43 protein-coding genes and 1 pseudogene (1 of these 44 only partly in view) are annotated in these 57,671 nt (G+C 38.3%); 35 read left to right on the top strand and 9 right to left on the bottom strand.

Features of this window, described 5'->3' with window-relative positions; all coding sequences use genetic code 11:
- The 3 genes from MKX49_RS12130 to MKX49_RS28420 all read left to right on the top strand — a co-directional run.
- Positions 1 to 928 carry the 3' portion of an ABC transporter ATP-binding protein gene (locus tag MKX49_RS12130; protein ID WP_340876590.1) on the top strand. It extends 788 nt beyond the left edge of the window, so only the last 928 of its 1,716 coding nucleotides appear in the window; the start codon falls outside the window, past its left edge; the stop codon is at positions 926 to 928.
- 542 nt (positions 929 to 1,470) lie between these two features.
- Positions 1,471 to 1,797, top strand: a complete 327-nt coding sequence (locus MKX49_RS28425) for a hypothetical protein (RefSeq protein ID WP_445670125.1) — start codon at positions 1,471 to 1,473, stop codon at positions 1,795 to 1,797.
- Between the two features lie 67 nt (positions 1,798 to 1,864).
- Positions 1,865 to 2,008: a hypothetical protein gene (locus MKX49_RS28420; protein WP_445670124.1), complete on the top strand. Its 144-nt coding sequence runs from the start codon at positions 1,865 to 1,867 to the stop codon at positions 2,006 to 2,008.
- A gap of 510 nt (positions 2,009 to 2,518) precedes the next feature.
- On the opposite strand, the gene MKX49_RS12115 is transcribed toward MKX49_RS28420, so the two are convergent.
- The 3 genes from MKX49_RS12115 to MKX49_RS12105 all read right to left on the bottom strand — a co-directional run bounded on the left by MKX49_RS12115 (position 2,519) and on the right by MKX49_RS12105 (position 7,932).
- Positions 2,519 to 2,668 (bottom strand): hypothetical protein, encoded by a 150-nt coding sequence (locus MKX49_RS12115; RefSeq protein ID WP_340876589.1) that lies wholly within the window; start codon positions 2,666 to 2,668, stop codon positions 2,519 to 2,521.
- A gap of 82 nt (positions 2,669 to 2,750) precedes the next feature.
- Positions 2,751 to 3,662, bottom strand: coding sequence for a glycosyltransferase family 2 protein (locus tag MKX49_RS12110; protein ID WP_340876588.1), 912 nt, complete (start codon positions 3,660 to 3,662; stop codon positions 2,751 to 2,753).
- A 148-nt stretch (positions 3,663 to 3,810) separates the two neighbouring features.
- A complete protein-coding gene (locus MKX49_RS12105; RefSeq protein WP_340876587.1) occupies positions 3,811 to 7,932 on the bottom strand; it encodes a hypothetical protein in 4,122 nt (1,373 codons plus the stop codon).
- Between the two features lie 645 nt (positions 7,933 to 8,577).
- On the opposite strand from MKX49_RS12105, the gene MKX49_RS12100 reads away from it, so the two are divergent.
- Both MKX49_RS12100 and MKX49_RS12095 read left to right on the top strand, forming a co-directional pair.
- Positions 8,578 to 9,819 carry a hypothetical protein gene (locus MKX49_RS12100; RefSeq protein ID WP_340876586.1) on the top strand — a complete coding sequence of 414 codons (1,242 nt, stop codon included), beginning with the start codon at positions 8,578 to 8,580 and terminating at the stop codon, positions 9,817 to 9,819.
- A gap of 147 nt (positions 9,820 to 9,966) precedes the next feature.
- Positions 9,967 to 10,590, top strand: a pseudogene (locus MKX49_RS12095) (GT-D fold domain-containing protein); the annotation flags it as partial.
- A gap of 112 nt (positions 10,591 to 10,702) precedes the next feature.
- Here the strand turns inward: MKX49_RS12095 and MKX49_RS12090 are convergent.
- Together MKX49_RS12090 and MKX49_RS12085 are read right to left on the bottom strand one after the other, a co-directional pair.
- Entirely contained in the window at positions 10,703 to 11,137 is a 435-nt protein-coding gene (locus tag MKX49_RS12090; RefSeq protein WP_222619843.1) for a Mov34/MPN/PAD-1 family protein, read from the bottom strand.
- Between the two features lie 325 nt (positions 11,138 to 11,462).
- A complete protein-coding gene (locus tag MKX49_RS12085; RefSeq protein WP_340876585.1) occupies positions 11,463 to 12,122 on the bottom strand; it encodes a hypothetical protein in 660 nt (219 codons plus the stop codon).
- 670 nt (positions 12,123 to 12,792) lie between these two features.
- On the opposite strand from MKX49_RS12085, the gene MKX49_RS12080 reads away from it, so the two are divergent.
- From MKX49_RS12080 to sdaAA, 8 genes are all read left to right on the top strand, one after another.
- Entirely contained in the window at positions 12,793 to 13,131 is a 339-nt protein-coding gene (locus MKX49_RS12080) for a DUF1360 domain-containing protein (RefSeq protein ID WP_063576068.1), read from the top strand.
- Between the two features lie 759 nt (positions 13,132 to 13,890).
- Complete coding sequence (locus MKX49_RS12075) at positions 13,891 to 14,877, top strand: NAD(P)-dependent alcohol dehydrogenase (protein WP_340876584.1); 987 nt, start codon at positions 13,891 to 13,893, stop codon at positions 14,875 to 14,877.
- Between the two features lie 137 nt (positions 14,878 to 15,014).
- Complete coding sequence (locus tag MKX49_RS12070) at positions 15,015 to 15,539, top strand: GNAT family N-acetyltransferase (protein WP_095395816.1); 525 nt, start codon at positions 15,015 to 15,017, stop codon at positions 15,537 to 15,539.
- 186 nt (positions 15,540 to 15,725) lie between these two features.
- Positions 15,726 to 16,286 (top strand): HPP family protein, encoded by a 561-nt coding sequence (locus tag MKX49_RS12065; RefSeq protein WP_034307163.1) that lies wholly within the window; start codon positions 15,726 to 15,728, stop codon positions 16,284 to 16,286.
- A 211-nt stretch (positions 16,287 to 16,497) separates the two neighbouring features.
- A complete protein-coding gene (locus MKX49_RS12060) occupies positions 16,498 to 18,816 on the top strand; it encodes a helix-turn-helix domain-containing protein (RefSeq protein WP_340876583.1) in 2,319 nt (772 codons plus the stop codon).
- Between the two features lie 161 nt (positions 18,817 to 18,977).
- The gene (locus MKX49_RS12055) at positions 18,978 to 20,213 is read left to right on the top strand and encodes an MFS transporter (RefSeq protein ID WP_340876582.1); all 1,236 of its coding nucleotides are present in this window, start codon (positions 18,978 to 18,980) and stop codon (positions 20,211 to 20,213) included.
- 14 nt (positions 20,214 to 20,227) lie between these two features.
- A complete protein-coding gene (locus MKX49_RS12050) occupies positions 20,228 to 21,409 on the top strand; it encodes an amidohydrolase (RefSeq protein ID WP_340876581.1) in 1,182 nt (393 codons plus the stop codon).
- Between the two features lie 66 nt (positions 21,410 to 21,475).
- Entirely contained in the window at positions 21,476 to 23,038 is a 1,563-nt protein-coding gene (gene sdaAA / locus MKX49_RS28415; protein ID WP_445670123.1) for an L-serine ammonia-lyase, iron-sulfur-dependent, subunit alpha, read from the top strand.
- A 162-nt stretch (positions 23,039 to 23,200) separates the two neighbouring features.
- Here the strand turns inward: sdaAA and MKX49_RS12035 are convergent, their stop codons facing one another.
- Positions 23,201 to 23,617: a DUF2690 domain-containing protein gene (locus MKX49_RS12035; RefSeq protein WP_340876580.1), complete on the bottom strand. Its 417-nt coding sequence runs from the start codon at positions 23,615 to 23,617 to the stop codon at positions 23,201 to 23,203.
- A gap of 419 nt (positions 23,618 to 24,036) precedes the next feature.
- Here MKX49_RS12035 and MKX49_RS12030 point away from each other — a divergent pair, with 419 nt between their 5' ends.
- The 6 genes from MKX49_RS12030 to MKX49_RS12005 all read left to right on the top strand — a co-directional run bounded on the left by MKX49_RS12030 (position 24,037) and on the right by MKX49_RS12005 (position 32,254).
- Positions 24,037 to 26,295, top strand: a complete 2,259-nt coding sequence (locus MKX49_RS12030) for a metallophosphoesterase (protein ID WP_340876579.1) — start codon at positions 24,037 to 24,039, stop codon at positions 26,293 to 26,295.
- 890 nt (positions 26,296 to 27,185) lie between these two features.
- Positions 27,186 to 28,634 (top strand): sensor histidine kinase, encoded by a 1,449-nt coding sequence (locus tag MKX49_RS12025; protein ID WP_340876578.1) that lies wholly within the window; start codon positions 27,186 to 27,188, stop codon positions 28,632 to 28,634.
- A complete protein-coding gene (locus MKX49_RS12020; protein WP_034307161.1) occupies positions 28,631 to 29,317 on the top strand; it encodes a response regulator transcription factor in 687 nt (228 codons plus the stop codon). The genes MKX49_RS12025 and MKX49_RS12020 overlap by 4 nt, the downstream gene beginning before the upstream one ends.
- Before the next feature lie 267 nt (positions 29,318 to 29,584).
- Positions 29,585 to 30,286, top strand: coding sequence for an ankyrin repeat domain-containing protein (locus MKX49_RS12015; protein ID WP_323597198.1), 702 nt, complete (start codon positions 29,585 to 29,587; stop codon positions 30,284 to 30,286).
- A gap of 84 nt (positions 30,287 to 30,370) precedes the next feature.
- Positions 30,371 to 31,330, top strand: a complete 960-nt coding sequence (locus MKX49_RS12010) for a DUF4822 domain-containing protein (RefSeq protein ID WP_340876577.1) — start codon at positions 30,371 to 30,373, stop codon at positions 31,328 to 31,330.
- A 285-nt stretch (positions 31,331 to 31,615) separates the two neighbouring features.
- A complete protein-coding gene (locus MKX49_RS12005) occupies positions 31,616 to 32,254 on the top strand; it encodes an urease accessory protein UreH (protein WP_340876576.1) in 639 nt (212 codons plus the stop codon).
- A 364-nt stretch (positions 32,255 to 32,618) separates the two neighbouring features.
- Here the strand turns inward: MKX49_RS12005 and MKX49_RS12000 are convergent, their stop codons facing one another.
- The gene (locus MKX49_RS12000) at positions 32,619 to 33,536 is read right to left on the bottom strand and encodes a DMT family transporter (protein ID WP_289350106.1); all 918 of its coding nucleotides are present in this window, start codon (positions 33,534 to 33,536) and stop codon (positions 32,619 to 32,621) included.
- A gap of 392 nt (positions 33,537 to 33,928) precedes the next feature.
- Here MKX49_RS12000 and MKX49_RS11995 point away from each other — a divergent pair, with 392 nt between their 5' ends.
- The 8 genes from MKX49_RS11995 to MKX49_RS11960 all read left to right on the top strand — a co-directional run bounded on the left by MKX49_RS11995 (position 33,929) and on the right by MKX49_RS11960 (position 42,067).
- Positions 33,929 to 34,885, top strand: coding sequence for a sugar kinase (locus tag MKX49_RS11995; protein ID WP_063593697.1), 957 nt, complete (start codon positions 33,929 to 33,931; stop codon positions 34,883 to 34,885).
- Between the two features lie 26 nt (positions 34,886 to 34,911).
- A complete protein-coding gene (allD, locus tag MKX49_RS11990; protein ID WP_340876575.1) occupies positions 34,912 to 35,922 on the top strand; it encodes an ureidoglycolate dehydrogenase in 1,011 nt (336 codons plus the stop codon).
- A gap of 9 nt (positions 35,923 to 35,931) precedes the next feature.
- Positions 35,932 to 36,951: a zinc-binding alcohol dehydrogenase family protein gene (locus tag MKX49_RS11985; RefSeq protein ID WP_340876574.1), complete on the top strand. Its 1,020-nt coding sequence runs from the start codon at positions 35,932 to 35,934 to the stop codon at positions 36,949 to 36,951.
- A gap of 14 nt (positions 36,952 to 36,965) precedes the next feature.
- Positions 36,966 to 37,586 carry a bifunctional 2-keto-4-hydroxyglutarate aldolase/2-keto-3-deoxy-6-phosphogluconate aldolase gene (locus MKX49_RS11980; protein WP_048679678.1) on the top strand — a complete coding sequence of 207 codons (621 nt, stop codon included), beginning with the start codon at positions 36,966 to 36,968 and terminating at the stop codon, positions 37,584 to 37,586.
- Positions 37,587 to 37,598: 12 nt separating this feature from the next.
- A complete protein-coding gene (uxuA, locus tag MKX49_RS11975) occupies positions 37,599 to 38,675 on the top strand; it encodes a mannonate dehydratase (protein ID WP_054395679.1) in 1,077 nt (358 codons plus the stop codon).
- Positions 38,672 to 39,508 (top strand): SDR family oxidoreductase, encoded by an 837-nt coding sequence (locus MKX49_RS11970; RefSeq protein WP_340876573.1) that lies wholly within the window; start codon positions 38,672 to 38,674, stop codon positions 39,506 to 39,508. The genes uxuA and MKX49_RS11970 overlap by 4 nt, the downstream gene beginning before the upstream one ends.
- 160 nt (positions 39,509 to 39,668) lie before the next feature.
- Positions 39,669 to 40,670 carry a LacI family DNA-binding transcriptional regulator gene (locus tag MKX49_RS11965; protein ID WP_336865903.1) on the top strand — a complete coding sequence of 334 codons (1,002 nt, stop codon included), beginning with the start codon at positions 39,669 to 39,671 and terminating at the stop codon, positions 40,668 to 40,670.
- Between the two features lie 155 nt (positions 40,671 to 40,825).
- Entirely contained in the window at positions 40,826 to 42,067 is a 1,242-nt protein-coding gene (locus MKX49_RS11960) for an MFS transporter (RefSeq protein WP_340876572.1), read from the top strand.
- 95 nt (positions 42,068 to 42,162) lie between these two features.
- Here the strand turns inward: MKX49_RS11960 and MKX49_RS11955 are convergent, their stop codons facing one another.
- Positions 42,163 to 43,032 (bottom strand): AraC family transcriptional regulator, encoded by an 870-nt coding sequence (locus MKX49_RS11955; RefSeq protein WP_340876571.1) that lies wholly within the window; start codon positions 43,030 to 43,032, stop codon positions 42,163 to 42,165.
- 198 nt (positions 43,033 to 43,230) lie between these two features.
- Here MKX49_RS11955 and MKX49_RS11950 point away from each other — a divergent pair, with 198 nt between their 5' ends.
- From MKX49_RS11950 to MKX49_RS11935, 4 genes are all read left to right on the top strand, one after another.
- The gene (locus MKX49_RS11950; RefSeq protein ID WP_340876570.1) at positions 43,231 to 44,736 is read left to right on the top strand and encodes a UxaA family hydrolase; all 1,506 of its coding nucleotides are present in this window, start codon (positions 43,231 to 43,233) and stop codon (positions 44,734 to 44,736) included.
- 45 nt (positions 44,737 to 44,781) lie between these two features.
- Positions 44,782 to 45,795, top strand: coding sequence for a zinc-binding alcohol dehydrogenase family protein (locus MKX49_RS11945; RefSeq protein ID WP_340876569.1), 1,014 nt, complete (start codon positions 44,782 to 44,784; stop codon positions 45,793 to 45,795).
- 67 nt (positions 45,796 to 45,862) lie between these two features.
- Positions 45,863 to 47,350 carry a tagaturonate reductase gene (locus tag MKX49_RS11940; protein WP_340876568.1) on the top strand — a complete coding sequence of 496 codons (1,488 nt, stop codon included), beginning with the start codon at positions 45,863 to 45,865 and terminating at the stop codon, positions 47,348 to 47,350.
- A gap of 324 nt (positions 47,351 to 47,674) precedes the next feature.
- Positions 47,675 to 48,379, top strand: coding sequence for a TerC family protein (locus MKX49_RS11935; protein ID WP_053535188.1), 705 nt, complete (start codon positions 47,675 to 47,677; stop codon positions 48,377 to 48,379).
- Positions 48,380 to 48,571: 192 nt separating this feature from the next.
- Here the strand turns inward: MKX49_RS11935 and MKX49_RS11930 are convergent, their stop codons facing one another.
- A complete protein-coding gene (locus MKX49_RS11930; protein ID WP_340876567.1) occupies positions 48,572 to 50,053 on the bottom strand; it encodes an aldehyde dehydrogenase family protein in 1,482 nt (493 codons plus the stop codon).
- Between the two features lie 489 nt (positions 50,054 to 50,542).
- Between MKX49_RS11930 and MKX49_RS11925 the strand changes: the two genes are divergently transcribed.
- The 4 genes from MKX49_RS11925 (at position 50,543) to MKX49_RS11910 (ending at position 57,502) form a co-directional block, all read left to right on the top strand.
- The gene (locus MKX49_RS11925; protein WP_340876566.1) at positions 50,543 to 52,375 is read left to right on the top strand and encodes a sigma-54-dependent Fis family transcriptional regulator; all 1,833 of its coding nucleotides are present in this window, start codon (positions 50,543 to 50,545) and stop codon (positions 52,373 to 52,375) included.
- A gap of 241 nt (positions 52,376 to 52,616) precedes the next feature.
- Positions 52,617 to 53,762 carry a histidine kinase N-terminal domain-containing protein gene (locus MKX49_RS11920; protein WP_098864378.1) on the top strand — a complete coding sequence of 382 codons (1,146 nt, stop codon included), beginning with the start codon at positions 52,617 to 52,619 and terminating at the stop codon, positions 53,760 to 53,762.
- Between the two features lie 793 nt (positions 53,763 to 54,555).
- A complete protein-coding gene (locus tag MKX49_RS11915) occupies positions 54,556 to 55,974 on the top strand; it encodes an amino acid permease (protein WP_251540202.1) in 1,419 nt (472 codons plus the stop codon).
- Between the two features lie 775 nt (positions 55,975 to 56,749).
- On the top strand, positions 56,750 to 57,502 hold the full coding sequence (locus tag MKX49_RS11910; protein ID WP_318292483.1) for a hypothetical protein: 753 nt from the start codon (positions 56,750 to 56,752) through the stop codon (positions 57,500 to 57,502).
- The last annotated feature ends 169 nt before the right edge of the window (positions 57,503 to 57,671 follow it).

Here is a 57,671-nt window from a genome sequence, read left to right as displayed (position 1 = left end):
TTTTCATGGGCAGCTCTCTTATGGGGAACTGGTTGCATTCGTCTTATATGTTAACGTATTATTTAAGCCGATCGACAAAATCAGTGCGTTGATGGAACTCTATCCAAAAGGGATGGCCGGCTTTAAGCGTTTTACGGAACTACTGGATGTCACGCCTGATGTAGTGGATAAAAAGGATGCAATTGAGATGACCACCCTATTAGGGGATATTTCCTTTAAAGATGTTTCTTTTAACTATGAAGACAAAAAGCCAGTTTTAAAAGGAATTGATCTAACAATTAAAGCTGGTGAAACCATCGCTTTTGTCGGGCCTTCAGGAGCTGGGAAAACGACCATATGTTCTTTGATCCCGCGTTTTTATGATGTTAAGGCCGGTTCAATATCCATTGATGGAATTGATATTCGTGAAATGACGAAAAAGTCATTGCGCTCACAAATTGGCATAGTCCAGCAAGATGTATTCCTTTTCACAGGAACTGTAAAAGAGAACATTGCGTACGGAATGCTTGGAGCATCGGATGAACAAATTCAAGAAGCCGCAAGGAAAGCCCATTTGGAGACTTTCATTGAAGGACTTCCAGAAGGCTATGAAACTCAAATAGGTGAACGAGGCTTGAAATTATCGGGTGGACAGAAACAACGAATTGCAATAGCGAGGATGTTTTTGAAGAATCCGCCAATATTAATTCTCGATGAGGCAACCTCTGCACTCGATACGGAGACGGAAAGAATAATCCAGCAGGCTCTTACGGAACTAGCTGAAAACAGAACTACGTTAATCATCGCACACCGATTGGCAACCATTCGTAACGCTGACAAGATCGTGGTTGTTACGGAAGAAGGAATTGCTGAAGAAGGCGGTCACGATGACTTACTTAAGCAGGGGGGCATTTTTGCCAATCTGCATCAATTACAATTCCAAAAATGATAAAAAGCTATTTGTCCTAACAAGGAAAGCTGAGTTTGTTGACTAAAGGGGTTTTACCTAAAATTTCAAAACAATGTTGATTGTAGCGGGTGTGCGAGACTCCTGCGGGAAAAGCGCGTCAAGGGGAGACCCCGCAGGCGCAAGGAGCCGAGGGAGGACCGCCCGTGGAAAGCGAGTGCCTGAAGTGGAAATCGACGTTTGAGGTTTTATAAACCCACTTAAAAAACTGAGACAAACTTGTCTAGTTTGTCTACAGTCTGAGCTATATGTCCTTACAAGGACAAATAGCTTTTTTAATAGCATGGAAAGGAGTTCAATCAATATTAAGTTCGATATAACATCATGACTGATTAATATTTCAATAAGGAATAAAAGTCTTTTAATTAAATCCGGGTTGAGGGGGAATGGCGGCTTATTAATCGGTTATTCGTTCAAATTGAGGCGAAATCTAATAGGTTAGCCTATAACAATAGAATTGGCTGTGCATACAATAAGGGTAGACGGTGAGGCCATAAAACAGAAAAGATTAAGGAGTGTAAATCGTGAAAGTAATGACTATTTTAGGGACTCGACCTGAAATTATTAGATTAAGTCTAATCATAAAGAAACTGGATCAATATGCCAATTCACATATTCTAGTGCACACTGGACAAAATTTCACCGCATCCTTAAGTGAAATATTCTTCCAACAGCTAAAGGTACGAACCCCTGATTATGTCTTGCTTAATCTCACTGCCGCTATGCGTTATGCAGGTCCAAGGGAAGCGGTATTTAATGCGCTTGTTCGAAAGAATTATGGTTGTACACACTTTATTGTCGGCCGTGATCATGCTGGGGTAGGGAAATATTATGGAACGTATGATGCGTAAAAAATATTCAACCAGTTTGACCCTAAAGATATAGGTATTAAACCATTGTTTTTTTAACATAGCTTATATGGCTTCTTTGAAGACATGCCTACATTCTGCTGACGAAAGGTTCATTTTAAGTGGACCGAAAGTCAAGGAAATGCTGCATGGGGGTTTTACTCCACCACCGGAATTTACTCGCCCTGAGGTGGCAGAAGTATTTATTAATTAAGGGCATGAAGCTAAAAGGGAGGGTTAACCAAAAGGCACAACTACTATCCTAACGGGTATCATAAGTGGAAGCCCCTACAAGGGGGTTATTAAGCCTTTGTTACAGTGCTTATCCAGCTTTAAGTCTGAAAAGCCGACGTTATTTAAAATATCCACACCATCCCGGCTAACCTCATTATACAAATGACTTTGTACAACCTGTATCTTTAATTCCTTGGAAATTGATATGTATCCCCTTATTTAGGCATAATAAAATCTATACAAGAAGTAGTTTAACATCCAAGTTATTTCATGGGTTTATTATACAGTCTAACTAAGGGGAAAATATCATGCGCAAGTGGAAGTAGATATATTTTAAAAATTGATGATATCCTAATTCCATAAAGCTAGTGGTTTATCAGTATAGTTGTGATTGTGGCAGATGAACTTTTGTCGACGATATCAATCCCAATATATAATTCTGTATTTTTGTATATTTCCTTCATCCAATTAAAATCACCAGATGGTGCTTCTATCCTTTTTTAGCTGCAGTTGTTTTATTATGCTTGGTAATTCTTGAAATGTGTGTTTTGGTTTGAGTAAGTGATGAACCCGAACCAGATACAGACTCAGAATTTCTCCACCTGTTTTTCTTATAAATATTAGTAAATAGCTCTTTCATTTACATTCTCACCTTTCATCATTTTGTTAATTTATAAAGGAATTAATAAAACGACATGACTCGAAAGGGTGATCTGTAAAATCTAGAAATCTATATTGAATTTGGCAAAGTACCAATCATCATCATATTTTCGTTTTTGAAAGTAGGCCCGTCGCTGCTTTTTGACTCCATCAAGGAGAACTTGAGATTCAATCGGGTTTGCTTTTACATGGATCATAAGTTTTTTGCACTTCTGTATGCGATGAGTATTAAAATGAGAGTAGGCCATCCTTAATAAATTATAATAAACTTCATCATAGCTAACTTCATACGGGTGAGTTTTTCTGAATAGATGGATTATTTTTATATTAGGCAAAACGTGACAGCGAAATCCAAACAGCCATAGCTTAATAGAAAGCTCTACATCTTCATGTCCCCAAATTTTAAATCCCGTTTCAAATCCGCCCACATCTTCAAACACTTTTTTTGAGATAATAAAGCATCCTCCGGGTAATACGGCAGTTTCAAAGAGGCCATTTTGTTTAGAATTCCATTTAATTCTAAGGTTTGACTTTAAGGTCATACCATAGCCAATGAAATCGGAATTGCCAAACGAAGCAATTGCTGGGGTTACTGCATCTGATTTTCCTGTAAGCAGGGGTTCTACAATATGATCGATCCACAAATCTTCAAACTGTAAATGTGCATCGCAAAAAATCAGGAATTCTCCAGAAGCTTTTGCTGCTCCTAAATTTCGTGCGCTGGCAGCTCCAATGCCATCTGTTTCAAAAAGCTTAACCTGGTTTGCGTGATTATAGGTAGTAAGAAAATCGCAGCAATCATCTGATGATCCATCGTTTATAATAATCACTTCGAAGGAATAATTTGTATCAACTGAAAATAATGAATCGAGAGTGTTTTTCACATTTTCCCCTTCATTTTTGGCAGGAAAAATTATTGAAATTAAAGGATGATTTTTCACTTCATATATCTCTCCTTTTGTACGATTTTTCATTAGTATGAAAAATTCAAGGACTGTGATATTGAATTTAATAGGGAGATTATCACAATCCTTGATCTTCCGTTGAAAGTGGTATTTAAGTTTCTGTTTGTAGTTCAATGGGTTAAAGTGAGGGTACATATACTCAAAATAATGGTTATTATTAAAGCTTTCTAAAATTCTTAAAGGGATCTATCGCTGTTTTTTGCGCTCCAGAATGTAAATTATATAAAGGATGATTTTTATAAAACATATCTAATGAAAATGAATCTGACTTAGAGTTTTTAAATTTAGTATCTTGGTAATCTTTTTTCTGATACGATGACAAGATTCCGGAATTATAATTTTGTTGAGTTCGATCAATTTCTGTGTAACTCGGGTTATTTAAGGGAGAGGATATTTGACTATGTGATGTTTGCATATTAAAATTTTGGGTTGTATTTTTTTGTTGGTTTGTTTCATTCGAGAATCGAAACGCACTTGGTTGATTAATTACTTCTTTGTTATTTGGCGAATTGAAATTTACCATATTAACACGAGTATTTCCAACTTGCTGTTGTTTTCCATTATTATTAAAAGGTTTTTCCATTTTTCCTGTTGCTTGCAATTGATTTTTTTCTCGTTGTTTAATATATTTTGTTCGTTCATCTTTATCATGTATTTCTTTTGCTTTTTGATCATTTACCGTTTTACTTATAGTTCCTATTTTTTGTAAATAATTAATTTCTTTATCTTTTAAATCTATTATGGAACCGGTTAAGTTCTTAATTTCCTGTTGATGTTGGCTTTCATTTTCCTTTAAATTGATAATCGTCTGTTCTAGATTATCAATCTCGGCTTTATATTTATTTTCTTGCTCTGAAACACGAGCAATCGTTTGATTCAAATGATCGATTTCTTGTTGATGTTGATTTTCATTTTCCTTAAAATTTTTAATCATTTGCTCTAGGTTTTCAATCTCGGCTTTATATTTATTTTCTTGCTCCGAAACAAAAGCGATCGTTTGATTTAACTGCTCGATTTCCTGTTGACGATGATTTTCATTTTCCTTTAGGTTGTAAATCGTCTGTTCTAAATTATCAATCTCGGCTTTATATTTATTATCTTGCTCCGAAACACGAGCAATCGTTTGATTTAACTGCTCGATTTCTTGTTGATGTTGATTATCATTTTCCTTTAAATTGATAATCGTCTGTTCTAAATTATCAATCTCGGCTTTATATTTATTTTCTTGCTCTGAAACACGAGCAATCGTTTGATTTAACTGCTCGATTTCTTGTTGATGGTTATCTTCATTTTTCTTAAAATTAATAAGCATTTGCTCCAGGTTATCAATCTCCGCTTTATACTTATTTTCTTGCCCTGAAAAAAGAGCAATCGATTGATTTAACTGCTCGATTTCTTGTTGATGGTTATCTTCATTTTCCTTAAAATCAATAATCATTTGCCCTAGGTTTTCAATCTCGGTTGTATATTTATTTTCCTGTTCGGATAGGCGGTCGATCGTTTGAGTATAATTTTTAATGTCATGTTTAAAGTTGTCGATAACTTGTATATGATGATATTCCTTTTCGGAAAGTTCAATCAGGGCTTTTTCTAAACTTTCAATCTCCGCTTTATATTTATTTTCTTGTTGGGATACAGCGCTAATCGTTTGATGTAACTGCTCGATTTCTTGTTGATGGTAGTTCTCTTTTTCCTTTAAATCTATAATCATCTGTTCTAGACTTGCAATTTCCACCTTATATTGACTTTCCTGTTCCGATAGTTGGCCGATCATTTGAGTATAATTTTCAATTTCCTGTTTAAAGTTGTCAATAACTTGTTTTTGCTTTTCTTCCTTTTCGGAAAGTTCGATCATGGCTTTTTCTAAACTTTCAATCTCGGCTTTATATTTATTTTCTTGTTGGGATACAACGGCAATCGTTTGATTTAACTGCTCGATTTCTTGTTGATGGTAGTTCTCTTTATCCTTTAGGTCGGAAATCATCTGTTCCAAATTCTCAATGTTCACTTTGTAATGACTTTCCTGTTCGGATAGGTGGTCGATCGTTTGATTATATTTTTCCATTTCCTGTTTAAAGTTTTCGATAACTTGTATATGATGATTTTCCTTTTCGGAAAGTTCGATCATGGCTTTTTCTAAGCTTTCAATCTCCACTTTATATTGATTTTCTTGTTGGGGTACAACGATAATCGTTTGATTTAACTGATCGATTTCTTGTTGATGGTGGTTCTCTTTTTCCTTTAAATCTATAATTATCTGTTCTAAATTTGCAATTTCCACCTTATATTGACTTTGCTGTTCAGATAGTTGGCCGATCATTTGAGAATAATTTTCATTTTCCTGTTTAAAGTTGCCGATAACTTTTTTCTGCTGCTCTTCCTTTTCGGAAAGTTCGATCATAGATTTCTCTAAATTTTCAATTTCGGCTTTATATTTATTTTCTTGTTGGGTTACAATGCTAATCGTTTCATTTAACTGCTTGATTTCTTGTTGATGGTCGTTCTCTTTTTCCCTTAGATCGGTAATCATCTGTTCCAAATTCTCAATGTTCACTTTATATTGTCTTTCCTGTTCGGATAGGTGGCCGATTATTTGAGTATAATTTTCAATTTTATGTTTAAAGTTTTCGATAACTTGTATATGATGATTTTCCTTTTCGGAAAGTTCGATCATGGATGTCTCTAAATTTTCAATCTCCGCTTTATATTTATTTTCTTGCTTTGAAACAAGAGCAATCGTTTGATTTAACTGCGCGATTTCTTGTTGATGGTAGGACTCTTTTTCCTTTAGATCGGAAATCATCTGTTCTAAATTTGCAATGTCCACCTTATATATATTTTGCTGTTCCGATAGTTGATCGATCATTTGAGTATAATTTTCATTTTCATGTTTAAAGTTTTCGATAACTTGTTTCTGCTGCTCTTCCTTTTCGGAAAGTTCGATCATGGATGTCTCTAAATTTTCAATCTCATCTTTATATTTATTTTCTTGTTGGGTTACAACGCTAATCGTTTCATTCAACTGCGCGATTTCTTGTTGATGGTAGGACTCTTTTTCCTTTAGATCGGAAATCATCTGTTCTAAATTAGCAATGTCCACCTTAAATTGACTTTCCTGTTCGGCTAGGTGGCCAATCATTTGGGTATAATTTTCAATTTCAAGTTTAAAGTTTTCGATAACTTGTTTCTGCTGCGCTTCCTTTTCAGTAAGTTCAATCATCGATTTCTCTAAATTTTCAATCTCCGTTTTATATTTAATTTCTTGTTGGGATGCATCGCTAATCGTTTGATTTAACTGATGGATTTCTTGTTGTTGGTAGGACTCTTTTTCCTTTAGATCGGAAATCATCTGTTCTAAATTAGTAATGTCCACCTTAAATTGACTTTCCTGTTCGGATAGTTGGCTAATCTTTGAAATGTAATGATCAATTTCTTTCTTATATTTTTTTATATCTTTTTTATGATGCTCTTCCTTATCTGAAAGTGCTTTTTCTAAATGATTCATCTCCACTTTATATTGCTTTTCTTGATCGTATAAAAGATCAATGGTTTTAGTAAGCTGATTCATTTCATTTTTATAATTCATTTCTTTTTCGTTGAGAGATTGAATGGTTCCTTTTAACTCTTGAATTTCATTTTTGAAAATATTTTGCTCGTGAAAATAAAACATAACTTTTTCAACTAATTTCTCAATCTCTAAATTTATGCTTTGTACATCTAAGTTAGATATTTTTTTATTGACTGGAGCAAGAAGGGATTTCACCTCTGTAAGACCATCCGCCATTTTTTGAAAACCATCATGGCTTTTAAATTCCTCATTTTTAACATACTGTTTTTGAGCAGACTCATAATCTTTAACTTTCTTTTGAAGAGAAGCAATTTCACTTTGTAATAATTTATTCTTATCTCCAAGAGTTTTTACGTCGTTATTTTTCTTTTCGTCGTTTGTTTTGGTTTCTTTAAAGTACTGTAGTTCAGCCTTATATTTCTTAATTTCTTCTTCCAACTTCTGAACCTTGGTTTCTGCATTCTTCCTTTCATGTTCCTTCCGATTGATTAGATCTTGATATGTTCTTTGTTCATTTATCATTTCTTCATTGTGTTTTATTAGTTTTCTTATTTTCTTTTTACTATAATCGACTTCGTATTCATTAACTTTTGATTTGTATAGGGAAAGTTCAGATCTAAGATGAATGATCATTTGCTGAAGTTGAACTGGAGTTATTTTATTCAATTTACTTTTTTGAATTTCATTGGCTTTTTCATCATCTGTGTACAAAATAACCACTCCTTATTTTTGATCACGTGTGAACAGGCGCAATCTCCAGCCATTACTAATAAGGAATCAATTAGACAGGTTGAGATTGAGCGACTGTAAATGACCAAGAAGTTCCTATGCGGAGATGTTTATCAAGATTTTTATGGGTGTGGAGTACCGTTCGTCAGAGTGTTGGTGTTGCTTCATGATTAGGAACACTGCGACATCCAAATCATTGTAGGGGTAATGGTAAACAAAAGAAAATTCCTCCTCATAAAATGATCATCTTGACCGAAAAATCTTTGATTTCAATTTTTCAATATTCATGTGACTGGTTTTAATCAAATACTGATCCCTTTATAAATGATTCCATAATAGTTATATGTACCGTATTTCAAAAAGGTGATTATATTTATCACCTTTTGATTCCCCTCATAAAATTCATTTACATGGATGGAGGCACTACATTTCCTTTTAATATTGTATACACAAACTTACACAAGGAATTAGAGTTTGCCGAGTGTATTCTTTATCATTTCTTCATTCCTCTTACATATTATAAATATTGGGTGATATAAGGGTTGTGGGAAAAGAGCCGTACGGTATTAATTTATCCTATTAAATAGTAAAGCTGCTACCAGGATTAACAAAAAGGGGGATACATAAATGGACATTAAAGTAGAAGTTGGAGATAAGGGGGCAGGAACCATCCCCTATGAGTCTCTCCCGGCATTTACTTATCTTTTTAGGGAATTGGGTTTTGAGGTGCAGCCAGATACTGAAAATCAAAAAGTACAATTATGTTCTGCATTGCATGGTAAAAGAATTGTCATTTCTTCCGACTATGATGTTAAATATAACACCTTTAGAAAGCACCTTCTAGAAAGGAAGGTGTTGGAGTATATTCAAACATTCCTATCTGCATGCGGGGCAAAGGTGATTCTCATGGATGAAAAGAATGAATCAGAAAGGGCTGATTTTCATGTATACTTTTCACTCTTTGAAATTCCAGGAATAAAAGAGCCCATTCTTGAATTAGTTTACAATTCAAAATCTGCTAATAAAAAGTTATTGGATATTTTTCAATATGAATGTAAAAGGACTGGAACAAAATTTAAATCTAATGAGGTAGTCAGAAACGCAAATAACCCTTTTATTAATATACAGATTATGTATCCTGTTTTTACGGATGAAGATTTTTGGGGAAAACTTGGTGAGAAATATGCGATGTCCATAACTATAGGAATATTGGCTAGATTTCACGAAAGCTCACCTTTATCTGTTTTGTCATTAGTTCCAATTGAAATTTTCTCAAACATGTTTATTCATTCTGAAAATACTGGGATAAATTTAGAGCCTGCCATGCAAAAAGAAAAAAGTTTACCAGAAAAGAAAAAGTTTTTATTAAAGAAACCAACTATTACTAAAAGAAAAGAAGCAGAAGTGTTTTTAGATTATCATATTTTTATTGAAGAACTTGAAGAACGTAACAAAATCAAGCTTATTGGAAATCTTCATATTAAAAATATAGGTACGGAGGTTTTGCGGAATCCAGTTATCTGTCTGCGTTCCAGCCCTTCAGAAAGTATAAAAATATCTGGGCAAATATTGCCGCCCAATGTTGCCGAAACTTTGGGGGTCATGAAAAATGAAGAAACAAAAGGGTGGCAATATATGAATGAGGAATGGTTTGAAGAAATGGAGAAGGGTGAAACCTGGATATGTCCAATTCAATCTAAAAATATAAACCCTAGGCAAACAGAATCTTTAACTAACTTACAAATAAGCGTCCTTCAACCTGAAGAAAACAGCAATATTCGTGTAGAGGCTTTTGTATTTTTTAAAGAACAAGATTTGGAAATCAGTTCAAGCAATCAAATTTCCTTATTATTAACGAAGAAACGATAAGGTTAAAGATTTAATGGCATAGAAAACCGGGGGTGGGAGTGAGGTGGTTGAAGGAAATTATCACTTTGAGAAATACTTATTAGATAATAGGAAAGTGATAAAATTATTGGACCAAGCGATAAAACAGAATAGAGCTTTTCCCTTGCTCGTTTTGGAATCGGTGAAATAAGCTATTTAAGCTATCCAGCCAATGGATTACTTGTACAGGAATTTAAACGGTATGAATCTTATGCGGGCGTATCCAATGTACCAGAGATAATCAGGAGGGAGTTGGTCAGGTCATTGCGGGATGCCGATATTGCTGGGTTGATAGCTCCTTGGCGACTGGATCCTTGGGCAAAACAAACTAGAACTGTACTTGAACAACTGAAGTTCATGCCTTCAAAAGTATGTTGTGCTTGGATCATGCAGAGCCTCTTGGAAGAGGGGATATTATGGTCATGGCTGAGTAATAAGAAGGTATTTCTTGTTGGACGCCGTTCAAAAGAAGCAGAAAACGTCTTTAAAGAACAAGGCGTACAAATTACTGGCAGTATAGGTTTAAATGGATATGACGAGTTAATTAGAGTACAAAATGAGCTCCAGTCTAATCAGGAGTGGGAAATAGCATTAATTTCCGCTGGGATCCCGGCAACCATTTTAGCTCCAAGAATTGCAAAATTGACCCAGAAGGTTGCCATTGATTTCGGGCATGCCCTTGATATGATTCTTGATGGAGAAGAATATAAACTTTCCGACTTAGTAAAAAAGTGGAATGATCAGTTTTCCTAAATTGGAAAACAAAAATTAATTTAACATTGTAGGGAAATAAAGAAAAAATAATACTCGCAAATTCAACCTTGAATTCATAAAGGAAGAGGTGCGAGTATCTTATTCTCTAAATTCAGTTTACGAATTTTAATTGTATCGGAAAGACTTTTTTTCCTGTTAGTTGGAAACATTTTAATTCAGGGGTCGAGTTTGCAAACGAAATAATAAGGTGACCTACCTCTGGGTAGTTATTTAAAGTAATATCTCCTTCTGACGGATAAGCACTATCTGTTGGGTGGGAATGGTAGATACCGATAAAATCTTCATTCCTCCTATCGATAAGTTCAAATACATGACGAATTTGATCTAAATCCATCGAGAAGGAAAAGGAGCTCCTATTTACATTTTCCATTGGCCAAATTGTTTCTGCAATCCCATTTCCCCCTGAAAGCAGTCCACAGGCTTCATAAGGAAGTTCTCGTTTACAATGAGAAATCAATTTTTGCCTAACATGATTGGTCATGTAAAAAGTACCGGATATTACACCTTGATCATTTGTTTTTTCCACAACAACCTTTTGCCCGTACTGGCCGAACCTGGAGGGCTGAGGGAGTGAATTGTTGATGTTGTTGAGCGGGCTGCGGGTTAGGCATTCCTAATTTTCTTCTTACTTTACGTCTTAGCTTATCAGATGCCATTTTTTTCTCTCCTTTTATAGGTATGCTCTATAAATATGAAAACATGAATCTATATGTAACCTAATAATTAATAAATGGGTGGCCTAAAATGCGGGATACATTTATTAAGTGTTGAAGTAAATGATGGAATTAGACTTATCTAAGTTTCTTTACAAAAAAAAACCGAGAGATTAATATCCCTCGGGTTTTTTAGTATTATACAGGGAAACGATCGCAATCTCCTACTTCAACCTCTAAACCTGGGTTAGCTACTTCTGTCAGAGCAATAGTGACACTTGTAGTTGCACCAGTTATTACAAGTGTAGCAGTATCTCCTAGAGGATCAATATCACCAAGAGTTAGTGTGAATGTTGCGTTTTCTGGTACACCTCCGGCTGGTGTTATAATACCGGTACCAGTTACAGTAAGCCCAGTAACTACTCCAGCAGCATTTGTAGCACATGTAGGCTGGTTAAAGTCTTTGGCTGTAAACGTGAAGCTTTGGTCAATATCAGCATCAGGTGTTCCAGTTGGAGTAGGGGTAGGTCCTAATGTATCGATGAAGGTAACTTGAATCCTGCTACCAGCAAGGGTACATTGGTCGCAAACCAGGGCAATCAAATCTAAGTTTCCTGTTGTTGGACCACCTAGACCGTCCTCAAATACAAGGATGGATGCTTCGCCATCGAATTCTGCTGCACCTTGGCAGTCGCAGTTCAATGTCGGGAAGAAGGTCGGGCATTGTTGAGGGAATCGTGGTGTTGGGCACACGAAGCCGTCTTCTTCAATTGGAATGACAGGACGTGGTCCACAGAACTTAGCCTCGACCTCTAGCTTAACCTCAGCCTCGACTTGAACATCTTTACACATGGTCACATCAAGTACAACCATATCACCAAGCATTTGATTTAAAACAACTGTACATTGAACATCGAAAATATTACAGTTGATTTCTGTTCCCTCTGGGAAACATAGGATTACTTCATCCATGAAACTAACAGGTACTACGAAATTACAACCTGGTAGTGGTTCTCCATTGCAAAAGAATTGAACGCGGATATGGACATGGAAGGCAAGGGAAACAATTTGGGCCCCTGGAACACTAGGAATGTTAGCTGGAATGGCTCCGATAAAATCACAGCTTCGTGTACCAACTACTTCCGAACAAGTAGCTGTTATTGTGTTACCATCATGACGTGCATCTTCGATTGCCGCAAAGCATTCCTCAGGTATTTGAACTTTATTGCGGTCACGATTTGTTAGAACAACCCAGTCATATACTTTAGTAACTCGAATACATTCAGGTCCGATGGGGTTCGGTACCACTTGTCGGCCCTGAATAGATTTGACGTTCCTTTTTTTCATTCAAACATCTTTCCCTTCAGTATCAGGTTTTGAACACATTAACATACTATGGGGATATCTTTTTATGGGTACATTTTTCTTAGAAAATGGGCTAATAAAATATTATGAATGTATAAATGTATATTTATATAATCAAAATTCTAATCATAAAATCTTAAAAGAAAGATTAGGAGGTGAATAGGTGTTGGCTATTGAATGGCTTGATTTTTTTATTTTAATATTGGCTACCTTCCGGTTAACTCATTTAATTGTATTTGACGATATCACTTCATTCATCAGAAAACCTTTTTTGACTGCCACCATCCAAGAAAATGCCTCTGGACAACTGGAGGAAATCATTGAAATAAAAGGATCGGGACTTCGTTATTTCATAGGTTCGCTTTTAAGTTGCTATTGGTGTGTAGGGTTTTGGTGTTCCGTCATTACTGTACTTATTTATTATTATTTACCTGCCGCTTTTCCACTCCTATTGGTCTTTGCTGTTGCGGGAGCTGCTGCTTTTATTGAATCTAAATCATGAAAGTATAATCGTGTAGGGTAAGACAATTAAAAGCATAATGAACTTTATGTATCGATATTCAGACTAATAGTATATGCTGAACATCATATAAATGCTTAATGGACAGAGAGGCTTATATATTTTTGGGTTTTAGATCAAAATCAATCCAAAACTGTTGTAGATTGATAGCAAGTACGAGGGGCATTACATTTTAATTTTAAGCATCAGGGAGCAAGCGATTGATTAAAATCCATTCAGATACGAATGGATTTTTTCTTATAATAATAGGAATTGATATGGAAATATAAATTTGGAGTAAAACTTCATTAACAATAGTTTACGGGTGATCCGATTATTATGTCATATGACGCCGAAGAAATCTTTAGCTAGTTCGATCCGCTGAAAATAGGAATAAAACCCTATTCTTAGAACACAGTTTCTCCTGCAAAAAATGTTAGAACTCCCCATACAAAAGATGAAGATAGATTAATATGTATGGGATTAAGCCAGGAAATGCTCAGGGAGGTACTTATCGCGACTTGAGTTTACTCGTCCTAAGGTGGCTGGGTTCTTATTAGAGGCATGAAGATAAATGAAGGCGAGTAAGCTAATGTAAACGTTATAAAAGTTGATAGCTTTTGGAGAGTATGTATCCGGAATAATCAATTTTCCATTTCGACAATTCGGTATTCTTTATTCAACGAATGGAGCGGATAGTTCAAGTACAGTTATTGAAGGTTAGTGGATTTTAAGTGAATATAACGAATTGGAGGAGGATTAATGAAAGCAATCTTGTACACCAAGTACGGTCCCCCTGACGTTCTTCATTTTAAAGAGGTAGAAAAACCGGATCCTAAGGAGAATGAAATACTGATAAAAGTAAAAGCGGCAACGGTAACAATGGGGGATATTCGGTCACGGAGCTTTACAGTTCCCCTCTCTGTTTGGCTGCCAGCTCGGATTATTATGGGATTAAGACGTCCCAAGAAAACCATATTGGGCTTGGAGTTATCTGGAGAAGTTGAGTCAGTGGGCAAAGATGTCAAGCTGTTTAAAGCAGGTGACCAGATTTTTGCAGCTTCCCAAGTGGGCTATGGTGCTTATGCCGAGTATAAGTGTTTGCGTGAAGACGGGCCGGTTTGCATAAAACCTAATAATATATCTTTTGAGGAAGCCGCAGCCATTCCAATCGGGGCACGTACAGCATTGTTTTATCTTAGAAAAGCTAACGTTCAGAGTGGTCAAAAGGTTCTTGTCTATGGTGCTTCAGGGAGTGTAGGAAGTTATGCAGTACAAATTGCCAAGTATTTCGGAGCAAAAGTTACAGGGGTTTGCAGTACCGCGAATGTAGAATTGGTAAAATCTCTTGGAGCCGATAAGGTCATTGATTACACTTCAGAGGATTTTTCCAGAGATGGTGAGACCTATGATGTTATCTTTGAAGCGGTAAACAAGAGTCCGTTTTCAGCTTGTATGAAATCGCTGAAGAAGGACGGAACCTATCTAAATGTCACTGTACCGGTACCTGGTGTTCGAATGCTCTGGACTAAATTGACAACCGGCAAGAAGCTGATATTGAGTCAAAATTCACCAGAAACTCCCGAAGCTCTAAACTTCCTCAAGGAACTTGTTGAAGCAGGAAAGTTAAAAGTGATCATTGACAGATGTTATGCGTTTGAAGAATTAGTTCAAGCCCATAGGTATGTAGAGAAAGGACACAAGAAGGGAAATGTCGTAATAACTATGGAACATAATGGGGAATCCTGATGGTGAAACAACGAAGCCCTTAAAAAGCTAAGGGGTGTGTTCTTAATTATAAGGCAGCCGGTTTATATGGAAGTATTGGGTACGGGTGTTATTGAGGTGCGCCGCTGGTACGAAATTATAGCAAAGGGAGTGGAAAAATGTTTCCGATTTTAGAAACAAAGCGGTTGGTCTTGAGAGAATTGGTTGAAGGTGATGCAGCAGATCTATTAAAATGTTTTTCCAATCCAGATGTATTAAGATATTATGGGCAAACTCCATTAACAAATACAGATCAGGTGAAGCAAATCATTAGGAATTTTTCAAAGAGTTTCGAAGAAAAACATGGAATTAAATGGGGAATTGAATGGAAAGGAAAGGAGGGCATTATTGGAACGATTGGATTTCAAGAATGGTCTCATGAACATAAAAGAGCAGAACTGAGCTATGCACTTTTTCCAAAATATTGGGGTAACGGTTATGCAACAGAAGCTGTCAGTAAGGTGATTTCTTATGGTTTTAAAGAGCTTGAATTAACGCGTATTGGAGCAATTGTTTTTATTGAAAATAAAGCATCCAACAAATTGTTGATTAATTTAGGTTTCAAAAAGGAAGGGATATTAAGAAATTATATGTACCAAAATGATGTTTCATTTGATACTAATCTATACTCTCTTTTACAGTAAATCCTTAATGATATGCCAAGGAATATTGAAAGGTTCACAGACAAAAAGTGGGGGGGGGTAACTGTTTTACGGGAATCAATAAATGAATATTCAGATATGTATTTAAAAATTCATTGTTTTCCTGTAAGATAACAATATATAAAAACCCTGTCGACTTACTTAGAAAACGTGAGGAAAATAGACATTATGGAATTCGAAAAAAGTGTTGAAAAAAGTTGGAGCAATCAACAAAACATAGGTTTAACAGCATATTTAAAGAAAATGAAGGGCGAAGCTAGAGAAAAGGATAGGATTGATTATATCGATTCCTTTGTTTCAGCTATAGGTGGGCTCATTGCTATAATCATTATTAGTTTTATAGCTGTCTATTTAGGGTATCCGATGGCATTAGCTCCTCTTGGGGCGAGCTGTGTCATTGTTTTTGGTGCGCATAAAAGTCTCTTGTCACAACCCCGTAATGTTATTGGAGGACATATAATCTCTACAACAATAGCTCTTATCATTTGGAGCATCTTTGGTAAAAGCTTATTCATTATCGGTCTCGTATTGGCCATTGTATTAATTATAATGACTTTTACAAAAACCGTTCACCCGCCCGCAGCAGCTAGTGCCCTTGTTTCGATCAATTCTCAAGCTGGTTGGGGATTCCTGACTTCAATTGTAATAGGTACTTTATTATTAGTTTTTATATCGATGATTTATAATAATTTATTTCAAACAAGACAATATCCAAAACACTGGTTATGAAAATTTATATCACATGCTTTTAATGTGACTGTTGTATGGCTCATCCCTTATTGTTCTAACTGCCTTACTTCAATAAGCGGGGAGCTGCTTTTTCTTACTATAAGAGTTAGAAGCCTTACTTACCATCTTATTACATAAAAATAACGTATGATAATGATTTACTAAAGCTTGATGGGCAGTGGTAAAATCCCAGTAAAAAAGGTGAATGTTCATGTCTGGAACAGTAATAGAAGATTCTTATCAAATCAGTTTGCAAAATATTCGCCATCACTCTCAGCATATCCATTTAGGAATTGAAATTCTTTTCGTAATCCGGGGAGAAGTCGAGGTCATGGTCAATCAAGATTCCTGGCATTTGGCGGAAAATGATCTCCTGCTAATTAATGCCAATGATGTCCATTCCGTAAAGGGGCATGAAGACAATGTGGTTCTATTGCTGCAAATTCCCCTTAATTCCATCGAGCAGCTTTATCAGGATATTCATGTGTGTTATTTCGACTGCCATTCATCCAAAGAGGATAATGGGTTATATCTTCTTTTTGATCAAATCCGTCAACTCTTGGCTGAAATTTTGATCGCACATTACCAAGAGCAGGATGGAAGTGTACTTGAAATCAACAGCCTGATATACAAGCTAGTTACACTCCTTATCCGGAATTTCAAAACCACACATCTCGGTCACAATCGATTTATTGAAATGAAGGATGATAGAATTAGGGACATCCTTACTTTTATTGAAAAAAATTATCGCAAACAGATGTCTTTGGAAGATATTGCTAAACGGCAATATTTATCACTTTACTATTTGTCCCGTTATTTCAAGCAGGCTGTTGGTGTCAGTTTTTCACAATATGTAAAGCAAACCCGTTTGAAATCAGCTGTTCATGAGCTATTATATACCGATCATAACATCATGAAAGTCTCGTTAAATAATGGTTTTCCTAATGTGAAAGCTTTTAACAAGGCTTTTAAGGAAATGTACAATCAAACACCTGCCGAATATCGAGGTCTTCATAAAAAAGAACCTTTCCAGGAAGTAAATAATATAAGCGAACAATATACCTTGGTGAATTCACCGCACTTTTTAATTGAATTGAGCAAGTATATTTCGCAAAAGGACCGAAATGTTACAGTGAAAGAATCGGGGAGTTCGACGGTTCATATCAACCTCCCGGAAGAACCTGTTCTTGTCCGGGATAAAGCCCAGCGATTACTGGTGATGGGACAGCTGGAATATGCCTTAAATGAAGAGGTCCAAGCAGAATTAAAGCTAATTCAGGAGCAGCTGCATTTTGAATATGCCTATTTCACGAACCTATTTTCCCCCTCGTTTACGATAATGGACCCGCTTTTGCAAATAGGGGGGCCATATTATAAGATTGATGCGTTATTTAACGAGTTTCAAAGACTGGGTTTAATTCCATTCATTAGTGTGGAATTTGAAAAGGAAGTCGTAAGCTGTCAGGATTATATAAAGATGTTAGATGAATTTTTACAGCATGCTGTCAGTTATTTTGGCGATGCCTTTGTCGGGAAATGGCAATTTGAATTGGTTTTCGCAAAGTGGGATCAAACAGCACGGACTTTTTATCAACAATACTTTCAAACTGTGAAAAAGAGGGCTTCCACCGCAAAAGTCGGAGTTCATGTGCCATTTTCCTTAGAAAAAGGATTATCAGTCCCTGTTACTGAATTTTTAAAGCAAATGGACCAAATTGATCTGGTGTGCTTTAGCTGCAATCCAAATGAACAAGTTGACTTTACCGATATGGATAACAGTTCCTTTAAGGGAGTAAAAGATCATATAAAGAAATCGTGTATGGAATTAAAAGCGAACCTTTCGTCAGCTGGCTTGGCTGGTACACCCATTTACCTGACAAACTGGAATACACTATACGGTAATACAGTAAATTTAAGCGGAACTTTTTTTCGATCAGCTCTCATTTTTAAAGACATGCTTGATGTTGTAAAAGAGATTTCCGGTTTGGGATTCTGGATTGATACCCATTCGTTAGAAAAAAGTAATATGGATAACGAAAATATTGCTATGAATGGAATTGCTCTCCTTTATTATTATCAAATAAAACGTCCGGCGTTTTTTAACATCCAATTAATCGCAAAAATTGGGCAAGAAATTTTAGCTGAAGGGGAGGACTTTGTACTGACGAAGGGGAAACAAGGGTACCAATTAGCAATTTATAACAATTCCTATGTTAATCCCACTTATTCTGTCGAAAGTTTCTTTTTGAGCTCTTTAACAAAGGAAAAGAAAATCATGATTTCAGGGTTGCCTTCTGGCACTTATCAAATTCGCAAATACATTCTCGATAGAAATAACGGTGCTTTTTACTTTAATTGGCTCAATCTCAATCAACAGTATATCTATGATCAAGAGATTATTACGTATCTTAAGCAGCGAGCCTATCCAGATTTGCAAATCTATGAGGAAAACATTGAATCGGAGCTCTTATTGCAATCCACCTTGACGTTAAATGCCATTCATCTCTTTGAAATTAGGCCATTAGGTTAAAACTTAATGGTCTTTTTTTGTTGTTTGATTAAGCGAAGTAATGAAAAAGGGCAAATGAAGGATATGTTTTCGACAATGATTGGAATGTTTTCAATAATTTAAAAATTTATAATAAAGGCAAGAAAGCGATTACATAAATATTATTTCGGAGGTAGCCTTTTATGTCTGTTTCTCAAGGAGCTATTAAAAAGCAAAGCGAAGCAAAACTTTCGGTATCTAAGGAAAAATATCCACGTGGAGTTTTGTTGACTACAGCTTTAATGGCTGGATATTCCATGATTTACATGGACAAAAACATGATTTCGACTGCAATTATCCCAATTGCAGAACAATTCCATTTAACAACAAGTCAAACCGGTTTGATAATGAGTTTATTTTTCTTGGGTTATTCGTTAATGCAGATACCCGGGGGATGGCTCGCAGATAGGATTGGCTATAAAAAGGTACTAATGCTTTCGCTTTCGCTCATTACGATATTTTCATTTGCATTTGGCCTTGCTGGAAGCTTATTGATGTTTATTTTGATTCGTTTCTTGGCTGGTATTGGCCATGCAGGCTATCCTCCAAGCTGTTCAAAAGGAATCGCCGAAAATTTCCCGAAAACAAGACGGACTTTTATTCAATCGCTCATTTTGTCAACGAGTGGAATTGGCGGAATTTTTGCTTTTGTAATCGGGGCACGGCTGATTGACTTAAATTGGCAATATGCCTACTATGCACTGGGGACATTTTTTGCCATTGCTTTACTTATGGTTGCTTTATTGGTACCTAATAGCCAACCAACTGCCAAAACGAAGATTGAAAAGAAACAAGTTAGTTTTAAGTCAGTGGTTTCTAATCGAAATGTAATTATTTTATTCGTTGCCATGCTGCTGGCGAATGTGGCTTTTTATGGAAATATGTCATGGCTGCCAACTTTCCTAAAGACAAAATTTGCACTATCCATTAGTACGGTTGGGATAATCCTGGCAGTGAACGCTATTGGAGGAACGTTAGCCTCCATATTTGCGGGAGTATTATTAACAAAATATTTTGCTGGCAAGGAAAAGTTACTGCTAATGTGCTGTTCAGTACTTTCATCCTTGTTGTTTCTTGGTTTAGTACTCTCAAATTCCTTGGCCCTTTCCATTGCTTTCTTATATGTGCTTACCTTTTTATTAACGACGATCTTTGTGGGAATTTTCTCTTGGCCGCACAAAATTTTGCCTGAGAATGTAATTGGGTCATCCATTGGGATCGTCAATACGGGGGGAACACTTGGGGGTTTTATTGCCCCAATGGCATTCGGTGCTTTAATTTCCATGGCAGGTGGCTCGTTTTCCATTGTATTTATCACCTTGGCAATAGCCGTTGTAATATGCGGTCTAGTGATACTTACCGTTAAAACTGAAAAATAATAGGAGGGAAAAAGATGTTAGATCAACTATTGCAAAAGCTTGAAGAGAAAAAAGAAAGAATGATAGAAATTCGCAGATATCTCCATCAACATCCTGAATTATCTTTTATAGAAGAAAAAACGTCGCAATACATTGCTGATTTTTATAAAGATAAGAATGTAAAAATACGGACAAATGTTGGCGGATATGGAGTGGTTGTGACAATCGAGGGCGGACTCCCTGGTAAAACAGTTGCCCTGCGTGCCGATTTTGATGGACTGCCAATTATGGAAGAGGCAGATGTACCATTTAAATCGAGCAATCCAGGTGTTATGCATGCATGCGGCCATGATGGACACACTGCCTATTTAATGATTTTAGCCGAAGCATTAATCGAAATGAAAGACCAATTAAGAGGAAACGTCGTTATCTTGCATCAGCCTGCGGAAGAAACGCCTCCAGGTGGAGCAATTGCCATGATTGAAGATGGATGTTTAGAAGGTGTGGATAGTATTTTCGGTATTCACCTCATGTCCCTATCGGTGACCGGGGAAGTCTGCTATCGTGCTGGAGAAATGCAGGCCGGGCGGTCATATTTCAAAGTGAAAATCCAAGGAAAAGGCGGACATGGTTCGATGCCCCATACAAGCAATGACAGTATTGTCGCAGCAAGCCACTTTGTTGTAGCAGCCCAGACGATCGTCAGTCGCCGAATCAATCCTTTTGATATGGCGACAGTAACGATTGGCTCGTTTGATGGAAAGGGATCATTCAATGTTATAAAGGACAGCGTGGAACTTGAAGGAGACGTTAGAACCATGTCCAGTGAAGTTCGTGCTACAGTGGAAACGGAATTCAAGCGAATTTTAGCGGGGCTTGCTCAAGAATTTGATATTACCTATGACTTAATATACTCACATGATTACCCTGTTTTAGTAAATGATAAAGCCATGACAGAACTGGTTGTAAATGGGATTGAAAAGGCCGGAATTCCTGAAATCAAAGCGTTAGTGGAAACGCCGCCAATGTCGGGATCGGAGGATTTTGCATACTATTTGCAGAAGATTCCCGGCAGTATGTTTTATGTTGGCGCAAAGCCGGATGTTGGTCCGGTTTATCCACACCATCATCCTAAATTCGTCATTAATGAAGACAGCCTGATCATCGCGGCAAAAGCAATGGCAGCTGTCGTTGCAGAATATTTTGGACAGAAGTAAACAAAAGGGGGGGATGGTCCTTATGCTTGCGGCGTGGGGACCTCCTTCTTGTAAAGGAGTGATCGGATGTCTTTCACTAATTTAAAAGAGTTAATAGAACTAGCGAAGAAGGAAAAATCAACTATTTCGGAATTAATGATCAAAACAGAGGTACAACAGAAAAGTTGTTCCAGGGAGACGATTTTCGAAAAAATGTCGGAACAATTTACAGTAATGGAGGAAGCTGTCCGCAGAGGTACAATAAGTCCAGTCATGTCGCGTACTGGTTTAACGGGCGGAGATGGAAACCGACTTCATCAGTATGCCCAAAATGGGAATTCCTTTGTCAATCCTAGGACATTGAATGCTGCAGCAAATGCGCTCGCTGTATCAGAAGTAAATGCTGCAATGGGGCGGATAGTGGCGACGCCAACAGCTGGGTCAGCGGGAATCTTGCCCGCTGTTCTTGTTCACGCCCTTGACAGCGGGAAATTTACCCGAAAGCAGATTGTCCAGTCAATATTCACTGCTTCTGCCCTCGGCTTAGTTGTTGCAAATAAAGCTTCGATATCAGGGGCAGCCGGCGGGTGCCAAGCTGAAATCGGTTCAGCAACCGCGATGGCGGCCGGCACCCTGGTGGAGCTTGCCGGTGGAACACCAATGCAAGTTGGTAACGCCGTCGGAATTGCTTTGAAAAATTCATTAGGATTGGTTTGTGACCCGGTTGCAGGGCTGGTGGAAATTCCGTGCATCATCCGCAACGGTTTACATGCAATTACCGCCCAAGCCGCAGCAGATATGGCTTTAGCCGGGATAGCCAGCGTCATCCCACCGGATGAAGTGATCCATGTGATGCATGAAGTCGGGCAGCAAATGCCAGAATCGTTGAGAGAAACCGGGATAGGCGGTCTTGCCGGAACTCCGACCGGGCAAAAATTAAAGAAGCAGATTCTAAACGGAAAAACTAGTGGCAGTGGGCCGGCAAAATACCAAAGTGCGTATGAAATCATCGGGCCCGTAATGGTTGGCCCTTCGAGTTCCCATACAGCCGGGGCTGTTCGGATCGGGAATATTGCCCGCCAGCTTTTAAATGAAAATCCAATATATGTAAAGTTCTCGCTGATGGGCTCTTTTGCCGAAACCTATCAAGGCCATGGTACAGACCTAGCTTTATTGGCCGGTGTTCTTGGGTTATCTACCATGGATGATGGTATTCCAAATGCAAAAAAAATTGCTGAGGAAAATGGCTTACAATATGAATTCACGAAAAGGGTGCTCGGAAGCTATCATCCGAATACCGTTCTCGTAGAATTGACAGGGGACGCACGTACTGTAAAGGTTTTGGCCAGCTCTTTAGGCGGTGGAAAAGTGGAGGTTCAGGAATTCGATGAATATCCATTTAAATTTTCAGGAGAACGGCCAACACTTGTGATTCGCCATTCCGATCAAAAAGGGGTTATTGCCGAATTATCGGATATTCTTTATCAAAAAGGGCTCAATATAGCCCGTATGGCCAATGAACGTTCCAAAATCAATGGTGCTGCCATAACGGTTTGTGAAATCGACAATATAATCGAAGACACTTTCTTATCTTTATTAAAAAGAGAGATTCCGATTATTGACGAAATTGTCTTGGTTCAAACTAAGTAGTTACCTGCAATCGTATTTTCGCTGATGCAAAAAAGCATGGTATGCGATTAAATTCATAAAAGGCATTCGGAATAAATTCTTTCCGAATGCCTTTTGTCAATAAACTGCATGGAATCGACTGTTATAGACGCTTTTTCTCTGTCAGGCCCCCTTTTATACCTATTAATAACGACCGGTGTTCGCAGAAATAATGAGAGTCCCACTTGATGAATAAATACCTGCTTTGGCCAAAGCATTATACGGATCTAAATTCCATAATTGTGCAGTATAACAGGACGTCTGACCTTTCATGATCCAACCGTTACCACCGGAACTGGCACAACTTGTAAATGCTCTCTTTGTCGTGCCATTAAAACTATCCACCAAAACATTTGCATAATAATCATACGGAGCAGCCGAATAAAACTTTAAGTATCCCCAAGCCGTATGACAATACGCACTTCCTTTTAGCTGAACATATCCAATTTTCACACCGTTTTTATAAATATATTCTGTTTCATAGGTGATTGGACTTTTATTCACACAGCCTGTCGAATAAGGATTTGTATTATCATAGGACAGGGCATACGTTTTATTCATGGGTGCAATCGCAAAAAACAGTCCAAAAACAGTCCAAAAACAAGTGTTACTGCCAACCCAATATTTAATAATTTTTTTATAATATTCTCTCCCCTTTCCTTCTTCTAGACTTTAACATACAAAAATTGGTGTTTCTATGCGATTTGGAATCATTTACCATCTGTATAAATTTTACCATTTTATGGGTATATACACAGTGAAAGGATAGTACCCCATTCCCATTAATGGAACGAATACGGGCCATAGGCCTTTTTTGATTTATTAATAGATAAATTACATTGTTCTTATATTTTATTAATAATGCAAAGGTAGTATTAATTGGTAATTACCTAAAAATTTAAAAATGAGGAGGATATTTGTCTTTTTGCAAAATGATTACATAATGTATGGGGCTAAACGATAAGTAGGAGGAATTGATTTTGAAAGCGAAAAATAAATTTGCTGCAATGTTGACAGTTGTAACGGTAGGATTAACAACTTCATTATCAAGTGTACAAGCATTCTCGGAATCTTCAAATTCAGAAAATAAACGTAAACCGGAGCTCGTTTTTCCTGTAATCAGTGATGTACATATTGATGATGGATCAACTGCTGATATGAACAAGTTTAGAACAGCCATGGATCAATTAAACAAAGCTGCGCCTAAACAGGATGCTTTTGTTGTCGTTGGGGATTTAACGGACTATGGATACGCTACTGAATATGATAAGTTCTTCTCCATTTATAATGAGAAGAAACAAGCTGATGTCCAATCCATGTTTACAATGGGAAACCATGATTATTGGAATGGACTTTCCGTTGAAAAAGCACAAGATCGTTTTCTCGAGAAATCTGGAATGGATTCCCTTTACTATCATAAAAAAGTAAATGGATATGATTTTATTACGTTAAGTCCCGAAAATGGTAATACGCATGGTTTATATTCTGTTAATCAAATAAACTGGCTGGGTGAAAAGTTAGCTGCAGCAGAAAAAGAGAATCCGGACCAACCAATCTTTGTTTTTCTTCATCAACACATTAAAGACACTGTATATGGAAGTGACTTGTGGGGGACTCAGGAAAACAAAGAACTTTTATATGATACATTAAAGAAACATCCACAAGTTATTACTTTTTCAGGCCATTCTCATTATCCACTTGAAGACCCCAGAACGATTCATCAAAAAGACTTTACGTCTGTTGGCACGTCTTCTGTAAGTTATTTGGAATTGGAACCGGGCAAACTTCAAGGGTTTCATCCAGAAGGATATCGTGATATTAGTCAAGGAATGATTGTAGAAGTTTATAATAATGAAGTTATCATTAAAAAACGTGACTTTCATAAAGACGATTGGACAGGAAAACCATGGGTAATAAAAAATCCTTCTAAAAAAAATAAATTTAAATATACAGACGACCGAGATCAGTTGCCACCGTCTTTTGCAGGTAAAGACAAGGCTTCGATTGTAAAAGAAAAATCGACACTAAGAAGTTTAAATGTGACATTTCCACAGGCAAAAGATAACTTGCTCGTACATTCTTATCACATAACGGCCAAAAACAAGGTAACAGGGGAACTAGACGCAGATTTCACCGCATTCTCTGAATTCTATCATGATCCTGTGCCCAAGAATTTAGAGTTCCCTGTAGCCGGACTTAAGCCAGGTACAGATTATGAAATTAAGGTACAAGCACTGGATTCATTTAACAATAGCAGTAAAAAGGTGTTACTGGCTGATGGTCAGACAAAAGCACTGGAAATGGTCTCTGCACAAGCTTCTCCTTCTTTAGTAACGACAGGTGAATCGACTACACTCCAAGTGAAGATGAAAAACTTTGGAAATGATAGTGTAAAAGGAAAAATTAAAGTTGATGCACCTGAAGGGTGGAGTGTGGAGCACAATGAACTTGAATATGAGCTTTCAGGATCTGAAGAAAAGAATTTGCCAATAAAAGCTATACCTAGTAAAGAAAGTTCCGGTTCTTCACAATTCACGATTACTGCTTACGAGGGAGGCCAAATAATTGGCTCCAAGAATATAAATATATTCGTCAACATGATGCTTGGAGAAAGTTTTGACCAATTGGACTCTGCATTAAAGCCAGCAGTGAATGAAAACATTCCAAGTTCCATTCTCGGTTGGAGCCATACAGCTCCTAACGGCTGGTCGGTTACAAATAGCTCGAATATGCCAGCTGGTACAGAGGAGTGGCAAGGGTGGAGCTTCACAACAAAGGAATTTTGGACAAAAGCGGAAGACCAAGATCGTAGCAAATTTGAACTTGGACAAGGTGTTATAGCAGTAGCGGATCCTGATGAATGGGATGATAACGGTTCACCAGCATCAAAAGGCTTTTTTGATAGTACATTAACTTCCCCTTCTGTAAAAGTTGAGGGTGCAAAAGATCTATACGTAGGATTTGCTTCTCACTATAAACAAGAAGGAACACAAACAGCTGAAGTAACTGCTGTCTTTGATAATGGGGAAAAACAACAAGTTCTCGTTTATGATAATAAAGCAGCTTCGGATAATAAAAATGGACATGTTTTGAATAAGTATGAAGTTAAATCGATTAAGGTTCCTGAAGATGCATCTTCTATGAAATTACAATGGAGAATGCATAATGCGAAAAATAATTGGTTTTGGTCGATTGACGATATTAGATTGGATGACCAAATGATCGTCTCGCCAAATTAATGAGAAGAACAGGTGAACTTTTCTTGAAATTTGTAAAAAGCGGACTTTCCTTAAGGGGAAGTTCGCTTTTTTCTATGTCTCACAAATCGGGACAAATAGTAAACTAATAAACCTTCATGATCTTTTCCGTGTGCTTGATAAAGGTTTCGCCTAATTAATTTCGTATCTAATGATAAATACTGAAGTGCAGCTATATATAATTCTTGGATAATTTATAAATAATATCATTATTATAAAAGGTGTTTAAAAAATATTTTAACAAAAAACAAGCTTAGACGGGACCCCGCTAGATGCTTGCGTCGAGGAAGCTTGATAGACAGTCGGCGAAAAGGCGCTAATTTCGTAAATCATCTGAAACTTTCATAAATTAAAAAACCACAGGTAAACTAAATAAAGACTTGGTTATACAGCATGATTTTTAATTGTTTAATACTGAAAACCCAATGGGATTGAAGAAATATGCGACACTCCTGCCGAAAAACTGGCTAGCCGAGACGGCGGAATGGGAGCGGATTTCTGAAATCAAGTTGTAACGTTTTCTCGCTCTTCATGGTTCTTATTATTTTATGAAACCTCAAAAAATTGAAGAAATATGCGTCACCTCTGCCTAATAATTGGCTATTCGATACCCCGCTAGATGTTTGCGGCGAGGAGGTTTGACAGACAGTAGGCGGTAAGGAAGCGGATTTTAGCATTTAGTTTTTCAAATAAAAAAATATAGATCTAAAATAGAATAGGATTTTTTCCAAGTATTTTAGAAAATTTTAAGATTTGTGTGATATGTTTTTTTAAGTTCTAAGAAAATTATTCATGGAAATGCAGGAACAGCAGATAAACGGTGAACTCTTCTATAAAAGAGAAAACGGGAGATCGATACGGGGTGAAAATATTTGTCAATAAAAATGAGGTTTCTGTTGTCCTATGTTGGCGTAATTCTTATTTCCATCACTTTATTTTTAGCAGCTGGATTTTTACTTATTTTTGCAATAACAGGTGATGTAAAATCGATAGAGCATCTATATAAAAACTCTTATCTCCAAAAACCTTTGACTGCAGCAGAAGAAAGTGTGTTTCTCGATTTAAAGCTTTTGGCAAAAAATAACCCTGAACAGCTTCTGAACGAAGAGCAGCTGAAGAATATTGAACATGTAGATATTGAGATTGTCGTTAGAAAAGTTAATGACATTGAGTATGCGTCCCCCGCACTTGATAAGCTAGGCTTGGTTCAATCACTTCCCATGTTCGAAGAAACGAACATCAATACACGGGACACAATCAAAATGAAAGACTCTTTTTTCACTTATGTGAAGTTTGATTTTTATTTTTCGGATAAAAGTGAAGGAAGCATTTTTGTCATGAGAAAGGCAAGTTCCTATGCCGAGCTGATTCGGGAGTCATTTCCTATTTTATTCGCCCTATTGTTATTACTGTTGGTAATGATTATTGGACTTTTAAATTATTTAGTTTCAAGAAGCATCATCAAACCTATCTCAATACTTAAAGAGGGAGCGGAGCGGATAAAATCAGGAGATTTAAACTTTGAAATCAAAGCGGCTTCGAATGATGAAATCGGACAATTGAATAGGGAATTTGAGGAAATGAGAAAAAAGTTAAAAGAGTCCGTAAACCTTCAGCTTCAGTATGAGGAAAATCGCAAAGAACTTCTTTCCAATATTTCTCATGATTTGAAGACACCCATCACTTCGATTATGGGATATGTTGAGGGGATAAAAGACGGAGTAGCAAACACCCCACAGAAAATGGATAAGTATTTATCTACGGTATACCTAAAAGCAAGGGATATGGATTCATTGATTGATGAATTGTTTTTATTTTCAAAGTTGGATTTAAAAAAGGAACTATTCACTTTTGAGACGGTCAGAATGGATAAATATTTGAAAGACTACGTAGAAGAGCTTCAACTGGATTTACTTCAACAAGGAATCCAAATTGAACTTCAACAGCTGAATAAACCGATATACGTGTCTGCGGATAGAGAGAAACTGAAACGCGTATTGGCCAACCTGATCAGCAATTGTGTAAAGTATATGAATAAAGATGAAAAACACATTTCCATTTCTCTGCATGAAGGACTATATGATGTAGTAGTACAAGTAACAGATAATGGCTATGGAATAGAATCTTCCGCTTTGCCTTATATTTTTAACCGCTTTTATCGGGCTGAGCAATCTAGGAATTCCCTGACAGGTGGAAGTGGTTTAGGACTTGCAATCGCAAAAAAAATTATCGACGAGCATGGAGGAGATATCTGGGCTACCAGTGAGATAGGAAAAGGTACAAGTGTATTCTTTTCCATAAAGAAAGGTGAGGAAATGTGAAAAAGATATTACTTATTGAAGACGAAGTCAGTATTGCTGAATTACAAAGAGACTATTTGGAAATTAGTGATTTTAGTGTCGATATTCAACACACTGGTGATGCAGGTCTCCAACAGGCCCTTCAAGGAAATTATCATTTAATCATTTTGGACATCATGCTTCCGGGGTTAAATGGCTTTGAGATATGCAAACAAATACGTGCTGTCAAAAATATTCCGATTTTGCTTGTATCTGCGAAAAAGGAAGATATTGATAAAATTCGGGGGCTTGGACTAGGAGCGGATGATTATATTACAAAGCCCTTTAGTCCAAGTGAACTAGTTGCAAGAGTGAAAGCGCACTTAGCGCGTTATGAACGTTTATCAGGAAGTCACCCCAAATCTAATTCAATCTATGTCCATGGAATTTCAATAGATAAGTCAGCACGCAGGGTTCACATAAACGGGGAGGTGGTCCCGTTTACAACAAAGGAATTCGATACTTTAGTGTTTTTTGTCATGCATCCTAATCAAGTATTAAGTAAAGAGCAGCTCTATGAAAATATTTGGGGATTGGAATCGGCTGCGGATGTTTCGACTGTCACTGTCCATATCAGGAAACTACGTGAAAAAATTGAAAGAAATCCTGCACATCCAAAATTTTTGGAAACTGTTTGGGGAGCGGGGTATCGCTTTAATGTTTAAATAGTATATTTTATGACCCGTCACGAAGGTGACGGGATTTTTTTATAAAACCTTAAGAAACTTTATGAATAAGTTAATCAATTTTTAAGAAATTTTTTAGAGGGAGTTTAAGATTAAGCACTAATATAATGGAGACGGATCGGTAACTAAAAAATATAAGGGAGAAAAATACTCATGCTACCTCAAACACATTTATAGCACAAGTCATTTTTGGTGCATCAAGATGACGGAAAATCCATTTGGGCAGATGAAAGGATGGTGTGTTTCATGTGGAGACGGCTAACGATTGTCATCGGATGCCTATTCATCCTTCAAGGGTGTGCCTTAGATAGCGAAAGAGAGCCAAATAAACAACATAAGGAGTCAGGAAAGGGAATGAATGAATTACTGATTCAAGCAGTAGAACGAAAAGAAACGGAGAGATTAAGGAGTTTGATTGAGGAAGGTGCAGATATTAATACACAGGACTCGGCAGGGCGAACCGCCACTATGATTGCGACTTATAACAACGATGCAGAGTCAGCAAAAATCCTTATTGAAGCGGGTGCAGACGTCAACATTCAAGATGACATGAAAAATAGCCCCTTCTTGTATGCCGGTGCTGAAGGTTATCTAGAAATACTTAAACTTGCGATTGAAGCAGGTGCCGACCCGTCCATAACCAACCGTTATGGAGGAACGGCTTTAATCCCTGCTTCGGAACATGGATATGTAGAGGTTATTAAAGAACTCCTAACTAAAACTGATATTAATGTGAATCATGTAAATGATCTTGGTTGGACAGCTTTGCTAGAAGCTATCATTTTGAATGATGGTGATGGAAAACAGCAGCGAACAGTGCAATTGTTAATAGATCATGGTGCAGGTGTCAACATTCCTGATAATAATAATATTACCCCTTTACAACATGCCCGCGAAAAAGGATTTAAAGAGATTGAACAAATTTTATTAACAGCAGGAGCAAAATAACCAGATTGCGATACTTTCAATTTGTAATGTCAATCGCACCGCTAATAAATTAAAATCACAATTAAGATATGAGGAGACGAAAAAATGAACAAAAAAGCAAAAATTTCATCATCTTTACTACTTGGATTAACATTGGCCCTAACAGGATGTAACACAAACGCACAAGACAGTCATAGTGCACTGGGGCAGGAACAAACTGCCAAAGAAAGTAAACAAGAAAATAAGTTAACAGCAGGCCAGGAATTGACTAAAATTCTTAGCGGCACGAATTGGCAAGGTACAAAAGTTTATGATAAGAATAATAATGACTTAACAAAGGAGAATGCTAACTTTATTGGTCTCGCAAAATATGACGATGAAACATCCAGATATGAATTTTTTGATAAAAATACAAAAGAAAGTCGTGGTGATAAGGGAACTTTCTTTATTACCAATGGGAAGATGCGAGTGTTAATTTCAGAATCGATGGGTTACCAGGCCGTTGTTGAAATAACAGAACTGAATAAGGATATGTTTACTTATAAAAGAATGGGTAAAGATGCTAATGGAAATGACGTAGAAGTGTTTGTTGAACATATTCCTTATACGGAAACAGAACTTTCCTTTACAGATCCAGACAAAAATTTGGAAACTTACACAGGGGACGTAGAAACAGATGTTGATGGAGATAAAATTTTATCAAGCACCCCATGGCAAGGAACAGTGGCATTGGATGAAAAGGGAAATGATGTATCAAGCTATAACTCGAATTATTTAGGTCTTGCAAAATATGATGATAAAACAAATAAGTATGAATTTTTTGATGCTAAAACCGGTGAGAGCCGTGGTGATTACGGCTATTACGATGTTGTTCACGGAAATAAGATAAGAGCACATGTTTCACTAGGGGAAAATAAATATGGCGCAGTTCTTGAACTTACAGAGCTTAATGAAAATAAATTCACTTATAAACGAATCGGTAAAGATAAAGAGGGAAAAGATATAACGATAACAGTGGAACATATACCTTATGAAGGTGATTTGAAACTAAAATCAACTAAGTAAAATAGTAAGAAAGGGATTTTGCATGAATAGCAAAATCCCTTTCTTGATATAGTAATAGAGTGGTGGTTAGAGATGTTTAAGCGTTAAACCGTTGTTTCCAGGTCATTAGCGAGCTTTACCATTGAGGAGGTGGAGAAGGAAATGTCCTCCATGGATTTCGCTTGTTGATCGGTTGATTGTGCCACTTGCTTTGAAGCCACTGCCGTTTCCCTTGTCAACCCTGCAAAATCTTCTATCAAGGGTCTATGAAGAAGTTTGGAAGTGTCTCGGGGAGGTGGTAGAGAAATGAGTTTGGTGTCGATTCTTACATTAGGATTCCTATTGGGGATAAAGCATTCGTTAGAGCCGGATCATGTTATTGCCGTAGCAACCACGGCAGGAAATACGAAAAAATTATCGCGTTCCACTCTAACGGGGGTGTATTGGGGTATAGGTCATACATGTACGCTATTTCTTATAGGTATGATGTTCATTTGGATGAAAGGGGAGATTCCAGAGTCGTTAAGCATGACGCTGGAATTCGGCGTAGGTATTATGCTTGTTATGCTAGGGGCGAGAAGTTTATTTAAAGCGCGCCCTGATATTACGAACGACAAGGATAGATTTCACCCTTATTTGGTGTCTGCTTTAATTGGTTTCGTCCATGGTCTCGCGGGCAGTGCCGCAATGGTCATTCTAACGATGTCGACCGTAACCGGTATAGGCGAGGGATCTATCTATATCATTATATTTGGCACAGGGACAATTATTGGCATGCTGTGCTTTACAACTTTACTAGGCATACCGTTTGCTTTGAATGGAAAGGACATCGTTTTAAACCGAATCTTCATCAAGCTGGCGGGAGCTATAAGTTTTTCATTCGGACTTTATTATATATACAAATTGGGTGTAACAGAAGGTTTGTTTGCGCTCTGGACTAATTGATTTACTTTATAAGCATGACTGTAATCTCAGGCTGTCTGTAACCCATGGACAGTCTCTTTCATTTTTATTAATTCATCTAAGTAGACATTATGTCTTTTAGGAGGTTTCTCAGAAAGAAAAGGGCCACAACTGACAAAAAGGCTTGGCTTAATGGGAACACTTCAATGGACATGTCCAAGCAAATTCCTGGGTATATTGTAACGGAAATGAATCTCCAATTATTATTCTGCAAAAATTTGTAGTTGGAAGAAGGGATCGACAATAAAAATAAGACCCCATGACACTGCCATTTTTATAAGAATGGCAGTGTCGTAGGATCTGTTAATATGTTACAAGTCAAGAAATCTAGGTTCTGCTCCGGCCGTTAGGCAGATAAACGTTTATTTTTCCTTTGGAGAATCCATATTTCAATTGCACCGGAGCCAAGCAATACTCCTGAAACAATGAAGATAAGTCCAATGAAATGTGCAGGCACAAGGGCTTCATTAAGGAAAAATGCTGCACCTAACAAAGAGAATAAGGTGTTTAAGTTAAGAAATATGGATGATTCGGCTGCGCCTACCTTACCAATGGCATAATTATAGCTCATGTGCCCGAGGGCGGTGGCAAAAATAGCGGAGAAAAAGAAAGCTCCCCAGATGGATGGCGGTGCGGTTGCCAGGGAAGATAAGCCCTCTGGTTCCTTCCATAAGCTGATGGCAAAAAGAATAAAAGACCCGATCAGCATCATGTAGCCGGTTAGTAATCGTGGATCCATTGTTTTTGAGGCTTTATTAATGAGGATGAAACTCAATGCCTGTGAAAGAATGGAAAGCAAAATATCCACATCCCCAAGATTAATAGAATGAAGTCCTCCGCTTCCTGCCATAACGGTAAAACTCACACCCAGGGAACCGCATATAAAGCCAAGCAGCTTGATTAACGTAGGTTTTTTTCGAAAGAAAATCATGGTCAAAATGACAGTCAATATTGGCCCCATGCCCAAAATCAATCCAGCATTCGAGGCGGAAGTCTTCGTCAATCCCTCAGCTAAAAAATAATGATGAAAAACGACACTCAAAAGTGCTCCACCAAAAACGTAAAAAAGTTCACTTTTTTTAGGAAGGCGTATTAGTCCAAAGAAGAAAAGGATAATAATGACGATAAGCGAAGCAGTAAAAATTCTCATAGAAGTTATCGTTACGGGCTGCGTATGCGCAACTAAAATTTTAATAACTGAGACATTTAACCCCCATGTAATCATTATTCCGGTAAGTAAGATGTATATTTTCAAAAAACTCATTCCAAACAACCTTTCAAACTTATTTAACAATTGATATATTATACAACTTTCTCCAAATTAATAGCAAAGAGTAAATTTGATTGAAAAAAATCTGAAACTGTCAATCATTAAAAAAGAGGGAGGAAACAGTTCATGTCCGTTTTCCGAAATATGATTTTTTATCGTAAATTTAGCAGAAATATCACATGAAATAGTATCGAATAAAAATAAAATTACAAATTATCAAACTTTTCTATTGTTTTTGATAGGGTTTTCATTTACAATTTCCTTATGATTTACCAAACCGGTTTAGTAAAAAACTAAATCGATTTAGCTAATAAGCATAATGAAAGTGATATGATTCAAATGTTTTTGTTTCCATTTGTGAATGTTTGAAAGAAGGAGGTACTGTATTGTCATCAAAATATGGTGTTTTAACGCTGGGCGACGCCATGATTACGCTAAATCCGGAAGAGACAGGACCTTTAAGATTCGTTAACCGTTTTGAGCGAAAAGTAGGAGGCGCTGAACTGAATTTTGCGATTGGCTGTGCAAGGCTTGGCTTGCGGTCAAAATGGATAAGCCGTTTAGGCAAGGATGAGTTCGGTAAAGTTATTTATAATTTCGCTCGTGGGGAAGGCGTGGACATGAGTGATGTGGCCTATGTAAATGGATATCCAACATCTCTTAACTTTAAAGAAATTCGGGAAGATGGTTCCGGAAAGACATTTTATTACCGCTATCAATCTCCCATCTTAACTTTAAAGCCTGGAGATATAACAGAGAAGATGTTTGAAGGGATTGATATAGTCCACCTTACTGGAGTATTTTTGGCTATTGATCCGAAAAATGTCAACATTGCCAAGAGGGTAATGGAAATTGCAAAACAAAAAAATATACCAGTTTCTTTTGATCCGAATATCCGCTTAAAGCTATGGTCCATCGAGGAAGCAAGATCAGTTTACTATGATATTTTTCCATATGTTGATATTTTGCTTACAGGTTTGGATGAAATAAGATTGATCATCGGTACTGACTCAAAAGAGTCTTTGGCGGAATTCGCAAAGGTGAATGCTATTGATCAGCTTGTCATTAAGGACGGGAAACATGGTTCAAAACTATATACCAAAAGTGAATGGCATGAAAAAGAAGCTTTCCCTGTAATACCTGTAGATACAGTTGGTGCGGGAGACGGTTATGATGCCGGTTATATTTACGGATACCTTAATGGTTTATCAATTGATGAAAGATTGGCATTCGCAAATGGTGTAGGAGCTCTTGTCACCACTGTTGCAGGGGACAATGAAGGATTACCATATTTGGATGAAGTAATGCCTTTCATACAGAATGAGGCGGTTATAGAAAGATAGATGACTGAAAGAAACGAGGGAATGAAATGTCAACAGTAACGATACAAGCCGAGGAAGCAAAACGATTAGTTATACAGCAGCTGACCAAAGTGGGTTTGAATGAAGAAACTGCCGGAAAAATTGCGGAAGTATTGGTTCATGCTGATCTCAGAAATGTCAATTCCCATGGTGTTTTGCGAACAGAGCATTATGTGAACCGTTTACAGGCAGGGGGTATAAATCCCGAAGCCCAGATTTCCTTCCAAAAGACAGGGCCCGTTACCGGTGTAGTTGATGGAGATGATGGATTTGGGCATGTGATCAGCGACGTGGCTATGGACCATGCAATCGATATGGCGAGAGAAAATGGCGTGGGCATGGTGACTGTTTTTAATAGCAGCCATTGCGGAGCACTAAGCTATTTCGTTCAAAAAGCCGCTGATGCAAAGTTGATTGGCATCGCGATGTCACATACCGATAAAATTGTGGTCCCGTTCGGGGGAAAAACATCATTTCTTGGTACCAACCCAATCGCTTACGGAGTTCCTGCCAAAACGAAGAAACCCTATATTCTTGATATGGCAACATCCAATGTTGCATGGGGGAAAATTCTCCAGGCACGCGAAGAAGGAAAGGAAATCCCTGAAGGATGGGGTGTCGATGAAAATGGAGCTGCGGTCACGGATCCGAATAAAGTCGTTTCCCTTTCCACTTTCGGAGGCCCGAAAGGCTATGGTCTATCAGTAATTGTAGATGTGTTTTCTGGATTATTGGCCGGTGCGGCATTTGGCCCGCACATTGGGAAAATGTATGACGATCTTGATAAGAAACGAAAGCTGGGGCATTATTTTTGTGTAATTAATCCTTCATTCTTTACAGATACTGATATATTTTTAGAGCAAATGGATCAAATGATTGAAGAGCTGCAACAGGTTGAACCTGCTCCAGGGTTCGATCGCGTATATGTACCGGGTGAGATTGAACAAATCAATGAAGAAAAAAACCTGAAACAAGGTATTACGATAGCATCAAGTGTTTATGAATTTCTTACAAAGTAGGTGGGAGAAATGAAAGCGGTTCAAGTACGGAAAGCTCATGAACTTATCATACAAGAAGTGGAAAAACCACTGATTTCGAACTCGACGGATGTCCTTGTAAAAGTAAAAAGAGTCGGGATTTGTGGATCGGATATGCATATTTACCATGGTACGAATCCTCTTGCTACGCTGCCGCGAGTCGTCGGGCATGAAGTAGCGGGAGAAGTTGTGGAGATTGGACAAGGCGTCGTGGGCATAAAAGTTGGGGACCATGTTGTTATTGAGCCCATCAGTTACTGCGGGAAGTGTTACGCCTGCCGCAAAGGCCGCCAAAATGTTTGTGAAAAACTGTCCGTTTTTGGCGTACATGAAGATGGTGGTATGAGAGAATGGTTCGTCCTTCCCGAGAAACAATTACATGTTGTGGATTCCGCGTTAGCTTGGGAAGAAATAGTATTGGCTGAGCCATATACAATCGGCGCACAGGCCGTTTGGAGAGGCGAAGTGGAGGAAGGGGAAACAGTGCTTATCCAGGGAGCTGGGCCTATTGGGATTTGCATATTAAAGATGGCAAAGCTTCAAGGAGCATCAGTGATGATCACGGATTTAAGTGAGGAGCGTTTGGAATTCGCTAAAGAAAGCGGCGCCGATATCACCGTCCATGCGGGAAAAGAAGATGTTCAAAAACGAGTGGAAGAATGGACGAATGGAGAAGGTGCCAACGTCGTCATTGATGCAGTATGCTTGCCGATGACATTTGAATTGTCCTTTGATGTCGTATCAACGGCGGGCCGGATTGTCGTACTCGGTTTTGATGAACGGCCTGCATCGGTTTCCCAACTGCCAATCACCAAAAAGGAAGTATCGGTTAAAGGATCTAGGTTGCAAACCAATCAGTTCCCAAAAGTAGTTAAACTTTTAAATGAAGGAAAACTCAGACAAGAAGGTTTAATAACCCATACCTTTTCGCTGGATGATATCCAGGAAGCATTTAATTTTGTGGAAAATCATCCCGAACAAGTTCGAAAAGCGATCATCGTTTTTAATTAAAGGGGGGCAGGAGTATGGACAAACATTCAATCATTCATCGAATAAAGGAAACGAAAGTTGTAGCTGTTATCCGGGGACAGGATGCAAAGGAAGCGGCACAACTGTCTAAAGCAGCTGTGGAAGGCGGTGTTCGGGCAATAGAATTGACTTATACAACACCGGGAATTGAAGAGGCTTTCAAAGAACTGCAGAATACGGATGCACTCTTAGGAGCAGGATCGGTACTTGATTCTGAAACGGCTCGACATGCGATTTTAGCTGGTGCCAATTTTATCGTCAGTCCCTATTTTGTCAATGGAGTAGCCGAACTTTGTAATCGATACGGCATTCCCTATATGCCTGGTTGCATGACAATCAAAGAAATGGCTAAGGCAATGGAAGCAGGTTGTGATGTTTTGAAGTTATTTCCGGCAAACCATTTTGAACCTTCTTTCATCAAGTCGGTTAATGGTCCACTGCCTAATGTAAGAATCATGCCAACCGGCGGAATTAATTTGGATAACATGAAGGACTGGCTGAATGCAGGTGCGGTAGCAATCGGGATCGGCAGTGACTTGAACAAAGCCTATCAAAATGGCGGCTATGAAGCAGCAGTGGAATTAAGCGGAAAATATATGCAAAAGATTGCGGAATGACGGAGGTGCATGATGAACATTACATTTAGATGGTATGGGAAAGACAATGATACCGTTACATTGGAGCACATTAAACAGATTCCTGGTGTGAAAGGGATTGTATGGGCACTACACCAAAAACCTGTTGGTGAGGTATGGGAAAAGGAAGAAATTAAAGAAGAAATCGAATATATCCAATCATTTGGTTTTCACACGGATGTTGTAGAAAGTGTAAATGTCCATGAATCGATTAAATTGGGTAACGAAGACCGCATGATATATATTGAGAAATACAAAGAGACGATCCGAAATCTCTCGGAAGCTGGAGTGAAAGTCATTTGTTATAACTTCATGCCGATTTTTGATTGGACTCGTACGGAAATGTTCCATCCTTTGGAAGATGGCTCAACTGCCCTATTTTATGAAAAGGCGAAAGTGGATACGTTAGAACCGCAAGATTTGATTCGTACGGTGACGGAAGCTTCCGATTTAACTTTACCAGGTTGGGAACCAGAAAAGATGGATCGGATTTCTGAATTATTCGAAGCTTACAAAACTGTCGACGAAGAGCAACTATGGGCCAATCTTGAAATATTCCTTAAAGAAATATTACCTGTTGCCGAGGCTTGCGGCATTAAAATGGCTATTCATCCGGATGATCCGCCATGGTCCATTTTTGGCTTGCCAAGAATCATCACCGGAGAATCGAGCTATGAAAAACTGATCTCGATTTCGGACTCACCGTCGAATGCATTTACCATGTGTACTGGATCGATGGGGGCAAACCCTGAAAATGATATGGTCCAAGTGGCTAAAAAGTATGCAAATCGTTCGCCTTTCTCCCATATTCGAAATGTGAAGATTTATGAAAATGGTGACTTTGTGGAAACATCCCATCATACCCAGGATGGATCCATCAATATACAGGGCGTCGTGGAAGAATTGAATAAGCAGAATTATACTGGTTATGTCAGACCAGATCATGGCCGCCATATTTGGGGTGAAGATTGTCGCCCAGGTTACGGTTTATATGACCGAGCATTGGGCATCATGTATTTGCTCGGATTATGGGATGCATATGAAGCTGGTAAATCAGGTGGGAAATCATGATTCCCATCCATGAAAACTTATCGAACAGGGTGGCAGTGATCACTGGGGGCAGCGGTGTTTTATGTTCGAAAATGGCTGTGGAATTGGCCCGTCATGGTGTCAGGATAGCTATATTGAACAGAACGGCCGAAAAAGGGCAAGAAGTGGTCGAACTCATTGAACAAACAGGGGGCACTGCGATATCCATAGCAGCAGACGTATTGGATAGAGCCTCATTGGAGAATGCAAGAGGAAAAATAATAGAATCGTTCGGAAGAGTGGATCTATTAATAAATGGAGCGGGAGGCAATCATCCTGATGCCATTACAGCACCAGAGAAATATGGGGAAGAAGCGGAAGGGAAATCCTTTTTTGATTTAGATGAAAATGGTTTCTCCCAGGTTTTTGCCAGTAATTTCACCGGTACATTTTTGGCCAGTCAGGTTTTTGGGAAAGAGTTATTGCAAGTGGAAGCACCAATTATCGTAAATGTATCATCCATGAGTGCCTACGCTCCGATGACTAAAGTGCCAGCATACAGTGCGGCCAAAGCTTCGATAAATAATTTTACGATGTGGATGGCTGTACATTTTGCCGAAGCAGGTTTACGGGTGAATGCCATTGCTCCAGGATTCTTTTTGACGAAGCAAAATCGGGATCTTCTGCTTAATGAAGATGGCAGTCTGACAGCAAGGTCTAATAAAATCATTTCTTCAACACCCATGAAGCGTTTTGGGCAGCCTGAAGACTTACTTGGAACGTTGCTTTGGCTCGTTGATGAATCCTACTCGGGCTTTGTCACAGGAATTACGGTACCGGTCGATGGTGGTTTCATGGCATACTCCGGTGTCTGAATTCAGCTCCTATAAAAAGGCAAACAAGTTAACGTGATTAAATTAGTTCCATGGTATGGGAAATTGACTTTTTTACTGCATCGGAAGGTGATTGTAAAGCTTTACTTATTATAATAGAATATTCCTTATATATTGAAATCACACGACAGGGATGAATGAAATGAAAACCATTACAATTACTGATGTCGCCAATCACGCGAAAGTATCAAAAAGCACAGTTTCCCAATACCTGAACAAACGCTATGAATATATGAGTGAAAAAACCAGGAAAAAAATTGAAGAAACAATCGAAGAGTTAAACTATCAGCCTAATATAATAGCGCGAAGTTTAAAACAAAAGTCCACTTTTACCGTTGGGGTAGTGGTTGCCAATATCCTTCATACGTTTTCAACGCAAGTTATTAGAGCGATAGAAAACTACTTTTATGAACAAGGGTTCCATATTATCGTTTGCAATGCGGATGACAATCCTGAAAAGGAAAAGAATTATATTGAAATGCTAAGAGCTAAACAAGTGGATGGGATCATCATTTTCCCCACAGGGGACAATCTTGATTTATATCAACGTATGAAGAGTGATCAATTCCCGATAGTTTTCATGGATAGGACGATCGAAGAATTGAATATTGCTACAGTCATGCTCGATAATCACCTTGCTTCCAAGTTAGCGGTAGATCGGTTCATTGAAAAGGGTTTTGAAAACATTGCTATCATAACCACTTCAATAATACGTGATATCAGCCCTCGAATCGAACGGATCCAAGGGTATAAGGATTCACTCGCGTCACATGGGATACCAGTCAATTCTGATTATATAAAAACCGTGAATGCAGACGAAATTCCGCTTGCACTTTCAGAATTTTTCGAATTGGAAAAGCCGCCTCAAGCCATATTGGCTGGAAATGATATCGTACTTAATGAAGTATTGCGTTATATGAAACAGCATGAAATCCATATACCTGATGACATAGCTGTCATAGGCATCGATGATGTACCATATGCCAGTTTCTATACACCGACCATCACAACGGTTAATCAGCCTGCCATTGAAATGGCCAACTTGGCAGCGGAGTTACTGCTTAGTCAAATCAATAAAACAGGAAAAGAGGATACAAGCGTGCATCGCTTGAAACCGACTTTGCTTTCAAGGAATTCTTGCTAGAAACGGATGTAAGATTCCTGTGAAAAAGAAAGCGCTTTTTTACAGGAATTCTAAACCGATTTAGTTAAAGATCTTTAGGTTTTACTCTTGGTTATTAAATGGAAACGTTTCCAAAAATGCTGCTGCATTTACAGAAATGTATAGGGGGGTACTTTATGTTTTCAAATGGTAGAGGAATGGTTATCGTATTCTTGTTCTTGGCAGGCGTAATAAATTATCTGGACCGATCTGCACTGTCCATTGCAGCTCCGTTCATCCAAGATGATTTATCTTTAACAGCCACACAGATGGGAATTATCTTTAGTAGCTTTTCCGTTGGTTATGCCGTATTTAACTTCCTTGGAGGCATGGCGTCCGATAAATGGGGAGCTAAGCTTACGCTTTTCGTGGCGATGATCGTTTGGTCTTTATTCAGTGGTGCGCTTGTACTTGCTGTCGGTTTTGCCAGTATGATCGTCATCCGCATCCTGTTTGGTATGGGCGAAGGCCCTCTTTCTGCAACCATCAATAAAATGGTGAATAACTGGTTCCCGGCAAATCAACGGGCATCTGTCGTTGGTTTGACGAATAGCGGGACGCCGCTTGGTGGCGCCATTGCAGGTCCGATAGTTGGATTCATTGCCATCTCTTATGGATGGAGAGTATCTTTCATTGCCATAATGGTAATTGGTCTTATATGGGCGATTTGCTGGTGGAAGTTCGTTAAAGAAAAACCAGAAGAGTCAAAAGAACAGAAGCATACAGGAAAATCTTATGTAGCGGCAACATCGGAAGGGAAATTGAAATTCACCTTCTATTTAAAACAAAAAACGGTTTTATTTACAGCTCTAGCCTTTTTTTCTTACAACTACATTCTCTTCTTTTTCTTAACTTGGTTCCCAAGCTATTTGGTGGATGCACGCGGGCTAAGTGTAGAAAATATGAGTATCATTACAGTGATTCCTTGGATTTTTGGATTCATCGGACTAGCTTTGGGTGGATTCGTGTCGGATTTCTTCTATAAAAAATTCGCACAAAAAGGTGTTTTATTCTCACGTAAGCTCGTGCTAGTAACTTGTTTGTTCTTATCGGCGGTATGTATCGGTTTTGCTGGACTTGTATCCACAACGGTCAGTGCAGTAACGCTTGTCGCACTTTCCGTCTTCTTCCTATATTTGACTGGTGCCATTTACTGGGCAATCGTCAACGATGTCGTCGACCCTGGTAATGTTGGTTCTGTTGGAGGTTTTATGCATTTCTTGGCAAATACAGCAGGAATCATCGGACCGACGTTAACAGGATACATTGTCGATACCTCAGGCACATACACAGTTGCATTCTTGCTAGCAGGTGGATTGGCAGTTGTTGCATCGCTAGCGGTCATCCGTTTTGTACGACCGATAGTAAAGCCTGCGTAATAGATTGTTAGAATGGAAGTGTCTCCCAAAGAAATATCAAGGGGGGGCACTTCCATTTTTAATGAATTATAATTTTTCTTGTTTATTAGGCATGCCTAGCGGATCCTATTTTCTTTTCGAAATGTAGCTGGTGTCTTTTCATTGTACTTTTTAAAGGTACGATAAAATTGCGGCATGCTTTCAAAACCACACATTTCGGCAATATGGGCAATGGTGTGATTCGTTTCCAGTAAAAGTTCCTTTGCCTTGATGATCCTTTTCGTGTTTAGATACACGACTAACCCAATTCCAGTCGTTTCCTTAAAAACCCTGCTAAAATGAGCGGGACTGACCAATGCTTTTTGTGCAAGTATCGTCAGCGTCAATGGTTCATCCATATGTTCATTAATATAGATTAAAATATCTTTCATCCATTCTGAACTATAGCTCTTGCCCTCGGATAATTCTTGTTTGCCATTTATCCGGATACGGTATAAATCAAGTATGATTTGATGAACGATCAGCAAACAAGCATGCCTCGAGCCCATCGATCGGCTATTCGTTTCTTGCAGGATGAGTTCTAGCTGTTCTTCCATCTTTACTTGTTTCTTTTGCGGCAATGATATTTTATAATTCTTACTCTTTTTTGTCAGATCAAACAAATGTAAATATGAAAAAGAATCATCAACCACATCTTTATATATTAATGTGGGACTGAAAAAGATAATGGTGGAGGTGACAGGGTCGTCCTTATTCGGTAATGCCCTATGAATGGTATTATTCGGGATCAGGAATACATCCCCTTTCTGCATATCATAAAACACATCACCGATAAAAAAGGTCCCTTTACCGTTATAAACATAAACAATTTCATAATGGTCATGCATATGATCGGACAATTCATTCTGGGGACTTTTCGTATCTTGATAGACAAAAGAAAATGGGAAGAGTAAATCATGATTTAATGCATTATGGATTTTTTTCATTTGTTCATCTCCTGAAAGTATAATACAACAAAAATGAGTATATTTATAGCAAAATACGCAATTAATATTTCAAAAATTGATGTTAAAATTAATAGAAGATTTGAAAATTAAAAAAATTCAAGGGAAAAATGAAAGGGCTTTCGGAATGGATTGACGTTACCTTTAGAACTTCTTCACTCATGATAAGGAGGGAACAAAATGAATAAATTTGTTCAATTGCATTCAAACGATGATGTTGTTATTTCCTTGGAGGGGATTCAGAAAGGACAGAGCCTCCAGATTCAAACAAAAGATAGGGGAATGATCCATATCAAGGCACGTGATGACATTCCTAAAGGGCATAAAATGTTAGTGAATCCGGTTAAGCGAGGGGAGGACGTAATCAAATTTGGCTATTCGATTGGAAAAGCTAAAGAAGATCTCTCCATTGGAGATTGGATTCACACTCACAATCTGACATCCGGTTTACATGGCATATTAGATTATTCCTATCAACCTAGCAGACAAAATACAAAAGAACCCAGTCAAAATCATACCTTCCAAGGATATATCCGTGAAAATGGGGAAGTGGGTATCCGGAATGAAATCTGGATCATCAACACAGTTGGTTGCATCAATAAAACATGTGAACTTCTCGCTAAAATGGGAAATGAGCAGTTTAAAGATCGACAAATTGATGGGGTTCATCACTTTTCCCACCCCTACGGTTGTTCTCAATTGGGAGACGATTTGACCCATACACAGAAACTATTGGCAGCCTTGGTTCAACATCCAAATGCAGCAGGGGTTTTAGTAGTTGGATTAGGATGTGAGAACAATCAAATCGAAGCATTTAAAGAAGTCATAGGCGAATTTCCTCCAAGTCGGGTTAAATTTTTAAAAGCCCAGGAGGTTCAAGATGAATTGGAGAGCGGCTTACGCTTATTGGGTGAACTAGTGGAATATGCGGAAGGGTTCATACGCCAGACCGTACCAGTTTCAAAGTTGAAAATAGGCTTGAAGTGCGGGGGGTCAGATGGTTTTTCAGGCATTACCGCTAATCCATTGGTTGGTGCGGTTTCCGACTTAATTGTGGAAAATGGCGGGACCACGATATTGACAGAGGTTCCTGAGATGTTTGGAGCGGAAACGATATTGATGAACAGGGCGAGGGATGAAGAAACCTTTAAGAAAATCGTTAGCCTTATAAATGATTTCAAACAGTATTTCATTCGCCATGATCAAGAAATTTATGAAAACCCTTCACCTGGAAACAAGGAAGGCGGCATAAGTACACTGGAGGAAAAATCACTTGGATGTACACAAAAAGGGGGCCATGCCACTGTAGTGGATGTAAGCCCATATGGACAACGAGTAGAGAAGCATGGTTTGAATTTAATCAATTCTCCTGGAAATGACCTGATTTCGGTGACGGCTTTGGCAGCAGCCGGCGCACATATCGTTCTATTCACTACGGGAAGAGGAACACCATTCGGCGGACCGGTACCAACTGTAAAAATAGCCACGAATTCGGATTTAGCCGATCGTAAAAAGCACTGGATTGATTATAATGCCGGACGGTTGATAGAAGGTCAAAAGATCGATGAATTAAAGGACGATTTATTCCATTACATTCTTGAGCTTTCATCCGGTAAAAAGAAAACGAATAATGAAAAATTCGGATATAGGGAGATAAGCATCTTTAAAGAAGGTGTCATTCTCTAATAGTACACGGTTTCTATTAAGCTATAAAAAAAGGAGTGTTATTCAGTGAAAAGTATCGTTTGTGAACAACCTTTTGAATTTAAGATGATCGAATCGGAAAAACCTATTCCAAACTCAGGGGAAGCTTTGATTCGTGTGCGACGTATAGGTATATGCGGTACGGATATCCATGCCTATGGAGGCAATCAACCCTTTTTTAGCTATCCCCGAATACTTGGCCATGAATTATCCGGTTATATTGAGTCCATACCGGAAAATGAATCTGGGCTTAATGTCGGGGATCAAGTATCGATCATCCCCTATATGGAATGTGGAGAATGCCTGGCTTGCAGAACTGGAAAAACGAACTGCTGTACGGATATGAAAGTGTTGGGTGTACATGCTGAAGGAGGCATGAGTGAGTGGATTACGGTTCCTTATAATCATTTGGTGAAAACAGAAGGTCTCACACTTGATCAATCCGCAATGATAGAGCCTTTAAGTATCGGGGCTCACGCAGTCAGGCGCGCCGCTATTCATAAAGGGGAATTTGCACTAGTAATTGGTGCTGGTCCCATTGGTTTGGGAGTCATGGCATTCGCTAAAGAACAGGGTGCGAAGGTGATCGCAATGGATGTAAATGATGAACGCCTTGCGTTTGCTGGCAAATGGGCAAATGCCGATTATACTTTGAACGTTATGGAGAATCCAATGGAGAAATTGGCCCAATTGACGAATGGAGATATGCCAAGCGTGGTATTTGATGCTACAGGTAATGCTAAGTCAATGATGGAGTCATTTAAATATCCTGCTCACGGGGGAAGATTGATTTATGTAGGTTTAGTTAAAGCGGATATTACCTTCAATGATCCTGAATTCCACAGTAAAGAGCTTACATTAATGGGAAGCCGCAATGCAACAAGGGATGACTTTGATTATGTCGTGAATACGCTGAAAAATGATTTGTTGGATATGAGCCAGTATATTACACACCGCACACATATGGATGAAATGATCAATCAATTTGAAGGGTGGTTAACTCCTGAAGCTAAAGTGATCAAGGCGATTGTCGAAATATAAGCATTAGGTATGCTGTTAGTTCGCACTCTGAATTGGATATTTCAATAAGAAAGGAGTTCTTTTATCATTGAACATAAATAAAAGTCAACTAAAGCCTTTGAGTAAAGATACAAAAGCTGTCCAATCCTCACTTAAGATGGATTTCCCCATAAAAGTATTGCAGATTGGTGAGGGGAATTTTCTTCGGGGCTTCTTTAATTGGATGATTCATGAGTGTAATAAACAAGGTCATTTCAAGGGAAGCATTGCAGTGACCCAACCCCGCCGTGCCGGGAAAGGGAAAATAGAAGAAGTGAAGCGGCAAGATGGACTGTATACATTAATGTTACGTGGTTTTCACCAAGGGGAGAAAGTGGAAAGTACAGAGATCATTTCCGTTTTTTCGAAGGCAATTGATCCATATGAAGAATGGATCGAATTTTTAGCACTATCAGAAAATCCTGAATTGGAATTTGTAGTTTCCAACACGACTGAAGCAGGAATCAAATATCAGCCGATACCTTTGGAAGAAGGAAAGCCGATGGAATCTTTTCCAGGAAAACTGACTGCTTTTTTGTATCACCGTTATCTGCATTTCAATGGAGATGCGAAAAAAGGATTGATCATGCTTCCATGTGAGCTTTTAGAGAGAAATGGTGATTCATTGAAGCAATGTGTTCTTAAGCATGGCAGGGATTGGGATTTACCCAAGTCATTCATTGATTGGGTGGACCGGGACAATCTCTTCCTAAACTCGCTTGTAGACCGAATCGTTACAGGGTTCCCGGCCAATGAGTCAGAAAAACTATTTGCGGCATGGGGATATAAGGATACTCTGCTAAATACGGCAGAACCCTACCATTTATGGGCTATTGAAGGTGACCCTAGTATTGATCAACGTCTTCCTTTACGAAAATCCGGATTGAATGTGCGTTGGGTAAAAGATTTAACGCCTTATCAAATGAGGAAGGTACGGATACTTAATGGTTCACATACCTTGTTGGCTCCTTTAGGGATTTTATCTGGATTGGAAGAAGTGAAACAGGCAATCGATCATCCGGAATTCAACCAATTTCTGAGCAATGCCATCGAAAAGGAAATAATTCCTTCATTACCCTTTGATCAATATGAGATGAAGCTATATGGGGAAAGTGTTCTTGAGCGATTTAAGAATCCTTTTGTACATCACCTCCTGACCGATATTTCGCTGAATAGCATTTCTAAGTTCAAAGTTCGTCTTCTGCCTACCTTAGAGGAATATCAAAGGTCGAAAGGCACGCTGCCCGACTGTATCGTAAGAGGTTTTTCGGGCCTGATCCGATTTTATAGGGTTAATGAAATGAAGGGGACTTATCTTGGTAAAAGCTTTGCGGGTAAAGATTATGTCGTTAGAGACGATATAAAGACAATTGAATTTTTCAGTGAACAATGGCTTAATTATGAGAGGGGGCAAATCCCGCTTAGACAATTGATAGAGGCGACATTAAGTAATCAATATCTATGGGGGAAGGATTTGAGCGGTATCCCGAACCTAGGAAACGAATTATGCCAATATCTAGAAGGGATGATCGACTGAAATTAGCCTTTGAAAGGATTTTAGTAAAATTAATTTCATGAATATTCTCCCTATCTCTTATTTTTTTCTTTATTTTATTTGTATTTTTGGTATACTGGATTAGTGATATTTTTTCTTGTTAGTTTCCTAATGAAAAGATATTAAAAGAATTACATATTCTTATATTCCCGTGAAGGGGAGTAGCGTCAGGGATAACCTGAAATAAAGTCGTCATTACGTGGGAACCCCACCGGCTTTATTGGCCTAATTCATTTAGTGCTTAGCGAGACCTTTGCCATATTTGGCAGAGGTCTCTTTATTTTTGTGAAAAAGGAGGAAATTGTGTTGGATTTTTTAACAGGTGAATTCATTTCAGGACTTTTAGCGATCATTATGATAGATTTGGTTCTAGCCGGTGATAATGCAATCCTTATTGGATTGGCTGCAAGAAAGCTTCCGAAAGAACAGCAAAAAAAGGTGATAATTTGGGGAGCGGTCGGGGCAATAGTGATAAGGATCATCGCAACGCTGTTGGTTGTTTGGCTATTAGAGGTGCCAGGACTGCATTTAATAGGGGGATTACTTCTTGTATGGATTGCTTATAAGCTCCTTATCGATGAAGAAGAACATGATGTGAAGCCTGCGGACTCGATGTGGGCTGCTATAAAAACCATCATTATTGCAGATGCATTGATGGGATTGGACAATGTCCTAGCTGTTGCAGGTGCTTCTCATGGTAACTTCACTTTAGTGGTAATCGGTTTACTTGTATCAATTCCAGTAGTGATGTATGGAAGCACTTTGATCCTGAAACTGATCGAACGCTTCCCATTCATCATAATAATTGGTGCGGGAATACTAGGCTGGACAGCTGCTAAAATGATCGTAGCTGAACCTTTCATGCACGACTACTTTGCAAATCCATTCATTAAATATGGATTTGAAGCGATAGTGGTTATTGGAATCCTGTTTGCCGGGATTTCAAGACAGAAAAATATCGAAAAAGAAAAAGCAAACAGAGAAAAAATGCAAATTGAACGTAATGGATGATGGATATAAAGAGACCTTTCGAAAATGAAAGGTCTCTTTTTTTGTTTAAGCCCTATAAGTTACAAAACAAAAAAGGTATACCAAAGCCCGTACTTTGGTATACCTTTTTGCGAATTTTTAAGCAAGCGATAACATGCATTTCAATAACGGTATTTGAGCTAAATGATCATATGGAGCGTTCACTCTGTTATTTTAGTTTAAGTTAATCCAGACACTTTTGACTTCCGTATAATTATCCAAAGCATAACTGCCCATTTCCCGACCGATTCCACTTTGTTTATAACCGCCAAATGGAGAAGCTGCATCAAAAGCGTTATAGCAGTTTACCCAAACTGTTCCGGCTTTTAATTCATTTGCCACATAATGGGCTTTTTTTACATCTTGTGTCCATAAACCTGCAGCCAATCCATATTCTGAGTTATTTGCCCGGTTTATCACATCATCCAAATCATCAAAAGGCATGGCAGCTACAACTGGACCGAAGATTTCTTCTTTAGCGATTGTCATTTCATCTTCAACGCCAGCAAAAATTGTAGGTGTTACAAAATAACCCTCTCCTTGTCCGTAATTGCCCCCGGTAACCACTTCAGCTCCTTCAGACTTTCCTTTTTCAATATAACTGCCCACTCGTTCCAATTGTTCACCGGAAACCAAAGGTCCTATCTGGGTTGTTGGATCAAGACCTGCCCCTTGTTTAATGTTTTTTGCATGGGACACTAAATCAGCCACCACGTTGTCATAGGATTTCTTTTGAATATACAGGCGTGAACCTGCACAGCATACTTGTCCTTGATTAAACATGATGCCCATTAAAGCACCAGGAATGGCTTTACTCATATCTGCATCCGGTAGAATGATATTAGGTGATTTCCCGCCTAATTCCAACGAGATTTTTTTCACGGTTCCCGAAGCTTGGCGCATGATCATTTTTCCTACTGAGGTTGAACCGGTAAAGGCAATTTTATCGACTTCTGGATGGTCTACAAGCGGTGACCCTGCTGTTTCACCAAATCCAGGTATGACATTGAGAACGCCAGGAGGAAAACCTGCTTCAAGCGCCAATTGTCCTAAATATAAGGCTGAAAGCGGCGTTTGCTCCGCTGGTTTTAAAACGATCGTGCATCCGGTGGCAAGGGCTGCACCTAATTTCCATGCGGCCATAAGTAGAGGGAAATTCCAAGGGATGATCTGTCCTACCACTCCAACCGCTTCATGACGGGTATAATTGAAGTAATTCCCAGCAACAGGTATTGTTTGTCCTACTATCTTAGTGGTCCATCCCGCATAATAACGGAAGTGATCGATTGCAAGGGGGACATCGGCATTAGTGGTTTCGCCAATTGGCTTGCCATTATCCAGGGTATCCAATTGCGCTAACGCCTCTTTATGTTCCTCCATGAGGTCCGCTAATTTATAAATGAGGCGACTGCGTTCAGATGCACTCATTTTTTTCCAAGGACCGTTGTCGAAAGCCGTACGGGCTGCTTTGACTGCTTTATCTACATCTTCCGGACCTGCTTCACTCACAACCGCTAAAACCTTGCCGTTTGAAGGATCGAGAGTCTCAAAGGTTTTTCCTGAAGCAGCTTCCACCAATTCCCCATTTATTAAAAGCTTTTTAGTGCCCTTCAAGAATGCTTGCACACGTGGATTGAGTTTAATAGTTTGTTCCATGTATAATACCCCTTTTCAATTGGATTATATTGTTCGATATCTGTTTGGACAATGGCTCTAAGTAAAAGGATCAAGCATACTATTATGTTTTTTATCCAATTCCCTTTGGCAGACTTGCAGCAATTCTGACTATCTTGATTTCTTTCCCCCCTTTATCAAAAGGAATCAATATCTCGACATGTAATTATGCAAGACTGATGCCATAACAAAAAACCGATGAAATCAGTTAAAAGGTGGTGGAGGGAAAAGGGAAGGTGCCTTACTGTTCCATATTGGAACAGGCAGGTGTTCCAATATGGAACAAAAAAGTTTAGTAGTACACATAAGCTTGTTTTCATTTTGGTGGATATCTGAATTTTCTGTTATAATTAAATTGAAGGAACGAACCCTGAATGCTCTGAAACTTTGGATCACTTAGAGTTTCATTAATGAAATTGAATAAAAAACAGAAGCCGATTTACTTGATTATACATACGGGAGGATTATTCAATGTCTGTTAATATAAGCGCGGATAAAGGAACCATACCGGCATTTATTCAAAAATCATGGCAGCGGTGCATTTCGAAGGGACTTCAGCCAAGCATGATGGATAAGGAAGATATGCTTGGTGCTTTTGAGTTGGCCGAATACCACGAACGATATGCGGAACTTCTGTACCATTCTTCTCCCATTTTAGAAGAAGTTTATCATTCGATTAATGGTTTGGGGTCCATTTTATTACTTGCTGCTCCTGAAGGATATATCATCGAAACAGTTGGGGATCCAGCTTTCATCCGCCATGCAGATAATGTTTCCTTAAGAAAAGGGGCCAATTGGCTAGAGGAATCAAAAGGAACAAATGCAATAGGAACAGCCATAGTGGAGAAGAATCCTGTATTGATTCATGGCAGTCAACACTTTCATCAGGATAACCATTTCCTTACTTGTGCCGCATCGCCCATTTATCACCCTGATGGACACCTGCTTGGTGTTTTGAACTTAAGCAGTCATCAACAGAATTATCATCCTTTTTCCATTAGCTTAGTTCAGAGGGTGGCTGAAAGCATTAAACAAGCACTCTTGTTGTCCCAAACACAAAAAAGGGAGAAAAACCTTTATTTTATATATGATTCATACCCTGATCCGTTAATTACCCTAGATAAAGAAGGGAAAGTTACAGATCTCAATTCAGCGGCGTCACATGTTATCGGCACATTGGAAAAACCGGTATCGAATATTGTATCAGGAACTGACCCACTCGTTTTAGAACGGAGGGTTTCAATCAAAGACCAGGAATTCTTGGTTCAAACCCTTGGCAAAAATATGGAACATCAATCATCCGTGATCGTACGGTTAAAAAAACAGAAATTGATTGATGGATTAACAACCAATCGTTATCAATTTACCGATATTATAAGTAATGATCCGCAAATGAATCAAACCATATCCATTGCTAAAAGATCTTCAGCGCTGGATATCAGCTTGCTAATCACGGGAGAAAGCGGAACGGGAAAAGAATTGTTCGCTCAATCCATTCATGGATATAGCTTAAGAAGTGATAAGCCATTCATCGCCATCAATTGCAGCGCAATTCCAGAAAACTTATTGGAAAGTGAGTTATTTGGGTATGAAAAGGGTGCCTTTACTGGAGCAAAAAGCGGCGGGCATAAGGGGAAGTTCGAAGCTGCAGATGGAGGAACCCTGTTTTTGGATGAAATCGGGGACATGCCGCTTCAAGCTCAAGCGTCTCTGCTCCGTGTACTTCAGGAACGATGTGTGACGCGTGTCGGCGGACATGCTTCCATTCCAATCGATGTCAGGGTCATTGCTGCCACCAACAAAGACTTACAAAAAGAAATGGAAGCTGGAGAATTCCGTGCAGATTTATTTTTCCGCCTTTGTGGATTATCTTTAAAACTTCCAAATCTGAGGAGTCGTAAAGATTTATTGCTCTTAGCAGAATACATTTTAGCGGATTTACCTTATAAGAGCGAACATACCGAACTAACAGTCGAAGCTAAAACATTCATTTTGGAATATTCGTGGCCAGGAAATTTCCGTGAATTGCAAAACGTTCTCGGACAGGCTGTATTCCTAGCTGATAAGGGCCCGATTACAAGGGACTTGCTTGTGGCACTTTGTCCTGTTTCTTCCATTACAAATGAGGAAGGGGCAATTGCCGATCGAGAACCAAGAAACTTTCAAGAACAAGAAACCCAGATTATCAGAAATGCATTGGAACGAACAAGTGGAAATATCAGTAACGCCGCGAAACAACTCGACATCGGCCGAAATACGCTTTATAGAAAAATGAAAAAATATGGAATCAACTTTCAAAAGTAAGAGTTCCTTAGTATATAAAAAAACATGAATGATAATTTTTCTTTTAAAATCTCAGATTCCCGACCTGATTTGGTCGGTTCTTGTTATTGCAAGTAACTATATGCGAACATGCATACCTTGTCTCCTTATAAGCTACATTTCACTACTATAAATAATGAAGTGCAGGAAATCAAAATCTCATATAGAATGATGTTATTGATATAGTATCTAAATTTCCGTAAGGGGATGTGTGGTCAATAGTATGAAGTTGTCATCTGAACATAAGAAGTATAAATTTGTATTGATCCAATATTTGGAAGAAAAAGAATCTGAGTTTTTAAATGAATGGAACGAGACTATTAAGATCAATGAAATAGACCCCTACAAAGAAAAGATTAAAGAAAATGGTTATGGAATGTACTCATTGGTGATCCAAACGTTCAAGGAAGTACTATCTGAAGATTTGCTGATTAAATTGGCTTACCAGGTTGCAAAAGAACGTCTTGAAGCGAATATCAACATTGGGGATTTTTTATATAATATCAATTTGGGGAGAAATATCATAATCAGAAATCTTTTTGGGGCAAATATCCCGATTAATTATATGCAGAAATTCATTAATGACATCAACTTGCACTTTGATACGTTTAGTTACCATGCAGTAACGAGATATACGAATCTTACAAATGAAGTGATTGAGGAAAAAAAGTCTTATATAAGTGAAAACCACAAAGATAAATTAGCGGTATTGGGCCAGATATCATCAAGCTTTGTACATGAATTCCGAAATCCTCTTACAGCTATCATGGGGTTCAATAAATTACTGAAGAGGGAGAATCCGGATTTGAAATATTTGGATATCATTGATTATGAGTTAAATCAGTTGAATTTCAGGATAACCCAATTCCTCCATACCTCTAAATCAGATTTTAATGAGGAACAAAGAGAGGAAATTTCAGTGTTAAAGCTAATTGAAGAAATTCAAGAACTGACTTATGCAAATATTGTGGATGCCAGTGTTAATGTGGAAATAGATATTTATCCAAACTTCGTCATGACAGCGAGCAAGGATGGGTTAAAACAAGTGTTCTTGAATCTTTTTATAAATTCGATTGATGCCTTAAAGGATAAGGAACATCCAAGAATTTTGAGGATAAACTCTTTAATCGAGGCGAATGAGAGAATAATTAGAATTTCAAATAATGGACCGGCCATTGCCAGTGAATTGATTGAATCTATTTTTGAACCCTTTGTCACGACGAAAGAGTTAGGAACGGGAATTGGGTTATACGTATGTAAAAAGATCATTGAAAGTAATGATGGATATATGAATTGTGTCTCCAATGAAAATTTAACCACATTCAGCATCCATTTCCCTAAAGTACAGAATGAACTTCAAAGGGTATAATACATATCATATAGTGACTTTTCATATAGCAATATAGTATACATACCGTTATTTTTCGAAGCATGTACAAATCTTTGTTTAATAGGAAAGGTCGTTTTGGGACTGCTAGTATTTTACATAAGACATTCTCAATGAAAATAAATATATTTGGAAGATGCAAAATCATATTTGGTTTTTGGCATCTTCTTTTTATCTCTGTTATTTTTCGGTATGTAAAGGTGTCGAAATCTAAAATGAAATCAGTTAAATTGTCATTTTTTAATTCAATTGTGAATCAAAAAGGGTTAATAATTAATATTTGAATCAAAAAATACATTTATGATGCAACAATGAATCGTTTTTAATCCATAAAAGCGTTAAAACCTAATTAACTAACTATCCTTTTTTTGGCATGGATATTGCTTTTATTTTATGTAGGTATGAAATTTTAATGAGAGAGGGTGCTTTTATAAAAAAAGAAGAGTGAGGAAAGAAAGAATAAGAGCTGGTTATTTTACATAAAAGAACTTCACTCAACAAAAAGCGAAAGTGAAATATCAACAAGGACCATTGTACGTTCATTGAGGGGCTGATGGTAGTAAAGAGACAGTATAAATAGAAATGCATTACCGGTTAATAGAATATACGCTGTTCAATATACATATAACGATTGTGAATTTGGCCTCATGAAAACGATGATGAAACGGGTATAGGACTGTTAACATTGTTTTTTTGAATGAAAGATTTCTACTAGGGTACCCATGAGCAGTGGTTTACTGCTTACAAAACGTTAAAATGACAGTTTTTAAGGATGGTGACAATAGTGGCACTTCAAACAAATGAATTGAAACATGGTCTCAAGACCAGGCATGTCACAATGATTTCTATTGGCGGGGTAATTGGGGCAGGACTATTTATCGGAAGCGGAACCATAATTGATTCAGCTGGTCCTGGTGCGATTTTATCGTATATAATCGCAGGATTGATGATCGTGCTTATAATGCGTATGCTGGGTGAAATGGCTGTTGTAAATCCTGATAGCGGATCGTTCTCAACATATGCACATCAAGCATTCGGTCCTTGGGCCGGGTACACGATCGGCTGGTTATACTGGTTCAACTGGGTTATCATCATTGCTATTGAAACTACGTTATTGGGAACTATGATTCATGATTGGTTTCCTGGTATACCTATGTGGGCTGCCAGTCTATCTTTCCCTATTTTAATGACGATTACGAATATCTATTCAGTCAAAGCTTATGGGGAATTTGAATACTGGTTAGCTTTCATGAAAGTGGCTGCCATTGTAATATTCCTCTTCCTGGGTGCCGCCATGATTTTTGGATTGGTTCCGGGATTTGATTCACCAGGCCTTTCAAACATTACTGGAGAGGGAGGATTTTTACCAAAAGGTTTTCTGCCTGTCCTTCTTAGTGTGATATTCATTACTTTCTCTTTATCGGGAAGTGAGGTAGCTGCCATTGCTGCAGGTGAGTCTGAAAACCCTGAAAAAAACATTATTAGAGCCATAAACAGTGTCGTATGGCGTCTTCTTCTTTTCTTTGTTGGTTCAGTGACCGTGTTGGTTCTCGTAATCCCCCAAGGTGCTGAAGATTTACTGAAAACCCCCTATGCCAGCGTTTTTGACATGGCAGGCCTGCCGGCAGCGGGTCAAATCATGAATATCGTAATCTTCACTTCATTGCTTTCTGTTTTGAATTCAGGCCTATATACAAGCTCTCGTATGTTATATTCTTTATCAAAAAAAGGTGATGCACCGAAAATCCTTTCCCGAGTGAATAAGCGGGGAATCCCGATTTGGGCGTTAATGGCAAGTGTTTTCTTTGCTTATGTGTTCACGACATTTAAATTTGTTTCCCCTGATAAATTGTTTGCTTTTCTCGCAAACAGCTCGGGAGGAGTCACAATGATCATGTATATCTTTATCGCCTTTTCTCATCTATATTTACGGAAAAAGACGGAAAAAGAAAATCCCGGGACACTCAAAGTGAAAATGTGGCTATTCCCTTATTTAACCTATGCGACCATTGCCGTCTTATTTATTATATTCGTTGCTCAGGCGTTTATTGATTCCATGAGATTGCAATTCTTTCTTACAACCCTTCTCACGATTCTAGTTATTGGGTCATACTTTCTGTTTTATCATAAGAAAAACGTAATTGCTGCTGAACAAGAAGGAAAACTAAAAAATATCCACGTTAAGGAAGGGTGAGGAATGTAGTCATTTTGTCCGTATAGAGAAAAAAGATTGACTATTCTAATAAAAGACTGCCTTTGGCAGCTCCGTTTGTCGACTATAGGGGTTTCGAAATAGTCTCTTCCCAAACCATGATTTTAAAAGAAGACTAAGTTATCCTTCATGTTTTTTACTTTTTTTCGGGGTATGTACACTTTGAACGTTGATTTCCACTCTAGGCACTCGCTTTCCGCGGGCGGTCCCGGGAGCCTCCTCGGCGCTCTTTGCGCCTGTGTGGTCTCCCTTGGACGCGCTTTTCCCGCAGGAGTCTCGAACACCCGCTCCAATCAATTGGATAGTTTTTTAAGAAAAAACAGTAGGTTGGTCTCATCCCGAACCATGTTAAAGACTAGTTTTACTTCATGGTTTTTACTGTTTTATGAAACCATCCTCACTTAATAGAAGGAATTTGCAACAATCCTGCCGAATAACTGGCTTGCCGAAACCCGACAGGCGCCTGCTTTGATGAGGCTTGGTGGAAAGGGAGCAGATTTCTGAAATCAACTGGAACTTTATTTAAATATAAAATTGCAGGCAAAGGCTCTTTTGAATTTGTCTACAGCCTGGGCTGCCCTTAGTGGGCAGCTTTTTTTCTGGTTCCAAAAATGATTGCATTCATTTCATGAGGGCGTTTATGTATGATCGTAACCATGACTGCCACCCCCTCTGATCAATTATGATACTCATTCATTTGCAACTTTGAAATCCTTTGCTAGAATATAATCTATAGAAAAGATTAGGAGTGGTGACTGTGGCTGAAACTCCAGCTGAAGGTTTGATTCATTATATTGCACCAAAAGGAGAGTATATCCCTTTTTTAGATGATACGGACTATATCGCTAAAGGATTGGAATGGAAATTATTCACTGCCCGTTCGGTTAAAAGAGAACTATTATATAAAAGCGGAAGTTTTCAAGCAAAAGTCAAATTGGCAGGTTATGAACAATATGGCAACGGACTTGACACTGTAGTCGTTCAATTTGAAAATGGTAAGCTTAGCTGCATTAACCCTTCCTATTTAAAGGAAATGCAAAGCTCCAGTTTCGGAAAAGAACTGTTGAGTGGCCCGGTTTCCGAAACAGCTGCAGTTTCAAGTGAAACTGAGCAGGTGGATGAAGCACCAATTACGGAAAACGCCGATCAGCCAAGTGAAGAACCAAAAAAGGCAAAAACCAAAACTAAAAAAACGACAGCAAAACCTAAGCTGGACTTGCCTGGGGAAAAAGTGCATTTCACCGCGACCGTCAAGGAGTTCGCGGCAAAAATGAACCATTTCACTGGTGAAGAAGATGAAGTCATACTCTTGGAGAATGTCAAAGTGACAACGGAGCCTGAATTGACTATCGGCGATGCTTGGTGTGGATATAGCAAGACATTAAAAAAAGCTGAGCTCGAAGAAGGAGACGCAATCGAATTTGATGGAAAAGTGGTCGACAAAAAATACAATAAAGAAATACGCTATAAAGTAAATAATCCATCCAAGTTAGTGAAAAAAGAAGGATAAACACACGAAGTTATTGGATGATATGGAGTAAGCCGCCGCTTACTCCTTTTTTTTGCCGTATTCAGGCATCTAAAGAAATGAATGATTACCTGAACTTATTAGAATAGATGCGTCCACCACTGGAATATATTCGTTTGTGGGAGATACAACTTATAACCTTTCTCCAATC

It is taken from the genome of Peribacillus sp. FSL M8-0224 (genome assembly GCF_038003055.1).
In the GTDB taxonomy this organism is placed as follows: Bacteria; Bacillota; Bacilli; order Bacillales; family DSM-1321; genus Peribacillus; species Peribacillus frigoritolerans.
Note: the sequence above shows the minus strand (reverse complement) of the source record. Positions and strands in the feature narration are given on the sequence as shown.

Coding starts and splice junctions, on each gene's coding strand:
- MKX49_RS28420 (WP_445670124.1), top strand. CDS start 1,865: ATGGCTTCTTTGAAGACATGCCTACATTCTGCTGACGAAAGGTTCATT.
- MKX49_RS12115 (WP_340876589.1), bottom strand. CDS start 2,668: ATGAAAGAGCTATTTACTAATATTTATAAGAAAAACAGGTGGAGAAAT.
- MKX49_RS12110 (WP_340876588.1), bottom strand. CDS start 3,662: ATGAAAAATCGTACAAAAGGAGAGATATATGAAGTGAAAAATCATCCT.
- MKX49_RS12100 (WP_340876586.1), top strand. CDS start 8,578: ATGGACATTAAAGTAGAAGTTGGAGATAAGGGGGCAGGAACCATCCCC.
- MKX49_RS12075 (WP_340876584.1), top strand. CDS start 13,891: ATGAAAGCAATCTTGTACACCAAGTACGGTCCCCCTGACGTTCTTCAT.
- MKX49_RS12070 (WP_095395816.1), top strand. CDS start 15,015: ATGTTTCCGATTTTAGAAACAAAGCGGTTGGTCTTGAGAGAATTGGTT.
- MKX49_RS12065 (WP_034307163.1), top strand. CDS start 15,726: ATGGAATTCGAAAAAAGTGTTGAAAAAAGTTGGAGCAATCAACAAAAC.
- MKX49_RS12060 (WP_340876583.1), top strand. CDS start 16,498: ATGTCTGGAACAGTAATAGAAGATTCTTATCAAATCAGTTTGCAAAAT.
- MKX49_RS12055 (WP_340876582.1), top strand. CDS start 18,978: ATGTCTGTTTCTCAAGGAGCTATTAAAAAGCAAAGCGAAGCAAAACTT.
- MKX49_RS12050 (WP_340876581.1), top strand. CDS start 20,228: ATGTTAGATCAACTATTGCAAAAGCTTGAAGAGAAAAAAGAAAGAATG.
- sdaAA (WP_445670123.1), top strand. CDS start 21,476: ATGTCTTTCACTAATTTAAAAGAGTTAATAGAACTAGCGAAGAAGGAA.
- MKX49_RS12035 (WP_340876580.1), bottom strand. CDS start 23,617: ATGAATAAAACGTATGCCCTGTCCTATGATAATACAAATCCTTATTCG.
- MKX49_RS12015 (WP_323597198.1), top strand. CDS start 29,585: ATGTGGAGACGGCTAACGATTGTCATCGGATGCCTATTCATCCTTCAA.
- MKX49_RS12010 (WP_340876577.1), top strand. CDS start 30,371: ATGAACAAAAAAGCAAAAATTTCATCATCTTTACTACTTGGATTAACA.
- MKX49_RS12005 (WP_340876576.1), top strand. CDS start 31,616: ATGAGTTTGGTGTCGATTCTTACATTAGGATTCCTATTGGGGATAAAG.
- MKX49_RS12000 (WP_289350106.1), bottom strand. CDS start 33,536: ATGAGTTTTTTGAAAATATACATCTTACTTACCGGAATAATGATTACA.
- allD (WP_340876575.1), top strand. CDS start 34,912: ATGTCAACAGTAACGATACAAGCCGAGGAAGCAAAACGATTAGTTATA.
- MKX49_RS11985 (WP_340876574.1), top strand. CDS start 35,932: ATGAAAGCGGTTCAAGTACGGAAAGCTCATGAACTTATCATACAAGAA.
- MKX49_RS11980 (WP_048679678.1), top strand. CDS start 36,966: ATGGACAAACATTCAATCATTCATCGAATAAAGGAAACGAAAGTTGTA.
- uxuA (WP_054395679.1), top strand. CDS start 37,599: ATGAACATTACATTTAGATGGTATGGGAAAGACAATGATACCGTTACA.
- MKX49_RS11970 (WP_340876573.1), top strand. CDS start 38,672: ATGATTCCCATCCATGAAAACTTATCGAACAGGGTGGCAGTGATCACT.
- MKX49_RS11965 (WP_336865903.1), top strand. CDS start 39,669: ATGAAAACCATTACAATTACTGATGTCGCCAATCACGCGAAAGTATCA.
- MKX49_RS11960 (WP_340876572.1), top strand. CDS start 40,826: ATGTTTTCAAATGGTAGAGGAATGGTTATCGTATTCTTGTTCTTGGCA.
- MKX49_RS11955 (WP_340876571.1), bottom strand. CDS start 43,032: ATGAAAAAAATCCATAATGCATTAAATCATGATTTACTCTTCCCATTT.
- MKX49_RS11950 (WP_340876570.1), top strand. CDS start 43,231: ATGAATAAATTTGTTCAATTGCATTCAAACGATGATGTTGTTATTTCC.
- MKX49_RS11930 (WP_340876567.1), bottom strand. CDS start 50,053: ATGGAACAAACTATTAAACTCAATCCACGTGTGCAAGCATTCTTGAAG.
- MKX49_RS11925 (WP_340876566.1), top strand. CDS start 50,543: ATGTCTGTTAATATAAGCGCGGATAAAGGAACCATACCGGCATTTATT.
- MKX49_RS11920 (WP_098864378.1), top strand. CDS start 52,617: ATGAAGTTGTCATCTGAACATAAGAAGTATAAATTTGTATTGATCCAA.